Raw genomic sequence first — 56,412 nt, 5'->3', positions numbered from 1 at the left:
AATAGGTTCGTATGTTGGGCTAGACTTTGAGCAAGCGACATTATTTCTGAGTCGCCATGTTTTACTGGTGGTGGGTATGTGCCATGTTTGCGTACGGATGGGATGACTTCGTGAAAAATCCACCGTTGGAATAGTTTGCTTGCGGGAGTGCTGTCTCTCGATATTATTCTATATAGCCCTGGTTCAGTTATAAAAACTTCAGTTCTTAGTTCGTTAGTGTTTTTAAAGTCCGCTGGAAAGTGTTTGTACTCATCGCTGTCTAAAACTTCTAGCTGAGCTTTTATTAGGCTTCCTAGTCCTGTTTTATTTTGCTCTCTATGACTACTATTTGTTTTTGCAAGAGTGAGGACTACATCTTCTAAGGAGATGTAGAGATTCTCTTGAATATACAGGCTTCTTATTTTTGACGAGCCATGTTGAGCGTGATAGTCAAGTAATATTGGGGTGTGCATTATTTTTCCTAATAAAAAGCCCCGCACTAGGCGGGGCTTTTTATTCAGCTTCATTCCCAACATCCATGGCAGGTGTTGGGTGAATCTAGCGTGATTTCAAACTGATATCAATCCCAGCTCAACGCCCCACCAGTCTGATACTCGATCACGCGGGTCTCGAAGAAGTTCTTCTCTTTCTTCAAGTCCATGATCTCGCTCATCCATGGGAAGGGGTTGCTGGCGCCTGGGTATTCTTCTTTCAGGCCGATTTGGGTCAGGCGGCGGTTGGCGATGAATTTGAGGTAGTCCTCCATCATCGCGGCGTTCATGCCGAGCACGCCGCGGGGCATGGTGTCGCGGGCATATTCGATTTCCAGCTGGGCGCCCTGCAGAATCATCTGGGTCGCTTCGTCTTTCATCTGCGCGTCCCACAGGCTCGGGTTCTCGATCTTGATCTGGTTGATCACGTCGATACCGAAGTTCAGGTGCATGGATTCGTCGCGCAGGATGTACTGGAACTGCTCGGCGGTGCCGGTCATCTTGTTGCGGCGGCCCATGGAGAGGATCTGGGTGAAGCCGCAGTAGAAGAAGATGCCTTCCAGTACGCAGTAGTAGGCGATCAGGTTCTTGAGGAACTGGCGATCGGTTTCCGGGGTGCCGGTTTCGAACTTGGGATCGGAGATCGAGCGGGTGTACTTGAGGCCCCAGGAGGCTTTCTTCGCGACGCTTGGGATCTCGTGGTACATGTTGAAGATTTCGCCTTCATCCATGCCCAGCGATTCGATGCAGTACTGGTAGGCGTGGGTGTGGATCGCTTCCTCGAAGGCCTGGCGCAGGATGTACTGGCGGCACTCGGGGTTGGTGATCAGGCGGTACACGGCCAGTACCAGGTTGTTGGCAACCAGGCTGTCGGCGGTGGAGAAGAAGCCGAGGTTGCGCATGACGATGCGGCGCTCGTCTTCGCTGAGACCGTCTGTGGATTTCCACAGGGCGATGTCGGCGTTCATGTTCACTTCCTGCGGCATCCAGTGGTTGGCGCAACCATCCAGATACTTCTGCCAGGCCCAGTCGTACTTGAAGGGTACGAGCTGGTTGAGGTCGGCACGGGCGTTGATCATCTGCTTGTCGCCGACTTCCACGCGTGCGGAGGTGCCTTCGAGCTCGTCCAGGCCTTCCTGGATGTCGAGGTCGTTCAGGGCCTTTTTCGCACGGGCAATGGCATCGGAGTCATTGGCGTCGATGGCACGGGCTTCGAGGGCGGCGGCGTCGCCGACCTGGTTGAGCCTTTCCAGGCTCATGTCGGCACTGGCTTGTGCGGCGGTCTGTTTCGGAGCGGCAGCTTCAGCGCCGTCTTCCTTGTCGAATTCATCCCAGCTCAGCATGGGTTGGCTCCTGCTAGAGGGTCGGCGTGAGAGCCGGCCTGTGTGGATAGTGGCTAATCGTCGGTGGCTCGCGGTGCACGCAGAGCGCTACGGCTGATTATTGCCAGGGCTGCGCCTGGCTTCGCGTTATCGGTGCCGGGTTGCAGTGAAGGCTGCAACCCGGCTGGTACCTTTAAGAGTCCGTCCACGACCTGCTGCGCGTCGGCGCTACTGCGTTAAAAACAAGCTCGGATGCTCATTTACCACTCGTAAACTCCGCTTCCTCGCTTGTTTTTGCCTTGTATCGCTCTAGCTCGCAAGGCCGTGAACAAACTCTTACTGGCAGGCTTCGCAATCCGGCTCGTCGATGGCGCACGCCTTCGGAACCGGAGCCGGGCCAGGGGAGGCCTGGGTGGCCGGCGCGGCAGCAGGTGCTGCGCTGAGGCCCTGGTCGCCACCACTGGACACGGCGTTGAGCTTGCCGGTGTTGATGGTCGATTTCTCGGTGCTGGTCGCGGCCAGGGCACGGAGGTAGTAGGTGGTTTTCAGACCACGGTACCAGGCCATGCGGTAGGTCACGTCGAGCTTCTTGCCCGAGGCGCCGGCGATGTACAGGTTCAGCGATTGCGCCTGGTCGATCCACTTCTGGCGACGGCTGGCGGCATCGACGATCCACTTGGTGTCGACTTCGAAGGCGGTGGCGTACAGGTCTTTCAGTTCTTGCGGGATGCGCTCGATCTGCTGCACGGAGCCGTCGTAGTACTTGAGGTCGTTGATCATGACCGAGTCCCACAGGCCGCGCGCCTTGAGGTCGCGAACCAGGTAGGGGTTGATCACGGTGAATTCGCCCGACAGGTTCGATTTCACGTACAGGTTCTGGTAGGTCGGCTCGATGGACTGCGACACGCCGGTGATGTTGGCGATGGTCGCGGTCGGCGCGATGGCCATGATGTTCGAGTTACGAATGCCTTTCTGCACGCGAGCACGCACCGGTGCCCAGTCCAGGGTTTCGTTCAGGTCGACGTCGATGTACTTCTGGCCACGGGCCTCGATGAGGATCTGCTGGGAATCCAGCGGCAGAACGCCCTTGCTCCACAGCGAACCCTGGAAGGTTTCGTAGGCGCCACGCTCGTCGGCCAGGTCACAGGAAGCCTGGATGGCGTAGTAGCTGACCGCTTCCATGGACTTGTCGGCGAAGTCGACGGCGGCGTCGGAACCGTACGGGATGTGCTGCAGGTACAGCGCGTCCTGGAAGCCCATGATGCCGAGACCGACCGGACGGTGCTTGAAGTTGGAGTTGCGCGCTTGCGGCACCGAGTAGTAGTTGATGTCGATGACGTTATCGAGCATGCGCACGGCGGTCTTCACGGTGCGCGCCAGCTTGGCGGTGTCCAGCTTGCCGTCAGTGATGTGGTTCGGCAGGTTGATCGAGCCCAGGTTGCAGACGGCGATCTCGTCCTTGTTGGTGTTCAGGGTGATCTCGGTGCACAGGTTGGAGCTGTGTACCACGCCCACGTGCTGCTGCGGGCTGCGCAGGTTGCATGGGTCCTTGAAGGTCAGCCACGGGTGGCCGGTCTCGAACAGCATCGAGAGCATTTTGCGCCACAGGTCTTTGGCCTGGATGGTCTTGAACAGTTTGATCTTGCCCGGGTACTCGGTCAGGGCTTCGTAGTACTCGTAGCGCTCTTCGAAGGCCTTGCCGGTCAGGTCGTGCAGATCCGGCACTTCGCTTGGCGAGAACAGGGTCCACTGGCCGTCGTCGAAGACGCGCTTCATGAACAGATCCGGGATCCAGTTGGCGGTGTTCATGTCGTGGGTACGGCGACGGTCATCACCGGTGTTCTTGCGCAGCTCGATGAACTCTTCGATGTCCATGTGCCAGGTTTCCAGGTAGGCACACACGGCGCCTTTGCGCTTGCCGCCCTGGTTGACCGCCACGGCGGTGTCGTTGACCACTTTGAGGAACGGCACGACGCCCTGGGATTTGCCGTTGGTGCCCTTGATGTAGGCGCCCAGCGAGCGAACCGGAGTCCAGTCGTTGCCCAGGCCGCCGGCGAATTTGCTCAGCAGGGCGTTGTCGCGGATGGCATCGTAGATGCCGCCCAGGTCGTCAGGCACGGTGGTCAGGTAGCAGCTGGACAGCTGCGGACGCAGGGTGCCGGCGTTGAACAGGGTCGGCGTGGAGGCCATGTAGTCGAACGACGACAGCAGGTTGTAGAACTCGATGGCGCGGTCTTCGCGGTTCTTCGGCTCTTCGATGGCCAGGCCCATGGCCACGCGCATGAAGAACACCTGGGGCAGTTCGAAACGGATGCCGTCCTTGTGGATGAAGTAACGGTCGTACAGGGTCTGCAGGCCCAGGTAGGTGAACTGCTGGTCACGCTCGTGGTTGATCGCCTTGCCCAGTTTTTCCAGGTCGTAGGTTTTCAGTTTCGGATCGAGCAGTTCGAACTCGACGCCAGCTTCGACGTAGGCGGGCAGGGCCTTGGCGTACAGCTCGGCCATCTCGTGGTGAGTGGCGCTGGCGGCGACGTTGAGGAAGCTCAGGCCTTCGGCGCGGATGTTGTCCATCAGCAGGCGGGCGGTGACGTAGCTGTAGTTCGGCTCACGCTCGACCAGGGTGCGGGAGGTCATCACCAGCGCGGTGTTGACGTCTTTCTGGGCAACGCCGTCGTACAGGTTCTTCAGGGTTTCTTTCTGGATCAGCGCGCCGTCGACTTCCAGCAGGCCTTCACAGGCTTCGGTGACGATGGTGTTGAGGCGACCCATGTCCAGCGGTGCCAGGCTGCCGTCAGCCAGGGTCACGCGGATGCTCGGGTGCGGCTGAGCGATGCCATCGGCGGCGTCGGTGGTCTTGCGCTTGTTGGCCTGGCCTTCGCGGTAGATCACGTAGTCGCGGGCAACTTTCTGTTCGCCGGAGCGCATCAGGGCCAGTTCGACCTGATCCTGGATCTCTTCGATGTGGATGGTGCCGCCCGACGGCATGCGACGCTTGAAGGTCGCGGTGACCTGCTCGGTCAGACGGGCAACGGTGTCATGGATACGCGAGGAGGCGGCGGCATTGCCACCTTCCACTGCGAGAAACGCCTTGGTGATGGCGACGGTGATCTTGTCACCGGTGTACGGCACGACGGTGCCGTTACGCTTGATCACACGCAGTTGGCCTGGTGCGGTCGCAGCCAGTGCCTGGTTGGCGTCTTCACCCTGAGGCGCCTGGGCCTGAGGGTTCTCGCGGGTGGTGTCGGTATGCATGAAGGTCTCCATGATCAATGAAATTTTCAGAGGTGAGCGTTCTGCCGCTGATCGTTACGTGGTACCTGGCTTTCATTCCAATCGACAAAGCCTGAGGCCTGCACAAGGCTGGCAGCAGGGTGTTGCAAAAAGGCGTTGATGGACTGGCTGGCTTCATGCACAGCGGCAGTCGGTACTGTTTCGATGCCGGAACGCTTCATCCCTGGCTTAACCTGTGCTTCCTGCTGCGCGCGGTCACTAGATGTAGTGTTGCCGGTGCAAGCGTGGCGAGCGGTGTTCTGTATGGGCCGACCGACCTGGGTCGTTCGGTGACGCTGTGTATCTGCTTGCCGGAGTGCGATGGCCGGTGACCGTTCAGTGCACCGAAACGACTCTGGGCATGGACTTTTTCAGGGCATCTATGCTTGGGTCCATTTTGGCCAAAAACCCAACATGTAGGTGTTTGGCGAGCTGGGGATACAAGATAGTGCGATGGGGGAGCTAAGGCAACCCCTAAGGCCTGTGGATAAATCTGTGGGTTAATGCGGGGTAAGTGGCGCAAAAGCCCATGAATACTGGCGATGGCAGAGTTGGCGGCCCGATTGCCGCAGGCAGTTTTTTTTCCGGGGCCGGCGAGGGAAATTCACTTCGTCACATAAACACAATATGTAGGGTTTATTCGTGAACGTTGGCCTGCAATATGCAAATGCGCCGCAGCTCGCCCTCGGCACGCGCCCCACCGACGGTATGCATGGATCCGATCGCTTTCAGGGCAGGATCAGCGCCCTGTGTTTCAGGGCGCGTTTCTGCGCGTCCGGCAGTTCATCGCGATCTCCATAGGGTGCGGTGTACCAGCCGCCATAGGTTGGGTTGGGCAACAGGAACCAGCGCTGGCCGAACCAGGCCTGATAGGGCGCTACGCTCTGGCGTTGTTCGCCCAGGCGATTGGGCGCGGCGATGAAGTCGCCGTAGCTGTCGCCTACCAGCAGCAGAACCCGAGCGCGCTCGCCGACCCACTGGCGGCGACAGGTCTTGTCCGACCCGGCGCTCTGGCAACCGCCGATGGCGGTTCCCGCAGTGAGGATTTGCCCTTCGTCCGCGATGGGGAAACCCGCCTGGCGCAAGTTGCGCAGGGTGTCGGCTTCCTGGCCGGGCTCGCGATTGGTCAGGTAATAGGCGCTGATGCCAAGCTTGGCAGCCGCCTGCAGGAAGGCTACCGAGCCGGGCAGGGCGCGGGCTTCGGCCTTGGCCACCCAGCGATACCATTCGGCGTAGTCATAAGGGCCGCCATCGACTACCGACTTGGCATTCACGGGCGTGTTGTCGAGCAGCGTTTCGTCGATATCGACGATCAGCGCGGGCGGCAGGCCCGCCAGGTTGCGCGGCGGTTGTGCCAGGGCATCCCAGTGCGGATCGGCCAGCGCAGGTTGCAACTGACGGGTCGCGGCGGCGTAGACCTGGCGATAGAGCAGCTCGTGCTCGATGGAGGTTTGCGTCCACAGTACCGCGTCGAGCTGATCATGCGGTTTGGGTGTTTGCTGGCAGCCAGTCAGCAGGCTTGCCAGCAAGCAGAAGGTCAATAACGATGGCGTGCCACGCATTTGGGATGCTCCTTGTGTTTCCGACACTGGTTCAGATGAAACGGCCGCAAAACGTCGGTAGCGGACGGCCATATTTGCGCGTTGCGCGCCATATTGGTGGGCTGAAGCCCACCCTACGGCACTGGTTCAGATGAAACGGCCGCAAAACGTCGGTAGCGGACGGCCACATTTGCGCGTTGCGCGCCATATTGGTGGGCTGAAGCCCACCCTACGGCTCTCAGCGGTTCATTGTGGTAGCGGGCCACGCCCGCGAAATCACGGGCATGGCCCATTCCCACAGGTTAAACGTTGCGTCAGAAACTCACGGTTGCGGACAGGCGTGCGGTGCGTGGGTCGCCCGGGAACAGGTAGCCATCGCCCTGGTAGGCGCCGGTGTCGCGCCAGTAGCGTTTGTCGAACAGGTTGTCGACGGTCAGGCGCAATACCGTTTCATAGCCTTCTATACGCGTGGTGTAACGGCTGCCGAGGTTGAATACCGTGTAGTCGGCGACCTTCACCGTGCCGCTCGGGTTGGCGTACTTGCTGCCGCTGTACTGCAGGCCGCCGAGCAGCGACAGGCCCTGGACGCCGGGGATCCGGTAATCGGCCGACAGGCTGGCGCGCACGCGCGGTACGTTGACCGCCTGATGGCCTTCATAGGCTTCGGTGCCGCTGTCGATCGCTCGGGCGCGAATCACCGCAGCGCTGGCCGACAGTTGCAGATCGCGGGCGGCCTGTCCGCTGGCGGAGAGCTCCAGGCCGATATTGCGCTGCTTGCCCTGCTGCACGTAGGTCAGGGTGCCATCGTCGTTGGGGCGGCTGTATTGCAGCGCCTGGTCGATACGGAACAGCGCTGCGCCCAGGCTCAGGCCCTGCCAGTCACGTTTGAAGCCTGCTTCCAGCTGGCGGGAAATGGTCGGCGCGAGAATTTCGCCATCGTTGGTGGTGAACCACGGCGCTTCGCCGCCCAGGGACAGGCCCTTGCTGTAGCTCACATACAAGGTGGTGTCGGCCTGCGGCTTGTAGAGCAGCGCGGCATTGGGCAGCAATTCGCTGCGCCGGGTGCGGCGGTCACTGATGCCGCTGCTGGTGAAGGCTTCTTCGTCCAGACGCACCTGACGCCCGCCGAGCAGCACCTGCCAGTGCTCGTCGAAGCTGATGCGGTCGCTGAAGAACAGGCCGTACTGGCGGCTGTCGAGTCGGCGATTCTTGGGGTTGAGCGGGACGTCGGTCGGGGCGAAGTCGGCAACGTCTTCATTGATGTTGCCGGTACCGATTGGCACGTTTACCGAACTGCGACGATCCACCGTGCGACGCAGTGCACTGCTGCCTACGGTCAGCTCGTGGCCGATCGTGCCCGTAGTGAAGGCGCCCGATAGCGTGGCCTGCAGTTCGTCATGGCGGCGGGTGTCGTCCGGGCTGCGGTAGTCGTAGATGTCGTAGCCGCCTTCCGGGCTGAAGTGTGCAAGCCAGTCGCTGCACCCGGAGTCCGGGCTGCAGCCATACGGAAAGCTGCTGTAGTCGTCGATCACCACCTGGCTGCGCGAGGCATCGATGGCGGCTTTCCAGTTGTCGTCGAAGCGATATTCGAAACGCCCGCCCAGGTTCAGTGAGTCGATACCTACCGGCTTCGACCAGCTCTGATGGCCCAGGCGTTTATCCGGGTCGACGCCGCTCGGCACCTGAGTGCCGCCAAGCAATTGATACCCGGCGACCGAGCGCTGCTCGCGGGTCTGGTATTCGGCGTCGAGTTGCAGCGTGGCGTTGGGCGACAGGTTCCAGTCCAGCGCCAGGGAGATGAAGTCGCGCTTGCCGTCGGCATGCTCGACGAAGGAGCGAATGTCCTCGTGGGCCAGGTTGAGGCGCAGGCCCAGCTCCTGCTCGTTGCCAAACCAGTGACCGAGGTCGGCGGCGATATAGCGCTCGCCATCCTGATTGCTGGCCACGCTCAGCGAGCGCACTTGCTCGGTACGCTTGGTCACGTAGTTGACCAGCCCGCCGGGCTCGACCACGCCGCTCTGCAGGCCGGACAACCCCTTGAGCAACTCGACCTGCTGCTTGTTCTCCAGTGCCACGTTCTGTTCGCCGACCACGCTGCGACCATTGACCCGGTAGCTGTTGGCGGCATTCAGCGAGAAACCGCGCACCACGAAGTTCTCGTAGTAACCGATCGGGGCATAGGCTTCGCCCACCGACGCATCGTTCTTCAGCACATCGCTGAGCAGGCGCGCCTGCTGGTCGTCGAGCAACTGCCGGGTGACCACCGAAACCGATGCGGGGGTATCGAGCAGCGGTGTCTCCGTGAAGCCTCCGACCGTGGCGCCGCGTGCTTGATAGCTGTCACCGGCCTGATCTTCGATGGTGGTGGCGTCGAGGGCGACCACCGAGTCGGCAGCCCATGACAGCGTCGGGCTCAGCGCAATGGCGAGCAGGGTCGGGGCAAAACGCGGGCGAGGCAGGGCCATGCAAGTTCCTTGGGTGCGGAGGTCGGCGATTGGCTATCCGGTACGCGGGCGATTTTTGTCGGCACAGGGCGGCCATCGCTTGGCGGGGCGGCATTGTCGCTTATCGGCCGAGCACTTGCCACGTTCGAGAAGCGAAAGGACGGGCGAGGGGAGTTAGCCGGCCATTGCACATGGATGCCAAGGCGTTGGCCAATGCCTTCGCATCATATTTTTTATGCGTGCAAGGTATCTGCGGCGGATGGCCCATCGTTGGTGGCTTATTTCCCAATGTTCATAACGGCTGCTTTTTTATTATTTAAGCAAGCATAGGAGCCTGTGCCTTCATGGCTGTAGCCGTGGCCTCGGGCGGTCGCGGTCTCGATGGTTCAGGAGCGTCATTACATGAAACACAGGTTCGATACTGGTTTGCGCAGGGTACTTGCGTCCCTATTTACCGGGCTGCTGGCTCTGACTGCCTGCACGGCCGTGCTGGCGGAACCGCCGCTCAAGGAGATCCGCATCGCCGTTCCGGATCTCAGCGCCAGTGGCAAGCACAGTGGCGGTGGCATCGTCGATGTGCTGCGCAGTCAGCAGGTTCTGGAGAAAGAGTTCGCGGCGGATGGCATTTCCATACAGTGGAGTTTCTTCAAGGGCGCCGGGCCAGTGGTCAACGAGGCGCTGGCCAACGGCCAGGTGGATCTAGCGTATCTGGGCGACATGGCATCCATCGTTGGCAAGGCCAGTGGGCTCGATACCCGACTACTGAGTGCGACCGCCCGCGATATTCGTATGTATCTGGGCGTGGTGCCTGGTTCTGCGGTGAAGAGCCTGGCTGATCTGCGCGGCAAACGAGTGGCGATCTTCCGGGGTACGGCCTACCAGTTGTCCTTCGCTCAGGCACTGGCCAGTCAGGGCCTGCGCGAGCGTGACCTGCAGGTGATCAACCTGGACGGCAATGCGTCGTCGGCCGCCTTGGCGGCCAAGCAGATCGACGCCACCTGGGGCGGCGCCAATCTGATCTCTCTGCAGCAGCGTGGCCTGGCCGAGCTGCCTTTGAGCACCGACGATCTGGGCGGTGCCGGCAGTGTACAGGCGATGCTGGTAGGCGCCGGTGGCTTCGTCGATCGCCACCCTGAAGTCGTCCAGCGCCTGATCGAGGCCCAGCAGCAGGCGGTGCGATGGCTGCGTGATGAGGCCAACAAGCAGGCTTACGTGGAGCTGGTCGCCGATTTGTCCGGTTACCCGCGCACCCTGCTGCAGAGCGATCTCGACGCCAGCGACGTGCAGCGGATGTTCGACCCGCGCCTGGATGCCGAATTCCTGGCCAGGTTGCAGGCCGGGGTCGATCTGGCTGTCGAGCAGCGTCTGATCCGCAAGGGTTTCAAGGTCGCCGAGTGGGCCGACCCACGCTTCCTGGACACGGCGCTGAACGCGGCACCTGCGGTCGCCGCCCGTCGCTGAACGCCATCCTCTCGTCCGTCCGTTGCTCAGCCTGAAGGGCGGCTTGCAGGCGTTCCTTCTGCTGCTCTGACGCTCAGGCCGCTGCTGCCGCTGCGGCCAGGTCCTGATCGCACTGTTTGATCAGGTCGATCATTGCCCGTGCCGCCGGCGAGAGTCGGTACCCCGTACGTGTGACGATGCCGCAATGAGCTTGCAGCGTCATGCTCTGTGGCAGGTTGCGCAACGCCAGGCGCACCAGCTCGCCGCGCGCCAGGCTCTCGTGCAGCGCCTCCAGCGGGCCGACGCCAATGGCGTCGGTGTTGCGCACTATCTGCTCCAGCAGCGGGAAATGCTCACACTCGATGTGCTGTTCGAAGCTGGCCTTGCCGCTCAGGTTGGCCAAGGCCTTGCGCGTGCCCATGGGGATGCGCACGGCTGCCAGCGGGTACTCGAACAGGTCGTTGGTCGACAGGCTTTCCTTGGCTACCAGCGGGTGCGTGGCCCGGCAGAAGAACACCGTCGGGCGAGGTGTGAGGGCGTAGGCCTGGAAGTTCGGATCGGCGTGAAACGGGCGGATGTCGGCGATGAAGAATTCGATCTCGTTGCGGCTCAGGCTGCGCCCCAGGCTTTCCCAGTTATTGACCAGTAGCCGCGGGCGAATGCCCAGATAGCGAGCCATGAACTGCATCAGGCTGTCCGGCACCAGTTTTGCCGCAGGCACTGGGCCCGAGCCGAAGTGCAGCTCACCGGCATCGAGCTTGCTCATCTGGCTAACTTCATTGGCGAGGTTGCTCGCGCCCTGCACCAGGGAGAGAGCATGCTGCAGCACCACCTGCCCCTCGGGCGTGGGCCTTAAATCCTTGCTGCCGCGATCCACCAGCTGGCAGCCGAACTCGTGTTCCAGCCCTTGAATGCTGCGGCTGAAGGCCGGTTGCGTGATGCTCATGGCTTCCGCTGCGCGAACGAAACTGCGGTGCTCTGTCAGGGCGATGAAGTAGCGAAGCTGGCGCAGATCCATGATGCATTCCCGGCATTTGAAAAATAGGTTTTAGGCATTTGCGAGTGCCATGGCCGGTGGTTTTAAATGCAGACTCTTATTCCGTCAAACGCAATTTTATTATTTAAATAGAACTAGATTGAATATTAGCCTGCTGAGCGAGTGCAAGGATCTGCCCATGAATGTCGATGTCTCGGCCTCGAGCCCGGCCCCTGCGTGGCGTTGTCGCCCTGGTTGATCGGGTTCACCCGTCACCTCCCTTAGAACCTGCCTTTCCATAGGGCCACGTATTCATGTGGCACGGCTTCGTGCGGCCTGCTTTCCGCGCGCCATGATCAAGGATCACGATTGATGAGTTCGACACCACCCTTCATCCGGCGCCGCCTTGCCGGGCGCACGGCCATCGTGCCACGCATCGCCTCTGCCGATTACGCCCTGACTCTGTTTCTGACCGTGGCCGGGTTGGCCGCCAGCGGCCCGCTGCATGCGCAGAGCGCCGCGGCGCAAGCCAGCGTTGCGCAGGATGATGCCGCCCTGCAGAAGGTGACGGTCACGGCGCGCCGTCGCGAAGAGGACGCTCAGGACGTACCCACGCCGATCACCACGCTCAGCGGCGCCATGCTGGAGTCGCAGAAGGTCTATCGCGTGCAGGAACTGCAGCAGGTACTGCCCAGCGTCAACGTCGCCTACATCCACGCCCGCCAGTCCAGCGTCGCGGTACGCGGCATCGGCAACAACCCGGCCAGTGACGGGCTCGAGGGCAGCGCTGGCATCTATCTGGACAACATCTACCTGGGGCGCCCCGGCATGGCGGTGTTCGACCTGCTCGACGTCGAGCAACTGGAGTTGCTGCGCGGGCCGCAGGGTACGCTGTTCGGCAAGAACACCACGGCGGGAGTGATCAACATCACGACCCGCAAACCGACGTTCACGCCGGAGCGCAGCTTCGAAATCTCGGGTGGCGAGCGCGGCTACTTCCAGGGCAAGGGCAGCGTCTCCGGTGGCCTCACCGATACCCTGGCCGGGCGTCTGTCGTTCTACCGAACTCGAGAAGACGGCTACATCGACAACCAGCATGACAGCCGCACCTTTCTGGGGGGCGAGCGGGAAGGCCTGCGCGGACAGCTGCTGTTCGAGCCGAACGAGGATTTCAGCCTGCGCTGGATCACCGATTACAACCAGGAAAAATCCACCAATGGCGTGTGGGCGCTGTACGGGGTGTCCGACCGTTTCCGCGAGCGCGCTGCGCTGATCGGCACCAACCCGCAGTACGACATCAAGAAGCGCGAGGTGAATATCGATTCCGAGCAGGCGGTCAACGTCTGGCAGGGCGGCACCTCGCTGGAGGCCAACTGGCAGCTCGACGGCGGCTATACGCTGACCTCCATCAGCGGCTACCGCTACTGGCATTTCAGCCCGCTCAACGACACCGACCTCACCGATCAATCCGCGATTCGCCATGGCGGGGTGGAGGTGCATGACCGGCAGTTCTCCCAGGAAATCCGCTTGGCCTCGCCGACTGGCGAACGCTTCGACTACGTGCTTGGCGCCTATATGTTCCGCCAGAACCTGGGCAACAAGACGGTGCAACGTTACGGTCCGCAGGCCGACCTGTTCCTGACGGGCGTCAATCGTGGGGTGTTCAACGATGTCACCACGCAGACCAACGGCAAGATCGTCACCGACAGCTTCGCGCTGTTCGCTCAGGGCAACTGGCACCTGACCGAGCGTCTGGACCTGACCATCGGTGTACGCGGTACCTACGAAGAGAAGCAAGCGCGCCTGCACCGCTTCGACCCGCAGGGCGGCGCCAACCTGGCGCCGGCCGTGGATGCCATTCGCCAGCGCCAGATGGGCGGGCTGGATACCGGTGAGTTCGGCCTGCACAACGCGGCGCCGTCTGGCCTGATCAGCCTCAGCTACCGGGCCAGCGACAACCTGCTCGCTTATGCCTCGCTGGCCCATGGTGAAAAATCCGGCGGGGTCAATCTGGTCGCACCCCAGGCGGGCCTTGGCAGTGATTCCCTGGTGGTCGGGCCGGAACGCGCCAACGATGCCGAGCTTGGCTTCAAGAGCACGCTGCTCGGCGGCCGCCTGCAGTTCAATGCCAACCTGTTCTGGACGGGCATTCATGGCTACCAGGCCACCACGCTGACCACGCCGCCGGGCTCGCTGACGGCCACCTCGGTTATGGCCAACGCCGGCAGTGTGCGCTCGCGTGGTCTGGAATTGGAAACCAGCTATCGGCCGATTCGGGGGCTTACCCTGAACTTCAACGGTTCGTTCAACGACGTCACCTACCTGAGCTTCAAGAATGCGCCCTGCCCAGGCGAAGTCAGCACGGTCAACGCTGCAGCGGTCTGCGACCTCACCGGCGAACGGGTGGTTGGCGCTTCACGCTGGATCGGCAACCTCAATGGTGAGTATCTCTGGCAACTGGACAGCGGCCTGCGGCCATACGTGACCGCCGGTTACGCCTACCGCTCCGAGGCCGAAGGCACCCTGGACAACTCCGATCTGTCGAAGATCGACGGTTACGGCCTGCTCAATCTCTCCGCTGGGGTGCGTGTCGACCTGGGCGACGGCGAACTCGATACCTCGCTGTGGATGCGCAACGTCACGGATCAGGACTACTACCTCACCGCATTCGCCTTCACCAACGGTTCCTACACCGCGTCGGTCGGCCAGCCACGTACGGCAGGCCTGACCCTGCGTTACGACTTCTAAGCGCCCTCAAGGAGCACGTCATGACTCAAGCTGTCGCCGTATCAACCCCGCCTGCAGAGCTGGATCTGTTTCCCGTCGCTGGCCGCATCGGCGCCGAAGTGCGTGGAGTGCAGTTGTCCGCGAACCTCGACGAAGCCAACCTGGCGGCCATCGAACGCGCGCTGCTGCGCCACAAGGTGCTGTTTTTCCGCGATCAGGCGCTGGATGACGCCGAGCAGGAAGCGTTCGCCAAGCGCATCGGCGAACCTGTCGCCCATCCCACCGTGCCGGTGCGTGACGGCAGCCGCTACCTGCTGGAACTCGATAGCGCCCACGGCACCAGAGCCAACACCTGGCACACCGATGTGACCTTCGTCGATGCCTACCCCAAGGCTTCGATCCTGCGCGCGGTGGTAGTGCCGGCTGCCGGTGGCGATACCGTATGGGCCAATACCAGTGCCGCCTACGAGGATCTTCCCGAGGCGCTGCGCGCGCTGGCCGACACGCTGTGGGCAGTGCACAGCAACGATTTCGACTATGCGGCGAAACGCCCGGATGCCGACCCGGTGCGCCTGGAGCAGTACCGCAAGGTCTTCGCCTCCACGGTCTACGAGACCGAGCACCCGCTGGTACGCGTGCACCCTGAAAGCGGTGAGCGCAGCTTGCTGCTCGGCCATTTCGTCAAGCGGATCAAGGGGCTCTCGCAGAGCGATTCGCAGCGTCTGTGCGAGGTGTTTCAGGGCTACGTGACACGCCTGGAAAACACCGTTCGCTGGCGCTGGCGCGCGGGTGACGTCGCCATCTGGGACAACCGCGCGACCCAGCACTATGCCGTCAACGACTACGGTGACCAGCCTCGCGTGGTGCGCCGCGTAACGCTGGCCGGTGACGTGCCGGTGAGCATCAGCGGCCAGCGCAGCAGAACCATCAGCAAATCCTGATCCGCGCCTGCCACCGAGGTGGCAGGGCAACCCATCTTCACGAGGCGCACCACCATGACCCAGACCGCCCACCCGCTGCAGCAGACAGCGAGCCATGATGACTTTCGCATCGAGCCCCAGCAGGCTCCGCTGGGCGCGATCGTCCATGGCCTCGATGCACGGCAGTCACCGAGCCCGGCGCAGATCCTGCAACTCAAGCAGGCGCTACGTGACCACCACATTCTGATCTTCCGCGACCAGCAGCTCGATGAGGCGCAGTTCCTGCGTTTCACTTCCTGGTTCGGTTCGGTATTCCAGCCCCATCCGGACTTTCTGGTGCTGTCGTCGGGCGCGGACGGCAAGGCACCGGATATCGTCAAGGTAGCCAACACAGAAGACGGCGAACTCGGCCATAGCGAGCTGTCGGCCCACTCGGATCATCACTGGACGCCCACGCCCTCGAGCGGCTCGTTGCTGTATGCCCAGGAGGTGCCGCAGCACGGCGGAGAAACGGTATGGACCAACCTGGCCCTGGCCTACAGCACGCTGGACGAGCAGACCAAGGCCGAGATCGAGGGATTGCGGCTCATCAACTACAACCCATTCGTGCGCATCCGCAACGGTGACTATGGCCGCATGGGTTCGATTGCCTACCGCACGCCGGACATCGAACCGATCCAGGGCACCGAGCACCCTCTGGTGCGCACCCACCCCGAGAGCGGCAAGCGCCTGCTCTATCTCGGCGCGCGTACGGAAGTGGAGCTGGTTGGCGTGGCACCCGAGCGTGGCCAGGCACTGATCGCGCGACTGCGCGAGCACTTGGCCAGGCCTGAACTGTCTTACAGCCATCGCTGGAGCGTGGGCGATATCGTCTATTGGGACAACCAGGCCACCCTGCATGCACGCAACGCATTCCCTGCCGAGCAGCGCAGGCGCCTGCAACGCATCAGCCTGGCGGGAAGCCGACCGTTCTGAATGGCGGCACGTTGCCCGGGACGTCAGGCGTAATCTGGCGTCGAGCACAGTGATGCCCAGGAGCGGATTTACGAGCGCAATCAGCGCCTGGCCACCACCGCGAACAGGTGCCAGTGCTTGCTGCTGCCGACGGCGGTCTGGCCCTGGCGGTCGATTTCCTGCAGGTCGATGATCTGCCAGCCTGTGAACAGGTCTTCGACTTCGTGGCGGGTATGGATAGTCAGGCCGTCCGTTGCCCAGTCGTCGCGCTCACCGAAGAAGTGGCCAGCGAACAGGCCACCTGGCTCGAGGGCTCGCTCGATACGCTGCCACAGTTCCGGGAACGCTCCCGGTGGGCAAAAAGGCAGTGAGAAGCTGGCGTTGATCAGCTCGGCTGGCATCAGCTCGACGCTCTGGAATGTACTGCAGCGGGTCTGCAGCGCGGCCTGATGTTCCAGTGGCACCAGCGCGTTCAGGTACTCGAATGCCAGCGGTTCTGCGTCGATGGCCTGTACCTGCCAGCCGCGACGCAGCAGCTCCAGCGTGTCGCGGCCAGCGCCGCAGCCCAGGTCGATGGCTTGGCCGGGAGCATCGCGCCAGTGATCCAGGGCCAGGAGCAGCGATGGCAGCGCTGGCGTATTGCGGGTGTTTTCGTAGAAGCGTCGGGCGTTCATCAGAACGGCGCCGGGCACTCGAAGCGCAGGCGTTCGCCGCTCTGCGGGTGGGTCAGGCTGAGCATGCTGGCGTGCAGGCACAGGCGCGGGTAGGCGGCCAGGGCCTGCTCGTGGGCGTAGAGACCGTCACCGAGCAGCGGATGACCGATGGACAGCATGTGTACGCGCAACTGATGTGAGCGGCCGGTGATCGGAGTCAGTTCGACGCGGCTGTGCTCGGCATGGCGCTCGAGTACGCGCCAGAAGGTCAGGGCGTGCTTGCCCTGTTCGTGGTCGACCACGTGGCGCGGCTTGGTCGGCGGGTCGTAGCGCAGTGGCAGGTCGATGCTGCCGCTTTCGCCCTCCGGCGAGCCCCAGCAGAGGGCGGTGTAGGCTTTTTCCGTTTCGCGATCGTGGAACTGTCGGGACAGCTCGCGGTGGCTGTCGGCATCTCGGGCGAGGACGATCAGGCCGGAGGTTTCCCAGTCGAGGCGGTGCACGATGCGCGCTTCGGGGTAGCCGTTTTCCTGCAGGCGGGTGACCAGGCAGTCCTTGTTGTCTTCGGCGCGGCCGGGCACCGAGAGCAGCAGGGTGGGCTTGTTGATCACCAGCAGGGCAGCATCCTGATGGACGATTTCGATTTGGCTGAGCGGCATGGGCGTTCTTTCGGTTGGGCGGTAAAAACGAAAAGCGGCCATCGAGGCCGCCATTCGTTTATCTAAAATAGGATAAATCTATTCTGGGGTCTGCGAGCTAGAGCCCTGCAAGGCAAAAACCAGGCGAGGAAGCGGAGTGTACTTTTGTACATGAGCATTCCGAGCCTGTTTTTAACGCAGCAGGGCCGACGCGCAGCAAGCCCAGATAGATTTTCAACGATCCGGGAGGGTGATGTTCAACTCCAGAATCGAACAGCTGCCCTGATTTTCCAGTGCGACCTGAACCTGATCGGAGTCGATGGCAACGTACTTGCGGATCACTTCGACCAGTTCCTGCTGCAGGGCAGGCAGGTAGTCCGGTTGAGTGCGCTGGCCACGTTCGTGGGCAACGATGATCTGCAGGCGCTCTTTGGCGATGGAGGCAGTGGCTTCCTTCTTGCGCGAACGCAAGAAGTCAAAAATATTCATTCGCGACCTCCAAATAGACGTTGCAGGAAGCCCTGCTTCTTCACATCAAGGAAACGGTGTGCCACTTCCTTGCCGAGCAGACGATCCACGGCATCGCTGTAAGCCTGGCCGGCATCGCTCTGGTCATCGAGAATGACCGGCACGCCCTGGTTGGACGCCTTGAGCACGGCCTGGGACTCCGGGATCACGCCGAGCAGGCGGATGGCGAGGATTTCCTCGACGTCTTCCACACCGAGCATTTCACCGCGGGTCACGCGCTCCGGGTTGTAGCGGGTCAGCAGCAGGTGTTCCTTGATCGGGTCACCGCCCTGTTCGGCGCGACGGGATTTGCTGGCCAGCAGGCCCAGCATGCGGTCGGAGTCACGTACCGAGGACACTTCCGGGTTGGTCACCACGATGGCTTCGTCAGCGAAGTACATGGCCAGGTGAGCGCCTTTCTCGATACCGGCCGGCGAGTCGCAGACCACGTATTCGAAGTTTTCGCGCAGTTCGTTGATGACCTTCTCGACGCCTTCCTGAGTCAGGGCGTCCTTGTCACGGGTCTGGCTGGCGGCCAGCACGTAGAGGTTCTCGAGGCGCTTGTCCTTGATCAGGGCCTGGGTGAGGGTGGCTTCGCCATTGACGACGTTGACGAAGTCATACACCACGCGGCGTTCGCAGCCCATGATCAGGTCGAGGTTACGCAGGCCGACGTCGAAGTCGACGATGACGGTCTTGTGGCCGCGCAGGGCGAGGCCGGTACCGATGGCAGCGCTGGTGGTGGTTTTACCGACGCCACCTTTGCCGGATGTGACTACGAGGATCTTGGCCAAGGTGATTCACCCCAAAAATGAATAAAAAGCAGGAACCTGCCAGCGACTGGCGGTCTGTCGAAAAAATCGGTAGCGGGCTCTGGTGCGGCTCGGTCGGCAGGAAAAGCGGTTTGCTTCAGGCGCCGAACGATGCCAAATGGCCATGTGCTGGTGATTGTTTTGACAGTCCGCCTGAAGGCTTCCAGGTGCCCTTTGTGTCCGTTAAAAGTGGCGGCAGTATCCGTTAAAGACGGGTTATGTTCAACACATCCCCCGACAGGCCGACCTGTACTGCACGCCCCCAGTTCGGGTCACGGCGCAGGTCCTCGGCGACCTTGTACTGGCCGGCGATGGAGAGCAGTTCGGCACCCATCTGCTGACAGAAAATCCGCGCCTGACGATTGCCCTTGACCCCGGCCAGAGCCCGGCCGCGCATCGGGGCGTAAACATGGATGTTGCCATCTGCGAGAAGTTCCGCGCCGGCACTGACCGGGGCCAGCACCACCAGATCGCAGCCCTGGGCATAGATCTGCTGGCCGCCGCGCACCGGTGTGGTGACCACGCGGGTCGGCTTGACTTCCGGCTCGACAGGCTTGGGCGGCTCGACGGGCTTGGGTGCCGGGTCGATGACCCGCTCGCGGGCGCCGGAGGGTGGCAGCACGGGCAGATCCAGCGCATTGGCGGCGGCGATGTCCTCTTCGCGGCTGGCGCGCACGGCCAGGGTGCGCAGGCCGTGCTTGCGGCACAGGGTCATCAGTTCGCCGAGATCGAGGGTGCCTTCATCCCTGGGCAATTTGTCGAGAGCCAGCACCAGCGGGGTATTGCTGAAGAAGTTCGGGGCCTGGGCGACTTTTTCCGCCAGTTGCAGGTCGAGGCGGGCGAGGTCGTTGTGCGCCAGTTCCATCACGGTGATGGCCAGCATGCTGCCTTTGAGCTGGAACACGGGGTCTTGGTCGAGGAGATCAGCTTGGCTCATGGTCTGCCTGATACGGCCTTGGAAAAGTAGCGGGACTTATAACGAGAACGGCTGCCGGGCTCAAGCGTAAAAAGCCTCGGGTGTCGCCACCGGTGCGGCCTGAGCCCAGGGTCGTGCAGCGCTGTTCCCACGCTTGCAGGGTACCGCGCCAAGGGCTCGCAGGGCAGGGCGGTGCAACTGTTCTCCAACGAACAGCTGATCAGCAGCCTGCATGGCGCGGTACAGGGGCGATCGCTCGATGGTGTTTCAAGTCATTGATTGGTAACGGTTTATCGAATGGCATGGTTTGTGATTCAGAGGCTGTAGAGGCTGCGCCGAGGCGCCGCGAATCACTGCGTACCGGAGGATCCATGCCACGAGAAATTCGTTTGAATGCGTTCGAAATGAACTGTGTCGGTCACCAGTCGCCCGGGCTGTGGGCTCACCCTCGCGATCGCGCCTGGCAGTACAAGGATCTGTCCTACTGGACCGATCTGGCCAAGCTGCTGGAGCGCGGCAAATTCGATGGCATCTTCATCGCCGACGTGATCGGCATCTATGACGTATTGGGTGGCAACGGCGACGCCGCCATTCGTCAGGCCACCCAGGTGCCGGTCAACGACCCGCTGGCGCTGATCACGCCAATGGCGCTGGTCACCGAGCACCTGGGCTTCGGTCTCACCGCCTCGTTGACCTTCGAACATCCGTACCCGTTCGCCCGACGTCTGTCGACTCTCGATCATCTGACCAAGGGGCGCATCGGCTGGAACATCGTCACTTCCTATCTGGACAGCGGGGCGCGCAATCTCGGGCAGAAGGCCCTGAGCGACCACGATGCGCGTTACGACTATGCCGAGGAGTACCTGGAGGTGCTCTACAAACTGTTCGAAGGCAGCTGGGAGGAGGATGCCGTGGTGCGGGACCGGGCACGCGGCATTTTCAGCGACCCGAGCAAGATTCATGAGATCGGCCACCACGGCAAGCATTTTCAGGTGCCTGGCATTCATCTGTGCGAGCCCTCGCCACAGCGCACGCCGCTGCTCTATCAGGCTGGGGCGTCGAACCGCGGCAAGGCGTTCGCGGCGGGCCATGCCGAGTGCGTGTTCGTCGCGGCGCCGTCCAAGGTGACGCTGAAGAAGACCGTGGCCGATATTCGTCGCCGCGCTGCGGAAGCCGGACGTGATCCGCGCAAGGTGCTGATCTTCAACCTGCAGACGGTGATCGTCGACGAGACCGACGCCAAGGCCAAAGCCAAATGGCAGGAGCTCAAGAGCTACAGCAGCTACGAGGGTGCCCTGGCGCTGATCTCGGGCTGGACCGGAATCGACTTCGCCCAGTACCGACCCGATCAGGTGCTCAAGCATATTCATACCAACGCCATCCAGTCCGCGGTGGAGACGTTCTCCACCGCGGACCCGGGCAAGCAGTGGACGGTACAGGAACTGGCCGACTGGGTCGGAATCGGCGGTTTCGGGCCTCTCATCGTCGGCAGTGCGCAAACCGTGGCCGATGAACTGCAAGCCTGGGTCGAGGAAACCGACGTGGACGGTTTCAACTTCGCCTATGCGCTGGCCCACGAGACGTTCAGCGATGTGGTCGAGTGGCTGGTCCCGGAGCTGCAGAAGCGTGGCGTCTACAAGACCGAGTACGCGCCGGGCACCCTGCGGGAAAAACTCTTCGGCGAGGGGCCGCGCCTGCCGGAAAGCCACCCGGCCGCTGCCTATCGGGACCTGCAGGCGCTGTCTGCGCGTACCGCCAAGGCGGCATCGGCCTGATCGGCGAGGAGTGCACATGAGCGTACACCAACTGAACCCCGTGCCTGTCGATCAGGTGCCCGACGAGGCACTTGCCCTGGTGCAGCGCTGGGCGGCGCAGCAGCCGCTGGGCATCGCCCTGCGTCATCGACGCCGAGGCCAATGGAAGGCCTGGCGCTGGATCGATGTGTCACGTGAGGTGGAGCGCAAGGCGGCGTTGCTGACTCAGCAGGGCTTCACGGCGGGATCACGGCTGGCGCTCAGCGGCGCTTATGAGCCGACCCTGCTGTTACTGGCCCTGGCGGCGAAGAGGCTCGGCGGGCATGTCCAGCTGATTTCCCGATACAGCCGTGGCGAGACGCTGCGTCGTCAGTTGCTGGCGGGCAGGGCGGGTTTCGCCTTCGTGCAACGGCGTGATCAGGCGGCTGCCTGGCTCGAAGCCCTGGCCGACGAGCGCCGTCCACTGATGCTGTTCTGCGCTCAGCCGGTGAGCGTGAGCAAAGGCGTCTTGCAGGTGGTGGCGCTGGCGGAACTGATCGAAGGCCAACCCTCGCAGGACCGCTTGAGCTGGCGCCAGGCGGACCGCGAAGCGGCACTGTGGTGTGACGAGGGCAGCGAGTGGGGCGACGGGCTGCATCTGTTGCTGCTGCACTGGCTGCAAGGCGGGCAGGGGCTGGCCTTCCCGGAGAGCAGCGAGTCGGCAGCCCGGGATCGTCGCGAGATCGCCCCGCAGACCCTGTTGCTGTCGCCGCCACGTCTGCGAACCCTGGCCGTGGAGATCGAGGCTCGCCTGGCGCCCGTCGGCAGCTGGCGCCGGCGCCTGTGCGACTGGACGCTGCACGATCCACGCCGTGGTGTGCGGCGCTGGATCAAGACACGTGTGCGCCAGTTGCTTGGCTTTCAGCGCTTGCAACGCATCGTTCAGGGTGCCCCGGGGCTGCCCAACGATGCCCCGGCTGCGCTGTGGATCCGTGAATACCTGGAGCGTGCCGCATGAGCAGCGCTTGCTCGGCCATTCTCGATGTACGCAATGTCTCCCTGTCATTCCAGGGGGTCAAGGCGATCTCCGATCTGTCGTTCCGCGTACGGCGTGGCGAGATCTGCGCGCTGATCGGCCCCAATGGGGCCGGCAAGAGCTCACTGCTGAACATTCTCAATGGAGTCTATCGGGCGGACGCCGGAGAACTGCTGTTCAACGCCGAGCGCCTGGGGCGTATCCAGCCGCTCGGCGCTGCGCGACTGGGCATTGGCCGCACCTTTCAGAACAACGCGCTGTTCAAGAAGATGAGTGTGCGCGACAACCTGCTGACCGGCCTGTCGCGTTTCCAGCGCAGCTTTTTCCTCGAGCAGGCCCTGACGCTGCCCCGAGCGCGTCGCGAAGCTCGCGAGTTCGACCAGCGGGCGGAAAGCATTCTCGAGTTTCTCGAGCTGCAGCCCTGGCGTGATGTCGCCGTAGGCAGCCTGGCTTACGGCTTGCAGAAGCGTGTCGAGCTCGGCCGGGCATTGATCGCCCAGCCCACCCTGTTGCTGCTCGACGAGCCCATGGCCGGGATGAATGCGCAGGAGAAACAGGAAATGAGTCGCTTCATCGCCGACATCAATCGTGACCTGGGCACCACGGTGATTCTCATCGAACACGACATCAAGGTGGTCATGGGCTTGTCCACCCATGTGGTGGTGCTGGACTACGGCCGCAAGGTCGGCGACGGCACGCCGGCCGAGGTGCAGGCCAACCCGGAGGTGATCGCGGCATACCTGGGAGTGACCCACTGATGAGCTTCTTTCTGGAAACCCTGATCGGCGGGCTGCTGGCCGGCACCATGTACTCCCTGGTGGCCATCGGCTTCGTGCTGATCTACAAGGCCAGTGGCGTGTTCAACTTCGCCCAGGGCGCCATGCTGCTGTTCGCCGCGCTGACCTTCGTCAGCCTGCACGATCAGGGCCTGCCCTTCATCGTGGCACTGGCGCTCACGGTGGTCGTGATGATCATCGCCGCGCTGCTGATCGAGCGGCTGGTGCTGCGGCCGTTGGTCAATCGCTCGCAGATCACGCTGTTCATGGCGACGCTGGGCCTGTCGTTCGTGATCGAGGGGCTGGCCCAGGGGCTGATGGGCGCCCAGGTGCGGGCGCTGGATCTGGGGATCGAGGATGTGCCGCTGTTCCTCGGCGAGATCATGATCAGTCAGTTCGACCTGATCGCCGCCGGGGTATCCGTGGCGCTGGTCGCGGTACTGGCCCTGCTGTTCAACAAGACCCGCATCGGCATCGCCCTGCGTGCGGTGGCCGATGACACCCGTGCGGCGTTGTCGGTCGGCATCAACCTGAACCGCATCTGGCAGATCGTCTGGGCCGTCGCCGGCGTGGTGGGGCTGGTTGCCGGGCTGCTCTGGGGCGCTCGACAGGGCGTGCAGTTCTCGCTGTCGCTGGTGGTGCTCAAGGCACTGCCGGTGCTGATCATCGGCGGCTTCACCTCGATTGGTGGCGCCATCGTCGGCGGGCTGATCGTCGGTGCCGCGGAGAACCTCGCCGAGGCCTACATCGGCCCGTTGATCGGTGGTGGCATCACACCGTGGTTCGCCTATTTCCTCGCACTGGTCTTCCTCTACATCCGTCCTGCGGGCCTGTTCGGCGACCGCGCCATCGAACGAGTCTGATGCCATGACCCTGACCACTTCCCCCCTGGCCGCGACCTATGACAACGCACCTCTGGCGCTGACCCGACGGCGCTGGCCACTGGCTCTGACGGCACTGCTGGCGCTGGCCTTCATCGGCGTACCGCTGACTGGCAGCGACTACTGGCTCAACGCGATCCTGATTCCCTTTCTGGTGCTGTCACTGGCCGGGCTGGGGCTGAACCTGCTGACCGGCTATACCGGGCAGACCTCGGTAGGGGCGGCCGGCTTCATGGCCGTGGGGGCCTTCGCCACTTACGGGCTGCTGCTGCGGGTGCCGGGAATTCCGTTGCCCCTGGCGCTGATGGGCGGTGGCCTGATCGCCGGCGTGGTGGGGCTGGTGTTCGGTATCCCCAGTTCGCGGATCAAGGGTTTTTACCTGATGGTCACCACGCTGGCTGCGCAGTTCTTCATCGAGTGGGTGTTCGCCAAGTTCCCATGGTTCTACAACTATGCCTCCTCGGGAACCATCAGCGCACCGCGCCTGGAGCTGTTCGGCTACAGCCTCGGCTCACCGGTCGGTCGCTATCTGCTGACCCTGAGTTGCGTGGTGTTGCTGACCTGGGTGGCGGTGAATCTGGTGCGCAGCCAGGTGGGACGCAACTGGATGGCCATCCGCGACATGGACACCGCCGCTTCGGTGATCGGTATTCCGGTGAATCGCTACAAGCGTCTGGCCTTCGCCGTCAGCTCCTTCTACCTGGGCATCGCCGGTGCACTCTGGGCATTCGCCTACCTGGGGACCGCGAGTGCCGGCAGTTTCGATATCAACCGCTCGTTCCAGCTGCTGTTCATCATCATCATCGGTGGCATGGGCAGCATCGCGGGCAACTTCATCGGTGCGGCGTTCATCAGCCTGACCCCGATCCTGCTCAGCCACACCGGGCAATGGTTGTTCGGCGGCCACGTCGATGCCGGGCAGTTGCAGAACCTGCAGAAGATTCTTTTCGGCGCACTGATCATCTGGTTCCTGATCAAGGAGCCTGAAGGCCTGGTGCGCCTGCTGAGCAATCTCGGCGAGCGCCTCAGGACCTGGCCGCTGCGTTTCTGAAACCGTCTTATCGCCAACACCTTGACCCGATCACGGGAGGGGCAACCGACACCACTATCGAGAAAAGAAAAGTGAGCACCATGCGCAAACCTCTGCACCGCACGTTGCTGGGCGCTGCCTTCGCCCTGGCTGCCCAGGCCTGGCTGCCGACGCTGGCTCAGGCGGCCGCCGACGAACAGTTCATCCCCATGGCCACCTACCGGGTCGGCGCCTATGCCTCCAGCGGCATTCCCTGGTGGGCTGGCGAAATCGACTACTTCCGGTACATCAACGAGGTGGAAGGTGGCGTCAATGGCGTCAAGCTGGTCTGGCAGGAGTGCGAGACCGAGTGGAGCGTGGACCGGATCGTCGAGTGCTACGAGCGTTACAAGGGCGGCCTCGATGGTGCGCCAACGGCGTTCTTCTTCACCCACAGCACGCCTGGCTCCTATGCCCTGATGGAAAAGGCCGCGGCTGACCGCATTCCGCTCATCGACGGCGGCGGTGGGCGCACGGAGTCCACCGACGGTCGGGTGTTCCCCTATGCCTTCCCGCTGTTGCTCAACTACTACGGCCAAGCGTCGGTGGGCATCAACTACATCGCCGAGCGCGAGGGCGGGCTGGACAAGCTCAAGGGCAAGAAGATCGTCACCGTCTATCACGACTCCGCCTATGGCCGGGAAACCCAGGCGCCGATGAATCTGCTGGCCGAGAAGTATGGCTTCGAGAACATTCAGATTCCGGTCGCCGATCCTGGCAACGAGCAGTCCGCGCAATGGCGTCAGGTGAGGCAGATCAAGCCGGACTGGGTGTTCCTGCGCACCTGGGGCGTGTCTACCCCGGTAGGGATCAAGACCGCCGCGCGTTTCGGCATTCCGGTCGAGCGCATCATCGGTGACGTATGGGCCGGTTCCGAGGCCGACGTGATTCCTGCCGGGCCGGCCGCCAAGGGCTATCGGGCCCTTGCGCCATTCCCCGGCGGCGACCAGTTCGAGATCCACAAGCGCCTCAGCAAGCACATCCTCGATACCGGCAAGAGCGATCTCAAGGATCAGCGCTACTTCGGCAAGGTGTATTACAACATTGGCCTGATCAACGCGGCCATCGCCGTGGAGGCACTGCGCACCGGGCAGAAGAAGTTCGGCAACCGCCCGCTCAATGGCGAAGAGGGGCGCTGGGCCTTCGAGCACCTGGATATCGACGCGGCACGCCTGAAAGCCATCGGCTTCGAAGGGCTGCTACCTCCCCTGAAACTGTCCTGCTCCGACCATGAAGGCGGTGGTGCGGCGCGCGTGCAGCAATGGGACGGTGACAAGTGGGTGCTGGTGACCGACTGGCTACAGGCCGATCGCGACACCCTGCGCCCGCTGATCGAGGCCAAGTCGGCCGCGTATGCCCAGGAGAAGGGCATCACCCCGCGGGACTGCAGCAGCGAACAGTGATCCATCGACAAGCGAGTTCCTCGACCCGAAAACGGGACAGGGCGAACCCCCAATTTCGTCCACGGAAGTGAATCCCATGCAGCATTCCTTGCAGCGTACCCTGGCCTCGGCCCTGCTGATTCTCGGCGTTCATCTGGCGGTGCCCGCGCAGGCCGCGCCCGATGAGCAGTTCTTCCCGCTGGCTACCTACCGGGTGGGTGCCTACGCCTCGAGCGGTATTCCGGTGTGGGCCGGAATGATCGATTACCTGCGCTACATCAACGAGGTGGAAGGTGGCATAAACGGCGTCAAGCTGGTCTGGCAGGAGTGCGAGACCGAGTGGACGGCGGAGAAGGGCATCGAGTGCTACGAGCGCTTCAAGAATGGTCTCAACGGTGCTCCCGTGGCGGTCTACCAGCCCAATGGTGCGCCCGCGGCCTATGCCCTGGCCGACAAGGCCGAAGCCGACAGGATTCCGCTGATCACGCTCGGCTACGGCCGTACCGAGGCCACCGATGGCCGCGTGTTCCCCTACAACTTCCCGGTGATGCTGACCTTCTACAGCGAGGCGTCGGCGTTCATCAATTACGTCGCCGAACGCGAGGGTGGGCTGGACAAGCTCAGGGGCAAGAAGATCGCGACCGTGTACCACGACTCGGCCTATGGCCGGGAGACCCAGGGGCCGCTCAAGCTGCTGGCGGAAAAGTACGGGTTCGAGAACATCCAGATTCCGGTTGCCGACCCGGGTAACGAGCAGGCTTCGCAGTGGCGGCAGGTGCGTCAGCTCAAGCCGGACTGGGTATTCCTGCGCACCTGGGGCGTATCCACACCGGTGGCGATCAAGACTGCCGCGCGCTTCGGCTTTCCGGTCGAGCGCATCGTCGGTGACATCTGGGCCAGCTCCAACGAAGACGTCTTGCCGGCGGGCGAAGCCGGCAAGGGCTATCTGGCGCTGACCCCGTATCCGGGCGGTGCGACGTTCGACATCCATCAGCGGATCAAGGAGCACATCCTCGACAAGGGCAAGAGCGACCTCAAGGATCCGAAGAGCTTCGGCAGCGTGTACTACAACTCCGGCCTGGTGAATGCCGCCATCGCCGTGGAAGCGATCCGTACCGGCCAGGCCAGGTTCGGCAAGCGCCCGCTCAATGGCGAGGAAGGTCGCTGGGGGCTGGAGCACCTCGACCTCGATGATGCGCGGCTCAAGGAGATCGGCTTTCTCGGCCTGATGCAGCCGCTCAAGCTGTCGTGCAGCGACCATGAAGGGGGAGGTGCGGCCAAGGTACAGCAGTGGGATGGCAAGCAATGGAACCTGCTGACCGACTGGGTACAGGCAGACCGTCAGATCCTGCGCCCGCTGATCGATGCCAAGGCGGCCGAATACGCGCAGGAGAAGAAGGTCACCGCACGCGACTGCACGGCGCAGCAATGAGGCTTGCGCAGCTGGCGCCCGGCCAGCGAAACCTGATCACAGGGAGGCGCTGCGGCGCCTCGGGGGAATGGCAATGAACCAGGCACGTGGACCCGTCGCGCAGTCGAGCGAATTGCTCGTCGTCGACGATATCGAAGTGATCTATGACGGCGCCATCCTCGCCGTCGATGGGGTGTCGCTGCGTGTCGAGCAGGGCGGTATCGTCGCATTGCTCGGTGCCAATGGGGCCGGCAAGAGCACCACGCTCAAGGCCATCTCCGGGCTGGTCCAGGCCGACCGGGCGCGGGTCAGCCGCGGCAACATCCGTTTGCGCGGTGGCAGCACCGCCGGCATCGCGGCCAATCTGCTGGCCCGCCAAGGAGTGGTTCATGTGCTCGAAGGGCGCCATGTCTTCGCTCACCTGAGCATCGAGGACAACCTGCGTACCGGCGGCTTTCTGCGTAATCCCGGACGCTGGGAACTGGAGGCGGAGCTGGAGCGCATCTATGCCTGGTTTCCGCGCCTGAAGACCAAGCGCAAGACCCAGGCCGGGCTCACGTCGGGGGGCGAGCAGCAGATGCTCGCCATCGGCCGGGCATTGATGACCAGACCCAGTCTGGTGCTGCTCGATGAACCTTCCATGGGGCTGGCGCCGATCATCGTCGAGGAGATCTTCGAGATCGTCAGCCAGCTCAATGCCCGCGAAGGCGTCAGCTTTCTGGTCGCCGAGCAGAACATCAACGTCGCCCTGCGCCATGCCAGCTACGGGTACATCCTGGAAAACGGTCGTGTGGTGGGTGAGGGCAGTGCCGAGCAGTTGGCCAGCCGCGATGACCTTCAGCATTTTTATCTGGGCGGCAAGGCGGGCTGACCCTGTGCAAGCCGGTGGTTACGGGGCAGCCGACCGGGATGACACTGTTGGTTGGCCAACAGTGCTTCTACAGATTGTCAGGGTGCGGCGAATCGAGAAGTCGCGGTTTTTAGCTTAACCTTTTGAATTCGCTGAATATTATTTTCTGGTACGCGCTATGCAAAGCCTCCTGCAACCCGATTGCAAAAGGTGAGCAGCATGAGCCAGACCACGCTTTCTCCGTTCCCCCCGCAGGCCCGTTCGGCGCCAGAGCGGGCGGCCCACCTAATCCGCAGCGATGCCGAAGCCATCGAGGTCGCGCGGGAGCTGGCCGAGGCATTCGCCGTCGAAGCCGCAGCGCGTGACCGCGATCGTCGCCTGCCCTGGGCGGAGCTCGATCGGTTTTCCCAGAGTGGCCTGTGGGCGATCACGGTGCCCAGGGCCTACGGCGGTGCCGGCGTGTCCTACGCCACGCTGGTCGAGGTGATCGCGTTGATTTCAGCGGCTGACGCGTCCCTTGGCCAGTTGCCGCAGAACCACTTCGGGGTGATCAACAACCTGTCGCTCACCGCCAGCGAAGAACAGAAACAACGCTTCTTCGCCAAGGTCCTGCAGGGCTATCGCTTCGGTAACGCCTTCTCCGAAGCCAGGAGCAAGAACGTCACCGCGTTCGAAACCCAGGTGCGCTTCGAGGGCGACAGTGTGGTGATCGAAGGAGAAAAGGCCTACTGCACCGGTGCGCTGTTCGCCCATATCGTGCCAGCGGTCGGGGTGGATGAAGACAATCGGCCCTTCATCGCCTTCCTGCCCCGCGATGCCGAGGGGCTGAGCGTGATCGACAGTTGGGACGGCTTCGGTCAGCGCAGTACCGCCAGTGGCCAGGTGCTGCTCGACAAGGTCCGCGTACCCCGCAGCGAAGTGATCCCGGCCTGGAAGGCCTACGACCAACCTACGGCCGATGGCCCCGTGTCGCAGATCATCCAGGCTGCGGTGGACACCGGCATCGCCCGGGGCGCCTTCGCCGAACTGCTGAAGGTCGCCAGGCAGGCACGGCCCTGGGTCGACAGCGGCCTGCAACATGGCTGGCAGGACCCGCTGAGCCAGGCGCTGATCGGCGACCTGGCCTGGCGCCTGAGTGCCGCCGAGGCGATTTTGCAGAAGTCAGCCAGGGCGGTGGACCACGCCGTCGCCGAGCCCAGCGAGGACAGCGTGGCCGAGGCATCTCTGGTGGTCGGTCAGGCCAAGGTGCTGTCCACCGAAATCGCCCTGGCAGCCTCCAGCAGGCTGTTCGAACTGGGCGGTACGCGTTCGGTTTCCTCCAGCCAGGGGCTGGATCGCTTCTGGCGCAACGCGCGAACCCACACGCTGCATGATCCGGTGCGCTGGAAGTATCACCTCGTCGGCAACCTGCGCCTCAACGGCATCAAGCCACAACGTCACTCCTGGAATTGAGGAAACGCCCATGTCCGACTCACACACCCTGGGTGATCTGGTTTTCGCCCGTAACGCACTCAGCGCACTGGTCGAACAGCTGCGCACGGACGCTCGCACGGATGATGCTCTGGTAATCGCCAGCGTCGGCCAGGTGCAGATCCATATCGACGCCGCCGATGCGTTGCTGGCACGTGCCGGGCGCTCGGCATCCGCTCGGGTCGAGGCGCGTCTGGCGGCAGCCGAGGCGGCCCGTCTGGCCAGTGACCTGCAGGTGGAACTGAGCGGGCAGACCTTGCCACGGCCCACGGTGGCAGACGATGAGGCGCCGCTGCACCAGCAACGTCGGCAGCTCGGCGATCACTACCTCAACGGCACTTCGTTTGAATGATCCCTTCACGGCGGCTGCGGCCGCTGCTGGCGAACACAAGGACCGACATGAACACGACCCTACTGCAGCGCGCCAGACGTGCGCTGACCCTGATCCTGCCGCTGGCGGCCGTGCTGGCGCAGGCAGCCTACGCGCAAACCGCGGATGTGCCCTCGCTGGCTGGCAAACGCATCGCCATCAGCATGACCGGCACCAGTCACTATTTCGACGTCAAGGCGTTCCAGGCGCAGGTCGATGAGATCAAGCGCCTGGGGGGGACGCCGATTACCCTGGATGCAGGGCGCAACGACAAGAATCTGGTGACCCAGCTGCAGACCGTGGTCACCCAGAAGCCCGACGCGGTGATCCAGACCCTCGGTACCCTCAGCGTGATCGACCCCTGGCTCAAGCGCATCAGCAAGGCTGGCATACCGCTGTTCACCATCGATGCGCCGTCGCAGCACAGTATCAACAACACCACGTCGGACAATGTCACCAGTGGCCGGGTCCTGGCCGAGCAGCTGGCCAGCGACGCAGGTGGCAAGGGCAATATCCTGGTGTTCAATGGCTTCTATGGCGTCCCGGTATGCGCCATCCGTTATGACGAGCTGCAGAAGGTGCTGGCCGCCCACCCGAACCTGAAGATCCTGCAGCCCGAGTTGCGCGATGTGATCCCCAATACCGTGCAGGACGCCCGTGCGCAGATATCCGCCTTGCTCAACAAGTACCCGAAGGGCGAAATCGCCGCGATCTGGTCGGCCTGGGATATCCCTCAGCTTGGCGCCAGCCAGGCACTGATCGACGCCGGACGCACGGAAATCAAGACTTACGGCGTCGACGGCACGCCCGAAGTGCTGGAACTGCTCGCCCGCGACGCTTCGCCGGTCGGCGCAGTGGTCGCGCAGCAGCCGGAGCTGATCGGCAGGACGGCGGTGCAGAACGTGGCGCGTTACCTGGCCGGGCAGCGTGACCTGCCCAAGGAAACCCATGTGCCGACGCTGCTGACGACCCATGCCAACCTCGATCAGGTGCGGCAACTGCGGGGCGATCAGTGAGCCGGCTCCTTTGCCGTGTGGGAGGGCTTTGATGAGCGCGCTCGAACCCCGTCCGCAGCCTGAAGGTGACATCGCTCTGGAGCTGCGGGGCATCGTCAAGCAGTTCGGCGCAACCCGCGCCCTCGACGGTGCCAGTCTGCGCGTGGCCAGTGGCACCGTGCACGGGCTGGTCGGGGAGAATGGCGCTGGCAAGTCGACCCTGATCAAGGTCCTGGCTGGCATCCATCGACCCGATGCGGGCAGCCTGCTCGTCAATGGCCAGGTTTACAGCCATTTCAGCCCTCGTCAGGTCGAGCGCCTGGGTGTGCAGTTCATCCATCAGGAACGCCTGCTACCCGCTAGCTTCAGCATCGGCGAGGCGCTGTTCTTCGGCCAGGAGCTGCGCCGCGGGCCACTGCTCGACCGCCGCGCGCAGCAGCGTGAAGCCGAGCGTCTGCTGCGCCATTATTTCGACCTGCGTCTCCCCGGTGGCGCACTGATCGGCGAGCTGGGCAATGCCGAGCAGCAACTGGTGCAGATTACCCGGGCGCTGATCAGCAAACCGCGTGTGCTGGTGTTCGACGAACCGAGCGTCGCTCTGGTGCAGCGCGAGGTGGAACGGTTGCTGCGCATCGTCGAACGGCTGCGCCGCGAGGGGCTTACGATCATCTACATCTCTCACTATCTGCAGGAAATCGAGGCGCTGTGCGACCGGGTCACGGTGTTGCGCAATGGCCGTGACGTGGCCGAGGTCGATCCACGCAGCGCCACGCTCGACAGCATCGCCCGGCTGATGGTCAACCGCGAGGTCGGCGAGCTCTATCCCAAAGCGGCCACCACGCCGGGCAAGGCATTGCTGGAAGTACGCGGACTTGGTCGTGGCGCAGCTTACAAGGACATCGACCTGCAGGTACGCCGCGGCGAGATCGTCGGCCTTACCGGCCTGGTCGGCTCCGGGGCCAAGGAGCTGCTCAGGGGCCTGTTCGGTCTGCTGCCCCCTGAGCGCGGCGAGGTACGCATCGATGGCCGTGTGCAGCGTCTGCACGGTACTTCCCAGGCCGTGCGCAACGGTATCGCCCTGCTGCCCGAGGAGCGTCGCAGGCAAGGCATCGCGCTGGACCTGAGCGTGCAGGAGAACATCACCCTGGCCAGCCTGGGCCGCTTCAGTTGGTTCGGGCTGCTGCGTCGGCGTGTCGAGCGTCGGACCAGCGAGGCGCTGATCGGCCGCCTGCGGATTAAGGCCGCTGGCACGCAGAGCGCGCTGCGCCAGCTAAGTGGTGGCAATCAGCAGAAGGTGGCGCTGGCCAAGTGGTTCGCACGCCAGTCCAGCCTCTATCTGCTCGACGAGCCCAGCGTGGGCATCGACATCGGTGCCAAGGTGGAGATCTACCGGCTTATCGGCGAACTGGTGAGCGAGGGCGCCGGGGTATTGATCCTGTCGTCCGATCTTCCCGAGCTGCTGGGGCTGTGCGACCGCATTCACGTCATGCACCGCGGCGCGCTCGCCGCGACCTTCGCTGCCGGTGAAGCCGACAGCGACCGCCTGCTCGCCGTGGCCACCGGCGCCGAGCGCATCACCGAGCCCCTACAGGAATTGTCGCCCCATGCCATCGCTATCTGACGTCTCGACACCCGCGCTGCCGCGACGCTTCGCTGTCAGCCTGTTGCGCAGCGGCGCATCGTTGGCGTTCGCCGCCATTCTGCTGGGGCTTGCCATCAGCGCGCCGAACTTTCTGTCGCTGGGCAACCTGCTCAACGTCCTCACCCAGTCGGCGATTCTCGGCATTCTTGCCTTCGGCCTCACGGTGGTGGTCATCGGCGGTGGTTCCAATGTCGTATCCGGTGGGCTGGACCTTTCCCTGGCGGCCAACCTCGGCCTCTGCGCGGCGGTCTACGCGACCCTCAACAATGCGGGCTATGGTGCTGCGAGCGCCGTTGCGTTGACGCTGGCCTGCGGGCTGGCCATCGGACTGCTCAACGGCGCCCTGGTGGTAGGGCTGCGCTTGCCTGCCTTGCTGGCGACGCTGGCGAGCATGAACCTGATCGCCGGGCTGGAGCTGGTGCTTACCGAAAACACCGTGTTGCCGACCGAATCCGCGCTGCTCGACTGGTTGAGCTTTGCCGAGCCGCTGGGCGTTCCGGCGCTGGCCTGGGTGTTGACGGTGGTGGCGGCGATCCTGTTGGTGCTGGTGCAGTACACGCCCTTCGGTCTGCGGCTTTATGCGGTGGGGGAGTACCCGGAGGCAGCCACCGCTGCAGGGATCGCGGTCCCTCGCTATGTGCTCGGCAGCTATCTGATCAGCGGCCTGTGCGGCAGCCTGGCGGCGTTCTGTTCCTCGGCCTGGTTCAGTGGCAGCACCACCGGCTCCGCAGACATGCTGCTACCGGTGGTCGCCATTGCGTTTCTGGGCGTGATTTTCTCGCGCCGGCTGCAGCCGAGCATCTCCGGAACCCTGTTGGCCACGCTGTTGGTGGGCTGCCTGATCAACGGCTTCCAGCTATTGAATATTTCCAGTTTCTGGGTCAATGGCGTGCAGGGCGTGCTGATCCTGGCGGTGGTCGCGGCATCCAGCCTGCTGCGCGGTCGGGAGGCCTGAGATGAGCGATTCGATTGTCAGGGGCGAGCGCCTGGGGCGTGGCGCTCCGTCGTTGGTCGCATTGCTGGTGCGCCTGTTGTTGCCGATAGCCTTCCTGGCGGTGCTGACGTTCTTTGCCGTGAAGGCGCCGGGCTTCCTCAGTTCGGGCAATCTGACCAGCCTGCTGCTGAACAACTTCGTGTTGCTGGCCATCGTCGCGGTGGGCATGACCTATGCCATCGCGGCCGGGGGCATCGATCTGTCGGTGGGCACGGCGCTGGATTTTTCGGCACTGGCCTTCGTAGTTTTGCTCAATGCCGGCCACGGATTCAGCGTGGCGGTGCTGGGGGGACTGCTGGCCGGCAGCCTTACCGGCCTGTTCAATGCCGGACTGATCGCGGGGCTGGGCATTTCCCCGTTTCTGGCCACGCTGGGCACGTTGTTCATCGGCACCAGCGTGCAGCAACTGCTGTCGGAGGGCGGGCAACCGATTTACCTGGCGGCCGCCGTGCGACCTGGTGCTCTCGTCGATCCCTTGCTGGGGATTCCCTTGCCGCTGCTCCTGGTGGCGTTGCTGGCCCTGGCGTATGGCGTGCTGCTGGCGCGCGGGCGCTTTGGTCGTGAGGTTCTGGCGTTGGGTACTCAGCCTCTGGTCGCTCGCTACTCGGGGCTGTGCCTGTCGCGCGTCGCTGCGCTGGTGTTCATCGCCAGTGCATTCGCCAGTGCGGTGGCTGGCATCGTGCTGACGATGTCGGTGAACGCCTACGTACCGATGTCCGGCAATGCCTTTCTGATGAATGCCATTGGCGCGGTGTTCATCGGAACCACGCTGAATCGCCGGGGGCGGGCGAATATCGCTGGCACGCTGCTGGGGGTTCTGTTCCTCAACGTCACGGCCAATGGCTTGTTGCTGATTGGCTGGAATTTCTACTGGCAGCAGGTCGCGACCGGTGCGCTGATTCTGCTGGTGCTGGTGTTCAGCTTCATCAGCCGCCGCCTGGTTCAGGCGCGCTGAGGTGACCCGCGGCGGGTGACCGTTGCGTGGTCACGCCGAGCGGGCTATGTTGCCCGCCCATTCGGGGCGGCTTTGCCGGCTGCGAAGCTGGAAGATGCTGCCTGAGCCGTTGAAGGAACCCCATGCAGGTATCACCGTTGGAGATCGCCGAAGTCGGTCCGCACGACATTGGCGCGGTAATCGATTTCGTCATGGCCGCCCGCGCGGAAATCTTTCCCATGCTCGATGCAAGGGTGCTGCCGGCAGATCTGCAGCACTTCGAGCGGGTCTACCTGAATGGGCAGGACGGTCGTTTCTGGCTGGCGCGCAGTGCGGGCGACGTGGTCGCAGCCATTGGCTATCTGCCCTATGACCATCGTTTCGCGCAGCTCGATTATGTCGGGCGCCGGACCGTGGAAATCGTGCGTCTGTTCGTGGCTCCGCACTTGCGCCGTTGCGGTCTGGCCAAGGCGCTGTACGAGCGGCTGCGCGAGCACGCCGCTGCCGCCGGCGTGCAGGTACTTTATCTGCATACCCATCCCTTCCTGCCGGGGGCTATCCGCTTCTGGGAGCGGCAGGGCTTCGCTGTGGTGGATGTGGAAGCAGATCCGCTCTGGCAGACGACGCATATGCAATGTGTATTGCCCGCGTTGAGCTAGAGTCACCGCCCGTCGCGAGCTTGTTCGATGGGCGAGCGTCGCCTTGCCGGTGCGTGATCCGATGTCATCGGCCCGAGGCCATGGCATTGCCGGGCATCCCATCTGTTCCATAGGCCGACGATTCGCGCGGTGCACGCCGATTCACCCCCGAGGTAACCATGAACGCATCCACTTCACGCGAACACCACAGCCTGCCGCCCGCGCTGGTGCTGCTGTTCGCCTTCTGTTGCGGCGCCATCGTCGCCAATCTCTATTACGCCCAGCCGATCATCGAACTGATCGCTCCCTCGGTGGGCCTGTCGATGCACAAGGCCAGCCTGATCGTTTCCCTGACCCAGGTCGGTTACGCGGTAGGCCTGCTGTTTCTGGTGCCGCTGGCCGATCTGCTGGAGAACCGTCGGCTGATGCTGCTGACCACCCTGGCCGCGATGGTCTGCCTGCTGGCCGCTGGCTTGTCGTCATCGCCGGGCCTGTTTCTCGGCCTGTCGCTGCTGGTCGGCCTGAGTTCGGTGTCGGTGCAGATGCTGATTCCCCTGGCTGCCCATCTGGCGCCTGAGGCCACCCGTGGTCGCGTGGTGGGCAACATCATGGCCGGGCTGCTGCTGGGTATTCTGCTGGCGCGCCCGGTCGCCAGCCTGATCGCCGAATACTTCGGCTGGCGTGCGGTGTACTTTTGCGCGGCAGCGATGATGCTGGGCATCGTGGTGGTGATCGCCACCACCATTCCCCGTCATGCACCGGACAACCGTGGCCATTACGGTCACCTGCTGCTGTCGCTGTTCGGCCTGTTGCGGCGCTATTCGACGCTGCGTCAGCGAGCGTTGTATCAGGGCCTGATGTTCGCCTCGTTCAGCCTGTTCTGGACGTTGGCTCCCCTCGAACTGGTGCGCCATTACGGCTTCAGCCAGAGCCATGTGGCGCTGTTCGCGCTGGTCGGCGCCATCGGGGCGATCGCCGCGCCGCTAGCGGGTCGCCTGGCCGATGCCGGCCATACCCGTCGTGCAACCCTGGTGGCCTTGACGCTCGCGCCGCTGTCTTTCGCGCTGACTCTGGCCAGCCCGCTGGCCGGGGTGATCGGCCTGGTGCTGTGTGCCGTGCTGCTGGATTTCGCCGTGCAACTGAACATGGTGCTGGGCCAGCGCGAGGTGTATGCCCTGGAGCAGAACAGCCGGGCGCGGCTCAATGCGCTGTACATGACCAGCATCTTCATTGGTGGCGCCACGGGTTCGGCGATCGCCAGCCCCATCTACGAAAGCTTCGGCTGGCAGGGCGCCGCGCTGATCGGTGGGGCTTTCCCGGCCCTGGCGCTGCTGGTGGCGCTGTGCAATGGGCGCCCGGTTGAGCCGGAGCAGCGGGTGCTGTCCGGCAAGTAACGGGATGCTCAGAGCTGCGAGGTACGTACCGCGCAGTCCGCCCGATCACGCAGGCGCGGGTTCAGCGAGGTGCCCAGGCCGGCGCCGGCCGGCGGCAGGATGAAGCCGTTCTGCACGACGGGTAGGGTGGTCACCAGGTCCTGATAGAAACCGGCCAGGTAGGCGCGCACCACTTCCTGGAAGATCGCGTTGGGGCTGGACAGCCCCAGGTGCAGCGAGGCCATCAGCACCACGGGCCCGGTGCAGTCGTGGGGGGCGATGGGTTTCTGGTAGGCCTCGGCCAGGGCGGCGACTTTCTTGGCTTCGCTGATGCCGCCGCACCAGGACAGATCCAGCATCACGTAGTCCAGCGCATCGGCGGCCAGCAAGTCGCGGAACGAACTGCGCGTCGCCAGGGTTTCGCTGCCGCACACCGGCAGGCCACTGAGGCGGCGGTAATCGGCCAGGCCCTGCACGGAGTCCATCTTGATCGGGTCTTCGGACCAGAAGATGTTGTAGTCCTTCAGTTCACGGGCGATGGCCAGCGCCGTGGTGGTGTTCCACAACGAGTGGAATTCGCACATCAGCTCGATGCGGTCACCGACTGCCTTGCGGATTTTTTCGAAGGGTTCGAGGCCCTTCCTGATATCCGCCGAGCTGATGTACTGGCCGCCGCTGGCCATGGCGAAGGCATCGAAAGGCCAGATCTTCATGGCGCTGAAGCCGTCTTCGATCAGGCTCTGGGCCAGCTCGTCGGGGCATTCGATGAAGGCGACCTGGTCGTCGTAGCGTTCACTGACCCTGGCCTCGCCCTTGGCGATGGTGCGACGCTGTTCGCCGCCGGTGTTGAAATTGCCACCGGCGCAGGTGTTGTAGGCCCGCATGCTGTCGTGGGCGAGACCGCCGAGCAGCTGGTAGATGGGCTGGTTCACCGCCTGGCCGAAGATATCCCAGAGGGCGATATCCAGCGCCGAGGCCGCGCGGGTTTCCACGCCGGAACCATTGAAACCGAGGTAGCCGCGCAGCAGGGTCTTGCTGTGCCGTTCGATCTGCAACGGGTCCTTGCCCAGCAGCATGCCGGCGGAGATCGAGTGGATGTAGGCCTCCACGGCCTCCGAGCCGCGAAAGGTCTCGCCGAGACCGACCTGGCCGTCGTCGGTATGCACCTCGACCCAGATCAGGTTGGGCAGGCTCTTCAGGCGGGTGGTGTCGATTCTGGTAATTTTCATGGAGCTGTCCTCAAGCCTCGCCGTAGACGACGTTATGCAGCTTCTCGCCACTTTTCAGACGCCTGATATTGGCGGCGATGAAGGCGTAGCGGCGTTCGAACAGGCCATGGGTCCAGCCGGAGATGTGCGGCGTGCAGAAGGCGTTGGGCAGCTCCTCGAAGCGGTGTCGGGCCGGCGCCACGCTGTCGCTGCTGCCTGCCGGATAGGCGTACCAGACATCGAGAAACGCCTTGGCGATCTGCCTGTCGAGCAGGGCCTGATAGAGCGCGTCTTCGTCGACCACCGCAGCGCGAGCGATATTGATCAGCACGGCGTCGTCTTTCATGGCCTGGAACTGATCTGCGCCGAACGAGCCCCGGGTTTCATCATCGAGCGGGCACGACAACACCACGTAGTCGGCGCGGGGCAGGATTTCGTTGATCTGCGATGGTGTATACGCCTCATGGCACGGGCCCTTCAACTGGCCGTTGAGGGCGCGGGAGGAGAGGGCGATGACCTTCAGCCCGAAGGCCTGGGCACGTACCGCCACGGCCTGGCCGATGCGCCCGAAACCAACGATCAGGACGGTTTTGCCATACAGCTCGCCGCGTGGCTTGCGGCCCAGGTAGGCGGATGCGAAACGCTCGCTGTCGAAGCTGGCACGGGCGGCGGCCAGGCCCACTTCATGTTCGAGCATGCTCGCCAGGGCATATTCGGCCATGGGGATTTCATGCTCGAACACGTTGCAGGCCACACTGCCTGCTGGCATCAGCGAAAAATCGATGCCATCCAGGCCCGCACCTGGGACATGGAGCAGGCGAAAGCGCGGTACTTCGGCCTTGTTCGGGCGTTTGAAGCGCATGGCGACGAGCACATCGGCACCGTCGATCTGCTCGTCCCACTCCGGCGATTCGTGAGCTTCCCGCGGCAAGGCCAGGTAGTCGGCCTCGAAGCCCAGTTCGGCGGCGATTTCATCCCGGTGGGTGGCGGCTTCGCCGACCATGACGATCTGCATGCGTGCTTCTCCTGTATCGCGGTCATGCCTGTGCGAGCGTCCATCTGGACGCTCGCGAATGACGGTTCTCGTTCGTGGATGCGCCTGAACGATTTTATGGTAGCGCAACCATTTTGCGGCTCACCGTAGTGCATGGCGGACGAGGCTGACAAGTGGATTTTCTCCGTTAGCCAGGCTTCAACGGGCGGCAAGCCCTCTGCAACGAGGGTTTGCAGGGAAGCGTCGAGTTAGCGAGTGCTTTGCCGGTCTATCAGTCGATAGCCGATATCGCGCTGCACGATCTCATCACCGTTACCCAGCAAGCGATCGAGCAGGGCGCTGGCGGCGGCATCGCCCATGACCTTGCCATCGATCTTCACGGTCGACAGCGCGGGGTGGGTATGGGCAGCGAAGTTCATGTCGCCGAACCCCATCACCGCCACTTCTTCGGGCACACGGATGCCCTGTGCCAGCGCTTCGGTCAGCACGCCGTGGGCGAGGGTGTCCGAGCTGCAGACCACCACCAGCGGCCGTGCCGGGTTGGCGAGCAGTTTGCGCAGGCCGCTGCGGCCATGCTCCAGCGTCGGTACGCCCTCGATGCGTTCGCCCGGCACCTCGTGTATGCCATTGACCTGCAGCTCTTCGACGAAGGCATTGAGCCGTCGTTGGCCACGTGGATCGTTGACCCCCAGGGTGGCAAAGTCGGCGTAGCCCTTGCCCAGCAGATGGCGGGCTACATCGCGGCCGATATCTTCATGGCAGAAGCCCACCAGCATGTCGATGGGGTCGCTGGTCAGGTCCCAGGTTTCCACCACGGGAACCCCCACGGCGCGCAGTCGGCGGCGGCTGGCTTCGGTGTGCAGGGTACCGGTGAGGATGATGCCGTCCGGCCGGCGACTGAGGATCACTTCGAGCAGTTCCTGCTCCTGATCGGGCTGGTAGCCGGACATACCCAGCAGCACCTGATAGCCGGATTGGCTCAGGCGGTCGGCGATGGCCTGGAAGGTGTCGGAGAAGATCGGGTTGGTGAGGATGGGGACGATCACTGCGACCAGATGGCTGCGATTGCTGGCCAGGGCGCCGGCCACCAGATTGCGCACGTAACCGGTGTCCTCGATGGCCTTGCGCACCTTGAGCAAGGTCGCCTTCTTGACGTGATCGGGGTTGTTGAGTGCCCGTGACACGGTCATCGGCGCCACACCCGCTGCCTTGGCCACATCGATCAGGGTTACCCCTTGCGTCGACCTGCCACTGTTTCCTGCTCCCTTGACCGCCATAACACTTCCACGTCGATTGAGGGGGCATCCTAACAGTGCCAGCGCGCCCTGGTCATGCCGTGATTGCCTTTTGCCAGCCCCGGCAACCGGCAGCGCATGCCGAGCTTCCTGCGTTGGCCGATCTACCGGGTGTTGAGGAACCTGCCCGATTCACCGCGGTCTTTCAGCAGTCGGCCAAACCGGGCGAGAGGCATGGCGTTGCGCCAGTTACGCGACCCTGCCGAGCCCCACAACAATTCATCTGGCCGACGTTAGCGCGCTGCGTCGCATTGTGTTCCACCGCCGAGTGAAGATCGTTTTTATGTCCCTAGCCCGCCCGTTTTCCGCATCCTTTTCCCTGCCGCCACTTCGCGTGCTCGGGGCCTCACTGCTGTCCGGTCTGCTGCTGATCGCGGCACCGGCCCACGCGCAACAGACCAGCGATGACGTGCGCTGGGTCAGCGACAGTCTGAACACCTACGTGCGCAGTGGCCCGACCGATGGCTACCGCATTGTCGGTACCCTGAGTTCCGGCATGCGTGTGCAACTGCTGCGCACCCAGGGCGATTACAGCCAGGTTCGCGGCGAGAACGGCGATGCCGTATGGATCGCCAACCGTGACCTGCAAGAGGTGCCCGGCCAGGCCGAGCGGCTGCCGGCGCTCGAGCAGAAGGTGACCGAGTTGAGCACCGAGCTCGAAGGCATCAACGACACCTGGAAAACCCGCGTGCAAGGCATGCAGGAGACCCTGGATTCGCGCAAGACCCTGATCGACGAGCTCGAGGCCAGCCGCAGCGCGCTGGATATCGAGTTGAGTCAGGCGCGTTCGGAGCTGCGTGAAGCCCAGGCTCAGCTGGGCAGCGAGCAGAAGGAAGTGCTGATGCGCTACATGATCTACGGCGGCAGCATCGCCGGTGCCGGCCTGCTGGCTGGCCTGATCCTGCCGACCATGTTCCGGGTTCGTCGCAAGCGCAACGATCAGTGGGTGTGATTGCGGCCTGACGACAGGTTGCGGCGTGAGTCGAAGGCCTCGATGCCGCTGCGTTGTGCGGCGGCCGACGCCGAAGCAGGTCGGGCTAGCTGCCGTCGGTCAGGCCCAAGACACACGCCCGGAACAGTTTCTGGGCTGGGGATTGCCGGGAACCATAGCGGGAAATCAGCACCAGATCCCGGTGGAACGCCTTGTCTTCGAGGGGAACGATCTGCACCTTCGCCGGGTTCTCGACCCACAGGCCCGCCCGCGGAATGAGTGAGATGCCCAGGCCGCTTTCGACCATTTTCACGATCGCGTCCAGCTCATCCAGCTCCAGCACCTGACGGGGCTGGATCCTGTGCTTGCGGATGAACTGGGTGACCAGCCTGCCGCCGAAGGAACTGCGGTCGTAGCGGACGAAAGCATGCTCGGTCAGCATCTTCAGTGGGTCCTTGATCGTCGTCCCCAGGGGGGCGATCAGCACGAACTGTTCGCTTTCGACCAGCTCCAGCTCAAGCTCCTTGGGCAATTGGAACGGCGGGCGGATGATGATGGCCAGATCGATTTCGCCGCTGTCTACCTGGTTGAGCAGATCCAGCGAGACTCCGGGAACCAGCTTGGCTTCGATGCCGGGGGCCTTTTCGCGCAATTTCAACAGGATCGCCGGCATCCGGCACGACTGCACGGTGCTGATGGCGCCGATGCGCAGCTCGCCACGGTAATCCTCGATCCGCTCGGGGGTGCCCATCAGGCTGAACTGTTCCAGGATCTTTTCCGCCAATGGCACGGCACGGGCGCCTGCCTGATTGAGTGTGGCGGTGCGCCCGGTGCGATCGAAGAGCGACAGTCCGACCGCGTCTTCCAGGTTCTTGATCTGCGCGCTGACCGCCGATTGGGTAAGGCCCACCTGCTTGCCCGCTGCAGCGAAAGTACCGCAACGAACGACAGTCAAAAAGGTTTTCAATTCGCGCAGCATATCGGTCCATTGATCGAAATTATTTGAGCTCGAATCAAAAGATATCCGCTTTCCAGGCACAGCGGCAAGCGTCAACATGGTCACCAGAAAAACATGCCAGAGGATGACCAACCGTGAGCCTTTCCCCTTTTCACCTCGCTATTCCCGTTTATGACCTGCCCGCCGCACGCACCTTTTACGGCGACGTGTTCGGGCTGCCAGAAGGCCGCTCTTCGGATCATTGGGTGGACTTCGATTTCTACGGCCACCAGTTGGTGATCCACGAGCACCCCAAGACCGCGTCCCAGGAGTCCGCGCACACCAACGCCGTGGACGGTCACAACGTACCGGTCCCGCACTTCGGCATCATCCTCGGCTGGGAGGAGTGGGAAGCGCTGGCGGACCGTCTGCGTGCCCGCGAAACCCAGTTCGTGATCGAACCCTACGTACGCTTCAAGGGCCAGGTCGGCGAGCAGGCCACCATGTTCCTCTTCGACCCGTGCGGCAACGCGCTGGAGTTCAAGGCGTTCAAGGACATGAGTCTGCTGTTCGCCAAGTAAGCATCCAGAGCTGGCCACCAAGCGCAGCCCGGGTCCGTGGCCCGGGCTGCGCTTGGCGCAACCGCAGGCTCAAGAAAGCGCTCAGCCTCCGTTCATCTCGGCAGCCACCGCCGCCCGAATGGCTTCCAGCAGCATCATGCAGGCCGGGTTGTCGTTGTTGCTGCGCCAGGTCAGGTGCAGCTCGCTCTGAATGCCGTTGCCCAGGTCGATCTCGCGAAAGGTCACGTCCTTGAACACCACGTTGGTGGCGCAGCGCGGCACCAGGGCCAGGCCCATGCCGGCGTTGACCAGCGCCAGAATGGTCAGCGACGACCCCAGCCACTGCACGTATTCCGGAGCCACTCCGGCCGAGCGGAACATGCCGGTGAGCAGTTCGTTGAAGGGTGGATAGGCGGCATGGGAATACATCAGAAACGGGGCACCATCGAGGTCCTCGACCCTGACGCGGGCCGTGTTGGCCAATGGATGCTGACTCGGGATGGCCAGCACGAACGGCTCACGCACCAGGCACTCGTTTTCGTAACCTGGTTGCAGCAATGGCTGGCGCACGATACCCAGGTCGATACGGCGGGTGCGTAGGGCTTCGTGCTGCTGGTGGGTATTCATCTCGCTCAGGGAGATCTTCACCTGGGGTTGATTGAGCCGCGCCTCGGCGATCACCTTGGGCAGGAATTCGTACACCGCGCTGCCGACGAAGCTGATGCTCACCGAACCGATATCGCCTGCCGCGAAGCGCCGTGCCGAGGCGGCTGCCTGATGCGCACGTTCGAGGAGATGCTGGGCTTCGATGAAAAACGCCCGGCCAGCGGCAGTGAGCGCGACGCTGCGCGTGCTGCGGGTAAACAGCTCGACCCCGAGGCTGTGCTCGAGCAACTGGATCTGCCGGCTCAGCGGTGGCTGGGTCATGTTCAGCCGTTCGGCGGCACGGCGAAAGTTGAGTTCGGTGGCGACGGTGGTGAAGCAGCGCAGTTGAGCGAGCTCGAACATTGATTTAATCCGGGTATCAATCCAATACCAATCTAGATTAGACGGGATCAATGCCCGCGTACATGATCGGCGTATCCCACAAAAACAATGATCGGGAGTCGCCCCAATTGAATAACGTCCAGAGTTCAGCCGACCCGCAGGTTGTCGCCCGCGCGGTCTCGAAAGTGAAACGCCACGTCTTGCCGCTGTTCGTGGTCATGTTCATCGTCAACTACATCGACCGGGTGAACATCGGCTTCGTCCGCAGCCACCTGGAAACCGATCTGGGTATCGGTGCCGCGGCCTACGGCCTGGGTGCCGGCCTGTTCTTCATCGGCTACGCGCTGTTCGAAGTGCCGTCGAACATGCTCCTGCAGCGCTACGGTGCCAAGGTGTGGCTGACCCGCATCATGTTCACCTGGGGCATCGTCGCCACCGCGATGGCTTTCGTGCCCAACGAAACCTGGTTCTACATCCTGCGCTTCCTGCTCGGCGTCGCCGAGGCCGGCTTCTTCCCGGGCGTGGTGTATTACTTCACCAAATGGCTGCCCGCCGGTGAGCGCGGCAAGGCCATGGCCATCTTCCTCAGTGGCTCGGCCATCGCGTCGATCATCTCCGGCCCGCTGTCCGGCCTGCTCTTGCAGATCGATGGTCTGGGCATGAAGGGCTGGCAGTGGATGTTCTTCATCGAGGGCATGTTCTCGGTCGTGCTGTGTGGTTTCGTGTGGTTCTGGCTGGATTCGCTGCCCAAGGACGCCAAATGGCTGACCCGTGAGGAAAGCCAGGCGCTGACCGACTGCATCGATGAAGAGCAGCGCCAGCGCCAACTGGCAGCGGGGGAGACCGGCGCGGTCAAGCACTCGGTGTTCAAGCTGCTGCGCGACCCGCAGATCATGCTGTTCTGCTTCCTGTACTTCTCGATCTCGCTGACCATTTACGGCTGCACCTTCTGGCTGCCGAGCATCATCCGCTCCATGGGCGGGCTGGATGATATGCAGGTTGGCCTGTTCAACTCGGTGCCGTGGATCATCTCGGTGGCCGCCATGTACGCCTTCGCCAGCCTGGCTGCGCGCTACAAATGGCAGCAGGCATGGGCCTCGGCCGCTTTCGTGATCGCCGCGTTCGGGCTGTTCATGTCCACCACCGGCGGGCCGATCTTCTCCTTCATCGCCATCTGCTTCGCGGCCATTGGCTTCAAGGCGGCGTCTTCACTGTTCTGGCCGATTCCCCAGGCCTACCTGGATGCGCGTATCGCCGCAGCGGTGATCGCCCTGATCAACTCGGTGGGCAGCCTGGGCGGCTTCGTGGCCCCGGCTACCTTCGGTTACCTCGAAGAGCACACCGGCTCCATCGAAGGCGGCCTGATCGGTCTGGCCGTGGTTTCGCTGATCGCCGGCATCCTGGTGTTCATGACCAAGACCAGCAAAAGCGCCAAAGGCAGCGGCAACGGTGTGAGCCCCAAACCGGCGGCGTCGCCAGCCTGAGACAACGTCTGCGTCGGCCCGACCGGCGCAGTAATCCTGCAAGATTCAAGGAGTTCCAATCATGAGGATCAAACACGTACGCGTAACGCCGATTGCGTTCCGTGACGCACCGCTGCTCAACGCCAGCGGTATCCATGAACCCTATGCCCTGCGTTCGATCATCGAAGTGGAAAGCGACAACGGCTACATCGGTCTCGGTGAAAGCTATGGCGATGCGCCGGTGCTCAGCGTGTTGCAGGCCATGCAGGAGTCGCTGGTCGGGCTCGATCCGTTCGACCTCAATGGCTTGCGTGCCCGTGTGGTGAAAACCGTCGCCGCTTTGAAGCCAGGCACTGCTGGCGCCGAGCTGGCCCCTGGCTCGCACCCGAGCAAGCAGGTAGCGAACGCCTATTCGGCCTTCGAAGTGGCCTTTCTCGATTTGCAGGCCCGTTCTCTGGGCATGCCTCTGGTCGATCTGCTGGGTGGCGCGGTGCGCGACGAGGTGCCGTTCAGCGCCTACCTGTTCCTCAAGTACGCCGAGCATGTGGGTTCGCCCTACAAGCCGGACCGCTGGGGGGAGGGCATCAGCCCCGAGCAGATCGTTGCCCAGGCACGCACCATGATCGAGGAGAACGGCTTCAAGAGCATCAAGCTCAAGGCGGGTACCTTGCTCGGCCCGGAACACGAGGTCGCCTGCATCAAGGCGCTGCGTCAGGCGTTCCCCGGCACGCCACTGCGTATCGACCCCAACGGCAACTGGTCGGTGGAAACCTCACTGCGCATGGCCGAGCTGATGGGCGATGACCTGCAGTATTACGAAGACCCGTGCCCCGGACTGGAAGGCATGGCCGAGGTGCACAAGCGCACCGGCATTCCCCTGGCGACCAACATGGTGGTCACCGATTTCGACGAGTTCCGCCGCAGCGTGGCGCTGAACAGCGTGCAGATCGTGCTCGCCGATCACCACTATTGGGGCGGCCTGCGTGATACGCAGATCCTCGCGCGCATGTGCGACACCTTCGGTCTGGGCGTGTCCATGCACTCCAACTCGCACCTGGGGATCAGCCTGATGGCCATGACCCACGTGGCCGCCGCCGTTCCGAACCTGTCCTACGCCTGCGATACCCATTACCCCTGGCAGGAGCCGGATGAGGAAGTGATCAAGGGCGGCAAGCTGCCGATCGTCGATGGCTGCGTGAAGGTCACCCGCACACCCGGCCTGGGCGTCGAGCTGGATTACGATCAACTGGCCAAGCTCAATGACCAATACCTGACCTGCGGCATTCGTTCGCGCAACGACGTGACCCAGATGCAGAAGTACGACCCGAGCTGGAAAGCGCTCAAGCCGCGCTTCTGACGTGACGGCGCATGGCTTCTGCATTGAAGCCATGCGCCTCTGCTACTGGTTCACGATTTCTTCTATGTAGCCCACGGCCTGCCCGACCGGGATGGTGAAAATGCCGCCTTCGCCTGCGTCGAACGCGGCTTTCCAGTGCCCGTAACCCTCGGAAATATCAGGCATGGGTGCGCCCGAGCTGATCAGCTGCGTCACGCTGCTCTGCAATGCGGCCTCGCCAATGGGAAGGTGAGGCAGGTCGGTCTGCAGGCCACCTTCAATATTTGGATTCCTGAGTTTCAGGCCGTCCAGGGCAATGTGGTAGATCGGCCCGAGCTTCTCGTGCCGATCGATCTGCACGATATAAAGCTGCGAAGACTCTTCCCCTGCTCGCGTCTGGTAGTGCCAGACCTGGCCCTCTTGAACGTGTTCCGCTGCAGATGCCGACATGGCCAACCCCGCTATCAATGAAATGACTGTAGGTTTCAAAGGGCAGGATCCGGGAACGGCAGTTCGTCCTGGGAGACGCTGGGTTGTGCGACCCATTTCTGTCCCTGGCGGTAAAAATCCGCCTGTGTCTCACTGCTGCCGGCGCCCATTACCACTGCTACGGTGCAGGCGATCTGCCCCTCGTGTTCGGCCTCGACTGCGGGGATGCAGGTACCCAGCTTTACGCTGGCCTGCCCGCCGAGCTCATCAACAAGTTGCATCATCTCCAGAATTGCCTGGGTCGCTTGCTCCGGTGACGGGCGCGGCAGCTCCTGAGCAGGCAGGATGGTGGTGACAAACACGGAAGTGAATAGCAGGGTCGTACGGGTTGTCTTGAGCATGATCGGTCCTTGTGGGTGCTCTGCAGTCGGGGGGTATTGCACGGTGCGTTTCGGTGTCAGGGCTCGATGAGCAGCTCTCGCGCTTCACGGCAACTGATCACCTGCGCGTATTCGCCGTGCAGGTTGGCCAGCGCCATGGCATGCACGTCATCGGCGCTGCGCAGCACACCGTTATAGTCGGTCTTGGCAAAGGTAAAGCAGCCATCGGCCACCACGTAGGTGCTGAAACCCAGATTACCCGCCGTGCGTGCGCTTGCTTCCACGGAGTTGTTGGTGCTGACACCGACGATCACCGGCGACCTGATATCCCTCACCCGCAGCCAGCGCTCCAATCCCGAATTGATAAAGGCATCCGGCACGTTCTTCTCGACCACGTGCTCGCCAGGTAAAGGATGCAACGCAGGCTGAAACTCGACGCCAAATTGCCCAGGCGCGAAGGGTGAGCCGGGCGACCTGGATATGTGGCGAACGTGCACGATTGGCGCTTGCGCCTCTCGCCAGGCCAGCAGAAGTTCTGCCACGCGCGCCGGCGCTTCGGGATTGTTGCGCTGCCCGGCGGCCGCCTCGAGCATGCCGCGTTGCATATCGATGATGATCAGAGCCGGTAGCGGCATGGGTGAAACCTCGCTTTCGGGCGTTTGGGCACTTTTGCGCAGATGGCTCATCTATAGCGTATGGACCAATGATCCCGATATTGCATCTTGCACGACAGAAACATGGTCACCGTGCAGGATGCATAGTTCAATTACTTTTTAAATAAAAATAATCTTTATAAATCAATAGCTTAGTTTTTATCAGAAGCTGGCATGCACTCTGCAATATCCCTCTCATAAAGAAACACCACATAGAGGGTACGAGCCATGCAATACGCCATCCAGCAGCTGATCGAAAATCTCCCGGACCATGTAGTCGATTTCAAGAAGCGCCCCGATGGGATGTTGCTGATGACGTTGCGCAAGGACGATGAAGTGGTGTTCGTGAAGGCGATCGATCGCCAGACCGTATTCTGCGAAACCCGCGTGCAAGCGCTGCTGCATGAGATCATGCGCGACAGCAAGCTGATCAGCGGCGAGATCAACTGGAAGGGGCAGGGCGCTCAGTGGATCGACCGTACCCTGCCGACCTTCACCGGCGCGCCGATCAACCCGACTGCAGCCAAGATGATGTGGGCTCGTCGTACTCGCGACGGCGGCTATCGCGCCACTGCATAACTGCAGAGTGTGAGCACCCGAACCCCGCCTAGGCGGGGTTTTTCACGTCTGCAGCGGGGCGTTTGAAGTGCTGCGACAAGCTGCCAGCGCCCCGGATAGGGCGCCGGCCGCAGCCGGTCAGCCGGCCAGTACGCTGTCTACCAATGCCTTGGCTTCTTCCTGAATGCGTTGCAGATGGGCATCGCCCTCGAAGCTTTCGGCGTAGATCTTGTAAACGTCTTCGGTACCGGAGGGGCGAGCGGCGAACCAGCCGTTGTCGGTGACCACCTTCAGCCCACCGATGGCCGCGCCGTTGCCCGGTGCCTCGGTGAGAATCGCGGTGATCGGCTGGCCAGCCAGCTCGCTGGCGGTCACCTGAGAGGCGGACAGTTTGCCGAGGCGAGCCTTCTGTTCGCGGTCGGCGGGGGCGTCGATGCGCTGGTAGACGGGGGCGCCGAAACGCTCGGTCAGCGCCTGATAGCGCTCGCCAGGGTCCTTGCCCGTTACCGCGGTGATCTCCGCCGCCAGCAGGCCGAGGATGATGCCGTCCTTGTCGGTGGACCAGGCGCTGCCGTCCTTGCGCAGGAACGAAGCCCCCGCGGACTCTTCACCACCAAAGCCGAAGCGGCCTTCGATCAGCCCGTCGACGAACCACTTGAAGCCCACCGGCACCTCGACCACTTCGCGGCCGATGCCCTTGGCGACCCGGTCGATCATCGAGGAAGACACCAGGGTCTTGCCGATGGCCGCCTGGGCAGCCCACTGCGGACGGTGGGTGAACAGGTATTCGATGGCCACGGCCAAGTAGTGATTGGGGTTGAGCAGACCCACCGAGCGGGCGACGATGCCGTGGCGGTCGTGGTCGGTGTCGCAGGCGAAGGACACGTCGAAGCGGTCCTTGTTCTCGATCAGGCCGGCCATGGCATGGGGCGAGCTGCAATCCATGCGGATCTTGCCGTCCCAGTCGACGCGCATGAAGCGGAAGGTCGGATCGATGCGCGTCGATAGCACCTCGAGCGGCAGGCCGTAGCGTTCCGCGATGCGTGTCCAGTAGTGCACGCCTGCGCCGCCCAGCGGATCGACCGCGAACTTCAGACCTGAGCCGCGAATCGCCTGCAGATCGAGTACCTGCTCGAGATCGCCGACGTAATGCTCGATGAAGTCGTAACGCTGGGTGGTCGGTGCTTTCAGAGCGCTGGCGTAGTCGATGCGCTGTACGCCCTTGAGGCCAGCCACGAGCAGTTCGTTGGCACGCTCTTGAATCCACTTGGTGACGCCGGTGTCAGCCGGGCCCCCGTTGGTCGCGTTGTACTTGAAGCCACCGTCGGCAGGCGGGTTGTGCGACGGGGTGATGACGATACCGTCGGCCAGGCCGCTGCTGCGCCCGCGATTGTAGTCGAGGATCGCCTTGGAGATCGCCGGGGTCGGCGTGTAACCGGGTTCGCCAGCGGTTTCGCTGCAGCCGGCATCGATACGGGTTTCGATGCGGTTGGCGGCCAGGACTTCCAGTGCCGAGACGAACGCCGGCTCGGACAGCGCATGGGTGTCCATGCCGATGAACAGCGGGCCGTCGATGCCCTGGCCGCGACGGTAATCGCAGATCGCCTGGGTCACGGCGAGGATGTGCCATTCGTTGAAGCTGTTCTTCAGGGAAGAGCCGCGGTGGCCGGAGGTGCCGAACGCCACCTGCTGTGCGGGGTCGCTCGGGTCCGGACGTTCGCTGTAGTAGCGTGATACCAGGCGCGGCAGATTGGCCAGGCTGTGCTCGTCGGGAAGGCGTCCCGCATTGCTGTGGATGCTCATCAATCGTTCCTTTGATGGGATGGAGGGGCCAGGTGGCAGCGCACCGGACATCGGACTCGGGGGTTCGACACCGCAGCGGTGGCCTGGAGTTCCCCATACTCGTGGTCGCGGATGATAAAGACTGCAGAATAAAGCGCCAGTGCCTTCGCTGGCATGGCGTTCGAGGGGCTTGCGCACCCTCGAACGTTCCGTCTGTCGGCAATAGATATTGTTCATGAGCGCAATACTGTCACTTTGCTATTGTCTAGTTGCGCCCCCTCCAAAAAATGGGTGGCGTGTCCCGCTGGGCCGACAGGGAGTGGTTGGTTAATACGCTCTAGTCATTCGGTGCCGCCATGAACCTTCGTGATTTCAATATCGCCCCCCGTGCCGCTTTCTGTTTCGCCCTCATTACTTTGCTGGTCGTCGTGCTGGGGGCGTTCTCGCTGTTCAAACTGGGTGACCTGTACGAGGCCGAGCAGGACATCGAAGCCAACTGGATGGTGAGCATTCAGGCCACCGGCGAGATGCAGAAGGATCTGCTCAACATTCGCCTGGAAACCCTGCGGCTGCTTGCCGTTGGCGAGAGCGCCGGGCAGAAGTCGATCGACGAAAGTGCCGCGCAGAACTATCGCACCGCTCTGCAGCAGGCCCTGCAGCAGTATGGTGAAAAACTGGTCTCGAGCCCTGCCGAACGAAGCCTTTTCGACAATGTGCGCACCAGCACGCAAACCTATCTGACCGGTCAGCAGCAGATCATCGACCTGCTGCATCAGAAGCAGGTGCCCCAGGCCCTGGACCTGGCCAACGGCCAGGTGCGCAATGACGGCACCGCGCTGCAGCAACGGCTCGACGAGCTGACCGCCTATAACATGCAGGGTGCCAAGCAGGCCGGGATCACCGCCAGCAAGACCTACGACCATGGCCGCACCGGGGTGCTGGTAACCATCTCCATCGCCGTGCTGCTGACGGTGTTGCTGGCGACCCTGCTGACACGTTCCATCGCCGCACCGATCAATGAAGCGCTGCTGAGTGCCGAGACCATCGCCTCCGGTGACCTGACCCGCTCCGTGCAGGTCAGCGGCAAGGACGAGGCAGGGCGTCTGCTGGCCGCCCAGGCGACCATGCGCAAGAACCTCAACGATGCCATTCGCCAGATCAGTGAGTCCTCCACGCAGCTGGCTGCGGCCGCCGAGGAAATGGCCTCGGTGACCGAGGAGAGCACCCGTGGCCTGCAGAACCAGAACGCCGAGATCGACCAGGCCGCCACTGCCGTGACGCAGATGAGTGCGGCGGTAGAGGAGGTGTCGCGCAATGCCAGTGGTGCTTCCGACGCGGCGCGTGATTCGACGCTCTCGGCGAATGCCGGCAACCAGCATGTGGCGCGCACCGTGGCGGCGATCCGGCAGCTGTCGGGCAACGTGGTGGAGGCGTCCGATCAGGTCCAGGGGCTTGCCAACCAGGCGCGCGATATCAGCAAGGTGCTCGACGTGATTCGTAACGTCGCCGAGCAAACCAACCTGCTGGCGCTCAACGCAGCCATCGAGGCCGCCCGAGCCGGTGACCATGGCCGGGGTTTCGCCGTGGTGGCGGACGAGGTCCGCGGCCTGGCTCATCGCACCTCGGCCTCCACCCAGGAAATCGAACAGATGATCGCCGCGATCCAGGCAGGCACCGAAAAGGCCGTGCTGGCCATGCGCAACAGCAGCCAGGAGGCGACCAACACCCTGCAGGTCGCCGATGAGGCGCGCAACGCCCTGGGGCAGATCGTCGATGCCATCGGCATGATCAACGAGCGCAACCTGCAGATCGCCACCGCTTCGGAGCAGCAGGCCCATGTGGCTCGTGAAGTCGACCGTAACCTGGTGAGCATCCGCGACCTGTCGATCCAGAGCGCTTCGGGCGCCGATCAGACATCCGCGGCGTGCAACGAACTGGCGCGACTGGCTCAGGGGTTGAATACGCTGGTCGGACGTTTCAGGCTGAGCGCCTGATCCGGCAGGTTCGGGATGGCGGCTCGGGGCCATGGCCAATGAGCCGCCAGCCTGGCTATGATGCAGGCCATGAGCCTATCGACGCCAATCCGCCATCCCTGTCCGCCTGGCGCTTGCGACTGCGAGCGTGAACGACTGCTGGAAACCACCAGTGGTGACCAGCGCATCCTGATGCTGACCAGGGCTGAGGAAAAGCGTCTGCTCGAGCGCCTGGAGAATCTCGCCAGCCTGGAAGACCTCGAGCGCATGCAGCAGCGCATGTTCGAGCAACTGGGCATTCGCGTTGACGTTGCCCCTGGCTTCAACGAAGTACGCAGCATGCGCGGTATCGCCATCGAGGTAACGACCTTCCCGGGTCTGTGCCGCAAGACCCGACAGGCCATTCCTGCGGCCATCCGCCGGGCTCTGGAGCGGCGCCCGGAAATCGCCTACGCACTGCTCAACGCCCACGACCTGTTTCGCGATCTGTAGGGGCTGTTGACGTTTCAGCTCGAGCCGTTACTGCGAGAAACCTCGCGAGGCAGAAGGTGATCGCGACCGCCAAACGGGCGACTGACCCATCCCATGATCAACTCCCTGTGCTCATAGCGTTTTCCGGGATGCCGGCAACGACTGGTAGCGGTGTTCGAAGTCATTGGCGAGATCGGCCACGCTGATCGCGCCCAGGCGTTGCAGCAGCAACGCCTGGGCCTCGTCGAAGGCCTGGCTGAGGGCATCGTTGACCGCCTGCTCGACCAGGCATTGAGGGTGGTCGGTGGCCAGGCCGATGCTGAAGATCGACTGCGCTCCCAGCGCCTGGTGGATGTCCAGCAGGGTGATCTGCTGCAGCGGCTTGGCCAGTGCCCAGCCACCGTTGTGGCCCTTGTCCGAGGTCACGTAACCCTTTTCGCGCAGCAGACCCATGGTGCGACGTACCACCACGGGATTGGTCTCGAGCATCCTGGCGATGGTTTCCGACGTGGTGCGCTGCTGGTGGCGATCCATATGGATCAACACGTGCAGCATGCGCGAGAGTCGGGTGTCGTTCCTCATTGAATTCTCCTGGCCGGGGCGGTGGCCCGTTACGTAATGAACCATGTTACGAGTGTTGACCCGAATCCTTCATGTAACTCATGATGTTTCGTGATGGCCGCGGGCGAGCCGAGGTCGATACACGGGAGTTAATTCATGAGCCATGACGTGATCATCGTCGGAGGTAGTTACGCGGGATTGTCCGCCGGCCTGCAACTGGTAAGGGCGCGTCGCCGCGTATTGGTGATCGACGCTGGCGAGCGACGTAATCGCTTCGCCGAACATTCCCACGGTTTTCTCGGGCAGGACGGTCGGCCACCGGCGGAGATCGCCGCCGATGGTCGTGCCGAGTTCATGGATTACCCGACAGCCGACTGGCTGACTGACAGTGCCACCAGCGTGCAGCGCGAAGGCGAGGGCTTCGTGGTCGGGGTGCGAAGCGGCGCACGCTTGCCTGCTCGTCGCCTGATTCTCGCGGGCGGCGTGCGTGATGAACTGCCAACCATCCCTGGTCTTGTCGAACGCTGGGGTCGAAGCATCTTTCATTGCCCGTATTGCCACGGCTACGAGCTGGATCAAGGGCGTATCGGCGTGCTGGCCGCTTCCGAGCTGTCCATGCACCATGCCCTGATGCTGCCGGACTGGGGCCATACCACGCTGTTCACCAACGGGGCTTTCGTGCCCAGTGCCGAGCAATGGGGTCAGCTGGCCAATCGCGGTGTGGTCGTGGAGCCTGAGCCGGTGCGGGCGATCAGCGGCGAGCGGGCGAACGTGCACCTGGGGGACGGCCGCGAGGTCGCGCTGGATGGTCTGTTCACCCTGACCCGCACGCATCTGGACAGCCCGCTGGTCGACCAGCTTGGCTGTCAGCTCACGGCAGGGAACACCGGCTCCTACATACAGGTGTCGGAGATCCAGGAAACCAGCGTTCCCGGCGTGTTCGCCTGCGGCGATGCAGCGCTGCCTGCGGGCTCGGTGGCCCTGGCGGTAGGCTCTGGTGCGCGAGCGGGTACCGGCGCGCACGCTTCGCTGATGTTCGGCTGATAGCCGCCACGCTGTGCTCCCGGGTCAGGCCACGAGTCGCCCCAGCGCGAATTCCATGGCGTGGCGCTTGCACGGCAAGGCCACCATCCTCGGTCCCCAGGCTCCGATCAGCGGCAAGAGGTACTCACGTACGGATGGCGGAGGGTTGTAGAGAGCGTCGTGGGAGCGCTCGACAACCAGGCGCAGATCAATGCAATCGGCGATGTCGCAGGGTAGAGTGGTACCGCTCTGCTAGCGCCCGTGACGCTGCCAGCTGCGTCGTCCCTTTCCATGCAGGTCATCGATGAGCCTTTTGCCGACAACGCCACTATTGGCTTTCCCTGATACCCCTCGTGCCTGGCTGTCCGTGCAGGTGAGCCAATGATCCGCCCGTTGCTGCTACTGCTGACGCTGTTGGCTGCGGGCCTGGCTCACGCCGAGGCAGACGTGGCCACGGGGGAGGCGCTGTTCAAGCGCAACTGTGGCAATTGCCACAAGGTCGGGCAGGGAGCCCGAGCCGCGTTCGGCCCGCAGCTCAATGGCATCATGGGGCGAACCGCGGGCTCCACAACCGACTACCGCTATTCGCCAGCCATGAAGGACTCCGCCGTGGTCTGGAGCCCGGAGACCCTGAGTGCCTTCATCAAGGACTCCGAGGCGGTGGTGCCCGGCAACAAGATGCGCTTCTGGGGCATCGGCGATCAGGACAAGATCGACAGCCTGCTGCTTTATCTGCAAACCCAGCCGGCGCAATGAGGCTGCTGCAATCCTCGCCGGCCCGGCCACCTCGCCAGCCATCTCGCCATTCAGACTGAACAAAGCCCAGCCCACCGGCTCTGAAACAGAAGTGCAGGCCAACCAGGCTGTTTGAAAACCACTGCGCTCGGTCATGCGGCGTTAAAACCAGCTGGAATGCCAGCCCAGTCAACAGGCTCATTTGCAGCACGTGAACTGCGCTTTTCGCTGGTTTTTGCCTTGCCTGACCTTCGCCCGCGACGTTTTCACACGGCCTGCAACGGCCTGCGATCTTCTTCCCGACCCGGATGTGCGATGGCTATGCGTGATGAAGAACAGGTGAATTGGCTGGTCGAGCAGTCCATGCTCCACACCGCGAAACAGCGAGCCCGGCTATACGCTGGCCAGCCCAGGCTCTGGCAGCATCCCTATGCTCTGGCGCGGCCGCGCAGCGTCACGGCGGTGGCTTCGGTGTGGATCGCCGTCTACCCGGCCGCCATCATCACCGCGCCCGAGGGTTCCGTTCTCCAGGCCCTGGGCGACGAACGCCTGTGGGCCGCGCTCTCGGAACTGGGCGTGCAGGGCATCCATACCGGGCCGATGCGCCGCTCCGGCGGCCTCCACGGGCGTACCTACACGCCCACCGTGGACGGCAATTTCGACCGGATCAGCCTGCAGGTCGATCCGCGCTACGGTACCGAAGAGCAGCTCATTCACCTCAGCCGCGTGGCTGCCGCACACAATGCGGTGACCATCGATGACTCCATCCCCTCGCACACCGGCAAGGGCGCTGACTTCCGTCTGGCGGAAATGGCCTATGGCGACTATCCGGGCCTCTTCCACATGGTCGAGATCCAGGAGGCCGACTGGGCGATGCTGCCCGATGTCCCGGCCGGCCGTGACGCGGTGAACCTGCCGCCGACGGTGGTCGACGCCTTGCGCGACAAGCACTACATCGTCGGGCAACTGCAGCGGGTGATCTTCTTCGAACCAGG

At 63.2% G+C, this 56,412-nt stretch carries 51 protein-coding genes and 1 pseudogene (1 of these 52 only partly in view); 30 read left to right on the top strand and 22 right to left on the bottom strand.

The features are described 5' to 3' along the window. The 6 genes from ACT9T4_RS19345 to ACT9T4_RS19320 form a co-directional block, all read right to left on the bottom strand. Positions 1-506, bottom strand: the 5' portion of a protein-coding gene (locus ACT9T4_RS19345; RefSeq protein WP_499118493.1) for a BRO-N domain-containing protein. Its footprint begins 322 nt before the window's first position; only the first 506 of its 828 coding nucleotides appear in the window; it begins with the start codon at positions 504-506; its stop codon lies off the left edge, out of view. 53 nt (positions 507-559) lie between these two features. Next, entirely contained in the window at positions 560-1,813 is a 1,254-nt protein-coding gene (locus ACT9T4_RS19340; RefSeq protein WP_042552772.1) for a ribonucleotide-diphosphate reductase subunit beta, read from the bottom strand. 315 nt (positions 1,814-2,128) lie between these two features. After that, positions 2,129-5,044 (bottom strand): ribonucleoside-diphosphate reductase subunit alpha, encoded by a 2,916-nt coding sequence (locus ACT9T4_RS19335; protein ID WP_042552773.1) that lies wholly within the window; start codon positions 5,042-5,044, stop codon positions 2,129-2,131. Between the two features lie 26 nt (positions 5,045-5,070). Continuing rightward, on the bottom strand, positions 5,071-5,244 hold the full coding sequence (locus ACT9T4_RS19330; RefSeq protein ID WP_156152666.1) for a hypothetical protein: 174 nt from the start codon (positions 5,242-5,244) through the stop codon (positions 5,071-5,073). A 546-nt stretch (positions 5,245-5,790) separates the two neighbouring features. Then, positions 5,791-6,624, bottom strand: a complete 834-nt coding sequence (locus ACT9T4_RS19325; protein WP_179537787.1) for an HAD family acid phosphatase — start codon at positions 6,622-6,624, stop codon at positions 5,791-5,793. Positions 6,625-6,917: 293 nt separating this feature from the next. Further along, complete coding sequence (locus ACT9T4_RS19320; RefSeq protein WP_499118490.1) at positions 6,918-9,068, bottom strand: TonB-dependent siderophore receptor; 2,151 nt, start codon at positions 9,066-9,068, stop codon at positions 6,918-6,920. Between the two features lie 381 nt (positions 9,069-9,449). Between ACT9T4_RS19320 and ACT9T4_RS19315 the strand changes: the two genes are divergently transcribed. Then, positions 9,450-10,508, top strand: a complete 1,059-nt coding sequence (locus tag ACT9T4_RS19315; protein ID WP_499118489.1) for an ABC transporter substrate-binding protein — start codon at positions 9,450-9,452, stop codon at positions 10,506-10,508. A gap of 73 nt (positions 10,509-10,581) precedes the next feature. On the opposite strand, the gene ACT9T4_RS19310 is transcribed toward ACT9T4_RS19315, so the two are convergent. Continuing rightward, positions 10,582-11,505: a LysR family transcriptional regulator gene (locus ACT9T4_RS19310; protein ID WP_499118487.1), complete on the bottom strand. Its 924-nt coding sequence runs from the start codon at positions 11,503-11,505 to the stop codon at positions 10,582-10,584. A gap of 330 nt (positions 11,506-11,835) precedes the next feature. On the opposite strand from ACT9T4_RS19310, the gene ACT9T4_RS19305 reads away from it, so the two are divergent. From ACT9T4_RS19305 to ACT9T4_RS19295, 3 genes are read left to right on the top strand one after another with little or no spacing between them, the layout of a single operon-like run. Next, positions 11,836-14,211, top strand: a complete 2,376-nt coding sequence (locus ACT9T4_RS19305) for a TonB-dependent receptor (protein WP_499118486.1) — start codon at positions 11,836-11,838, stop codon at positions 14,209-14,211. A 20-nt stretch (positions 14,212-14,231) separates the two neighbouring features. Then, a complete protein-coding gene (locus ACT9T4_RS19300) occupies positions 14,232-15,131 on the top strand; it encodes a TauD/TfdA dioxygenase family protein (protein WP_499118484.1) in 900 nt (299 codons plus the stop codon). A 54-nt stretch (positions 15,132-15,185) separates the two neighbouring features. Continuing rightward, positions 15,186-16,085, top strand: coding sequence for a TauD/TfdA dioxygenase family protein (locus ACT9T4_RS19295; protein WP_499118482.1), 900 nt, complete (start codon positions 15,186-15,188; stop codon positions 16,083-16,085). A gap of 80 nt (positions 16,086-16,165) precedes the next feature. Here the strand turns inward: ACT9T4_RS19295 and ACT9T4_RS19290 are convergent, their stop codons facing one another. From ACT9T4_RS19290 to minC, 5 genes are all read right to left on the bottom strand, one after another. Further along, positions 16,166-16,738: a class I SAM-dependent methyltransferase gene (locus ACT9T4_RS19290; RefSeq protein WP_197076965.1), complete on the bottom strand. Its 573-nt coding sequence runs from the start codon at positions 16,736-16,738 to the stop codon at positions 16,166-16,168. Next, entirely contained in the window at positions 16,738-17,373 is a 636-nt protein-coding gene (locus tag ACT9T4_RS19285; protein ID WP_499118481.1) for an RluA family pseudouridine synthase, read from the bottom strand. The genes ACT9T4_RS19290 and ACT9T4_RS19285 overlap by 1 nt, the downstream gene beginning before the upstream one ends. A 213-nt stretch (positions 17,374-17,586) precedes the next feature. Continuing rightward, positions 17,587-17,841, bottom strand: coding sequence for a cell division topological specificity factor MinE (minE, locus tag ACT9T4_RS19280; RefSeq protein WP_042552782.1), 255 nt, complete (start codon positions 17,839-17,841; stop codon positions 17,587-17,589). Next, positions 17,838-18,653 (bottom strand): septum site-determining protein MinD, encoded by an 816-nt coding sequence (gene minD, locus ACT9T4_RS19275; protein WP_042552783.1) that lies wholly within the window; start codon positions 18,651-18,653, stop codon positions 17,838-17,840. Before minD ends, minE begins: the two co-directional genes overlap by 4 nt. Positions 18,654-18,876: 223 nt before the next feature. Continuing rightward, a complete protein-coding gene (gene minC / locus ACT9T4_RS19270; protein ID WP_042552784.1) occupies positions 18,877-19,608 on the bottom strand; it encodes a septum site-determining protein MinC in 732 nt (243 codons plus the stop codon). 350 nt (positions 19,609-19,958) lie between these two features. Here minC and ACT9T4_RS19265 point away from each other — a divergent pair, with 350 nt between their 5' ends. The 16 genes from ACT9T4_RS19265 to ACT9T4_RS19190 all read left to right on the top strand — a co-directional run bounded on the left by ACT9T4_RS19265 (position 19,959) and on the right by ACT9T4_RS19190 (position 37,162). Next, positions 19,959-21,362: an LLM class flavin-dependent oxidoreductase gene (locus tag ACT9T4_RS19265; RefSeq protein ID WP_042552785.1), complete on the top strand. Its 1,404-nt coding sequence runs from the start codon at positions 19,959-19,961 to the stop codon at positions 21,360-21,362. A gap of 16 nt (positions 21,363-21,378) precedes the next feature. Further along, positions 21,379-22,338: an AMP-binding protein gene (locus ACT9T4_RS19260; protein ID WP_042552786.1), complete on the top strand. Its 960-nt coding sequence runs from the start codon at positions 21,379-21,381 to the stop codon at positions 22,336-22,338. Further along, positions 22,335-23,114, top strand: a complete 780-nt coding sequence (locus ACT9T4_RS19255; RefSeq protein ID WP_084304025.1) for an ABC transporter ATP-binding protein — start codon at positions 22,335-22,337, stop codon at positions 23,112-23,114. Before ACT9T4_RS19260 ends, ACT9T4_RS19255 begins: the two co-directional genes overlap by 4 nt. Continuing rightward, on the top strand, positions 23,114-23,995 hold the full coding sequence (locus tag ACT9T4_RS19250; protein ID WP_042552788.1) for a branched-chain amino acid ABC transporter permease: 882 nt from the start codon (positions 23,114-23,116) through the stop codon (positions 23,993-23,995). Before ACT9T4_RS19255 ends, ACT9T4_RS19250 begins: the two co-directional genes overlap by 1 nt. A gap of 4 nt (positions 23,996-23,999) precedes the next feature. Continuing rightward, complete coding sequence (locus ACT9T4_RS19245) at positions 24,000-25,064, top strand: branched-chain amino acid ABC transporter permease (RefSeq protein WP_042552789.1); 1,065 nt, start codon at positions 24,000-24,002, stop codon at positions 25,062-25,064. A gap of 80 nt (positions 25,065-25,144) precedes the next feature. Beyond that, entirely contained in the window at positions 25,145-26,485 is a 1,341-nt protein-coding gene (locus ACT9T4_RS19240; protein WP_499118477.1) for an ABC transporter substrate-binding protein, read from the top strand. Positions 26,486-26,561: 76 nt separating this feature from the next. Then, positions 26,562-27,896, top strand: coding sequence for an ABC transporter substrate-binding protein (locus ACT9T4_RS19235; RefSeq protein ID WP_499118475.1), 1,335 nt, complete (start codon positions 26,562-26,564; stop codon positions 27,894-27,896). A 73-nt stretch (positions 27,897-27,969) separates the two neighbouring features. Continuing rightward, on the top strand, positions 27,970-28,746 hold the full coding sequence (locus ACT9T4_RS19230; RefSeq protein ID WP_499118474.1) for an ABC transporter ATP-binding protein: 777 nt from the start codon (positions 27,970-27,972) through the stop codon (positions 28,744-28,746). Positions 28,747-28,944: 198 nt separating this feature from the next. After that, complete coding sequence (locus tag ACT9T4_RS19225) at positions 28,945-30,177, top strand: SfnB family sulfur acquisition oxidoreductase (protein WP_042552793.1); 1,233 nt, start codon at positions 28,945-28,947, stop codon at positions 30,175-30,177. A 10-nt stretch (positions 30,178-30,187) separates the two neighbouring features. Continuing rightward, complete coding sequence (locus ACT9T4_RS19220; protein ID WP_499118472.1) at positions 30,188-30,547, top strand: hypothetical protein; 360 nt, start codon at positions 30,188-30,190, stop codon at positions 30,545-30,547. Positions 30,548-30,594: 47 nt separating this feature from the next. Then, positions 30,595-31,581: a sugar ABC transporter substrate-binding protein gene (locus ACT9T4_RS19215; protein WP_499118470.1), complete on the top strand. Its 987-nt coding sequence runs from the start codon at positions 30,595-30,597 to the stop codon at positions 31,579-31,581. Between the two features lie 31 nt (positions 31,582-31,612). Further along, on the top strand, positions 31,613-33,181 hold the full coding sequence (locus tag ACT9T4_RS19210) for a sugar ABC transporter ATP-binding protein (RefSeq protein WP_499118468.1): 1,569 nt from the start codon (positions 31,613-31,615) through the stop codon (positions 33,179-33,181). After that, positions 33,165-34,157 carry an ABC transporter permease gene (locus ACT9T4_RS19205; protein WP_179537799.1) on the top strand — a complete coding sequence of 331 codons (993 nt, stop codon included), beginning with the start codon at positions 33,165-33,167 and terminating at the stop codon, positions 34,155-34,157. Before ACT9T4_RS19210 ends, ACT9T4_RS19205 begins: the two co-directional genes overlap by 17 nt. A 1-nt stretch (position 34,158) precedes the next feature. Continuing rightward, a complete protein-coding gene (locus tag ACT9T4_RS19200) occupies positions 34,159-35,151 on the top strand; it encodes an ABC transporter permease (protein ID WP_499118467.1) in 993 nt (330 codons plus the stop codon). 122 nt (positions 35,152-35,273) lie between these two features. After that, complete coding sequence (locus ACT9T4_RS19195) at positions 35,274-35,789, top strand: GNAT family N-acetyltransferase (protein WP_499118466.1); 516 nt, start codon at positions 35,274-35,276, stop codon at positions 35,787-35,789. A 158-nt stretch (positions 35,790-35,947) separates the two neighbouring features. Then, positions 35,948-37,162, top strand: coding sequence for an MFS transporter (locus ACT9T4_RS19190; RefSeq protein ID WP_499118465.1), 1,215 nt, complete (start codon positions 35,948-35,950; stop codon positions 37,160-37,162). Between the two features lie 8 nt (positions 37,163-37,170). Here ACT9T4_RS19190 and ACT9T4_RS19185 read toward each other — a convergent pair whose 3' ends face one another. From ACT9T4_RS19185 to ACT9T4_RS19175, 3 genes are all read right to left on the bottom strand, one after another. Then, entirely contained in the window at positions 37,171-38,370 is a 1,200-nt protein-coding gene (locus ACT9T4_RS19185; RefSeq protein ID WP_499118463.1) for a mandelate racemase/muconate lactonizing enzyme family protein, read from the bottom strand. A gap of 10 nt (positions 38,371-38,380) precedes the next feature. Next, a complete protein-coding gene (locus ACT9T4_RS19180; protein WP_499118461.1) occupies positions 38,381-39,364 on the bottom strand; it encodes a 2-hydroxyacid dehydrogenase in 984 nt (327 codons plus the stop codon). Between the two features lie 227 nt (positions 39,365-39,591). Then, complete coding sequence (locus ACT9T4_RS19175; protein WP_499118459.1) at positions 39,592-40,620, bottom strand: LacI family DNA-binding transcriptional regulator; 1,029 nt, start codon at positions 40,618-40,620, stop codon at positions 39,592-39,594. 301 nt (positions 40,621-40,921) lie between these two features. Between ACT9T4_RS19175 and ACT9T4_RS19170 the strand changes: the two genes are divergently transcribed. After that, positions 40,922-41,590, top strand: coding sequence for a TIGR04211 family SH3 domain-containing protein (locus tag ACT9T4_RS19170; RefSeq protein ID WP_179537804.1), 669 nt, complete (start codon positions 40,922-40,924; stop codon positions 41,588-41,590). An 85-nt stretch (positions 41,591-41,675) separates the two neighbouring features. Here the strand turns inward: ACT9T4_RS19170 and ACT9T4_RS19165 are convergent, their stop codons facing one another. After that, complete coding sequence (locus ACT9T4_RS19165) at positions 41,676-42,548, bottom strand: LysR family transcriptional regulator (protein ID WP_499118522.1); 873 nt, start codon at positions 42,546-42,548, stop codon at positions 41,676-41,678. A gap of 113 nt (positions 42,549-42,661) precedes the next feature. Here ACT9T4_RS19165 and ACT9T4_RS19160 point away from each other — a divergent pair, with 113 nt between their 5' ends. Beyond that, a complete protein-coding gene (locus ACT9T4_RS19160; protein ID WP_042552806.1) occupies positions 42,662-43,087 on the top strand; it encodes a VOC family protein in 426 nt (141 codons plus the stop codon). A gap of 81 nt (positions 43,088-43,168) precedes the next feature. Here the strand turns inward: ACT9T4_RS19160 and ACT9T4_RS19155 are convergent, their stop codons facing one another. Further along, positions 43,169-44,074 (bottom strand): LysR family transcriptional regulator, encoded by a 906-nt coding sequence (locus ACT9T4_RS19155; RefSeq protein ID WP_499118458.1) that lies wholly within the window; start codon positions 44,072-44,074, stop codon positions 43,169-43,171. Between the two features lie 107 nt (positions 44,075-44,181). Between ACT9T4_RS19155 and ACT9T4_RS19150 the strand changes: the two genes are divergently transcribed. Continuing rightward, positions 44,182-45,537: an MFS transporter gene (locus ACT9T4_RS19150; RefSeq protein WP_042552808.1), complete on the top strand. Its 1,356-nt coding sequence runs from the start codon at positions 44,182-44,184 to the stop codon at positions 45,535-45,537. 61 nt (positions 45,538-45,598) lie between these two features. After that, on the top strand, positions 45,599-46,873 hold the full coding sequence (locus tag ACT9T4_RS19145; RefSeq protein ID WP_042552809.1) for a glucarate dehydratase family protein: 1,275 nt from the start codon (positions 45,599-45,601) through the stop codon (positions 46,871-46,873). A gap of 42 nt (positions 46,874-46,915) precedes the next feature. Here the strand turns inward: ACT9T4_RS19145 and ACT9T4_RS19140 are convergent, their stop codons facing one another. Genes ACT9T4_RS19140 through ACT9T4_RS19130 form a run of 3 tightly spaced genes read right to left on the bottom strand, consistent with a single transcriptional unit; the run spans position 46,916 to position 48,296 of the window. Continuing rightward, entirely contained in the window at positions 46,916-47,302 is a 387-nt protein-coding gene (locus tag ACT9T4_RS19140) for a hypothetical protein (protein WP_499118457.1), read from the bottom strand. A gap of 35 nt (positions 47,303-47,337) precedes the next feature. After that, on the bottom strand, positions 47,338-47,682 hold the full coding sequence (locus tag ACT9T4_RS19135; protein ID WP_179537807.1) for a hypothetical protein: 345 nt from the start codon (positions 47,680-47,682) through the stop codon (positions 47,338-47,340). A 56-nt stretch (positions 47,683-47,738) separates the two neighbouring features. Further along, complete coding sequence (locus ACT9T4_RS19130; protein ID WP_042552892.1) at positions 47,739-48,296, bottom strand: cysteine hydrolase family protein; 558 nt, start codon at positions 48,294-48,296, stop codon at positions 47,739-47,741. Between the two features lie 246 nt (positions 48,297-48,542). Here ACT9T4_RS19130 and ACT9T4_RS19125 point away from each other — a divergent pair, with 246 nt between their 5' ends. Further along, a complete protein-coding gene (locus ACT9T4_RS19125; protein WP_052493755.1) occupies positions 48,543-48,893 on the top strand; it encodes a hypothetical protein in 351 nt (116 codons plus the stop codon). Positions 48,894-49,010: 117 nt separating this feature from the next. Here ACT9T4_RS19125 and pgm read toward each other — a convergent pair whose 3' ends face one another. Then, positions 49,011-50,675, bottom strand: coding sequence for a phosphoglucomutase (alpha-D-glucose-1,6-bisphosphate-dependent) (gene pgm, locus ACT9T4_RS19120; protein ID WP_499118455.1), 1,665 nt, complete (start codon positions 50,673-50,675; stop codon positions 49,011-49,013). 335 nt (positions 50,676-51,010) lie between these two features. On the opposite strand from pgm, the gene ACT9T4_RS19115 reads away from it, so the two are divergent. Together ACT9T4_RS19115 and ACT9T4_RS19110 are read left to right on the top strand one after the other, a co-directional pair. Next, positions 51,011-52,648, top strand: a complete 1,638-nt coding sequence (locus ACT9T4_RS19115; protein ID WP_042552812.1) for a methyl-accepting chemotaxis protein — start codon at positions 51,011-51,013, stop codon at positions 52,646-52,648. Positions 52,649-52,717: 69 nt separating this feature from the next. Beyond that, positions 52,718-53,119, top strand: coding sequence for a hypothetical protein (locus ACT9T4_RS19110; RefSeq protein ID WP_042552894.1), 402 nt, complete (start codon positions 52,718-52,720; stop codon positions 53,117-53,119). A 111-nt stretch (positions 53,120-53,230) separates the two neighbouring features. Here ACT9T4_RS19110 and ACT9T4_RS19105 read toward each other — a convergent pair whose 3' ends face one another. Continuing rightward, on the bottom strand, positions 53,231-53,680 hold the full coding sequence (locus ACT9T4_RS19105) for an Rrf2 family transcriptional regulator (protein ID WP_042552813.1): 450 nt from the start codon (positions 53,678-53,680) through the stop codon (positions 53,231-53,233). Between the two features lie 135 nt (positions 53,681-53,815). Between ACT9T4_RS19105 and ACT9T4_RS19100 the strand changes: the two genes are divergently transcribed. From ACT9T4_RS19100 to ACT9T4_RS19090, 3 genes and pseudogenes are all read left to right on the top strand, one after another. Then, a complete protein-coding gene (locus ACT9T4_RS19100; RefSeq protein WP_499118453.1) occupies positions 53,816-54,703 on the top strand; it encodes an NAD(P)/FAD-dependent oxidoreductase in 888 nt (295 codons plus the stop codon). Between the two features lie 360 nt (positions 54,704-55,063). Then, positions 55,064-55,438: a c-type cytochrome gene (locus ACT9T4_RS19095; RefSeq protein ID WP_499118451.1), complete on the top strand. Its 375-nt coding sequence runs from the start codon at positions 55,064-55,066 to the stop codon at positions 55,436-55,438. A 300-nt stretch (positions 55,439-55,738) separates the two neighbouring features. After that, positions 55,739-56,412: pseudogene (locus ACT9T4_RS19090) on the top strand (maltose alpha-D-glucosyltransferase); the annotation flags it as partial.

The sequence above is a fragment of the Pseudomonas sp. SZ40 genome (assembly GCF_052958135.1).
Note: the sequence above shows the minus strand (reverse complement) of the source record. Positions and strands in the feature narration are given on the sequence as shown.

Coding starts and splice junctions, on each gene's coding strand:
- ACT9T4_RS19340 (WP_042552772.1), bottom strand. CDS start 1,813: ATGCTGAGCTGGGATGAATTCGACAAGGAAGACGGCGCTGAAGCTGCC.
- ACT9T4_RS19335 (WP_042552773.1), bottom strand. CDS start 5,044: ATGCATACCGACACCACCCGCGAGAACCCTCAGGCCCAGGCGCCTCAG.
- ACT9T4_RS19330 (WP_156152666.1), bottom strand. CDS start 5,244: ATGAAGCGTTCCGGCATCGAAACAGTACCGACTGCCGCTGTGCATGAA.
- ACT9T4_RS19325 (WP_179537787.1), bottom strand. CDS start 6,624: ATGCGTGGCACGCCATCGTTATTGACCTTCTGCTTGCTGGCAAGCCTG.
- ACT9T4_RS19320 (WP_499118490.1), bottom strand. CDS start 9,068: ATGGCCCTGCCTCGCCCGCGTTTTGCCCCGACCCTGCTCGCCATTGCG.
- ACT9T4_RS19315 (WP_499118489.1), top strand. CDS start 9,450: ATGAAACACAGGTTCGATACTGGTTTGCGCAGGGTACTTGCGTCCCTA.
- ACT9T4_RS19310 (WP_499118487.1), bottom strand. CDS start 11,505: ATGGATCTGCGCCAGCTTCGCTACTTCATCGCCCTGACAGAGCACCGC.
- ACT9T4_RS19305 (WP_499118486.1), top strand. CDS start 11,836: ATGAGTTCGACACCACCCTTCATCCGGCGCCGCCTTGCCGGGCGCACG.
- ACT9T4_RS19300 (WP_499118484.1), top strand. CDS start 14,232: ATGACTCAAGCTGTCGCCGTATCAACCCCGCCTGCAGAGCTGGATCTG.
- ACT9T4_RS19295 (WP_499118482.1), top strand. CDS start 15,186: ATGACCCAGACCGCCCACCCGCTGCAGCAGACAGCGAGCCATGATGAC.
- ACT9T4_RS19290 (WP_197076965.1), bottom strand. CDS start 16,738: ATGAACGCCCGACGCTTCTACGAAAACACCCGCAATACGCCAGCGCTG.
- ACT9T4_RS19285 (WP_499118481.1), bottom strand. CDS start 17,373: ATGCCGCTCAGCCAAATCGAAATCGTCCATCAGGATGCTGCCCTGCTG.
- minE (WP_042552782.1), bottom strand. CDS start 17,841: ATGAATATTTTTGACTTCTTGCGTTCGCGCAAGAAGGAAGCCACTGCC.
- minC (WP_042552784.1), bottom strand. CDS start 19,608: ATGAGCCAAGCTGATCTCCTCGACCAAGACCCCGTGTTCCAGCTCAAA.
- ACT9T4_RS19265 (WP_042552785.1), top strand. CDS start 19,959: ATGCCACGAGAAATTCGTTTGAATGCGTTCGAAATGAACTGTGTCGGT.
- ACT9T4_RS19260 (WP_042552786.1), top strand. CDS start 21,379: ATGAGCGTACACCAACTGAACCCCGTGCCTGTCGATCAGGTGCCCGAC.
- ACT9T4_RS19255 (WP_084304025.1), top strand. CDS start 22,335: ATGAGCAGCGCTTGCTCGGCCATTCTCGATGTACGCAATGTCTCCCTG.
- ACT9T4_RS19250 (WP_042552788.1), top strand. CDS start 23,114: ATGAGCTTCTTTCTGGAAACCCTGATCGGCGGGCTGCTGGCCGGCACC.
- ACT9T4_RS19245 (WP_042552789.1), top strand. CDS start 24,000: ATGACCCTGACCACTTCCCCCCTGGCCGCGACCTATGACAACGCACCT.
- ACT9T4_RS19240 (WP_499118477.1), top strand. CDS start 25,145: ATGCGCAAACCTCTGCACCGCACGTTGCTGGGCGCTGCCTTCGCCCTG.
- ACT9T4_RS19235 (WP_499118475.1), top strand. CDS start 26,562: ATGCAGCATTCCTTGCAGCGTACCCTGGCCTCGGCCCTGCTGATTCTC.
- ACT9T4_RS19230 (WP_499118474.1), top strand. CDS start 27,970: ATGAACCAGGCACGTGGACCCGTCGCGCAGTCGAGCGAATTGCTCGTC.
- ACT9T4_RS19225 (WP_042552793.1), top strand. CDS start 28,945: ATGAGCCAGACCACGCTTTCTCCGTTCCCCCCGCAGGCCCGTTCGGCG.
- ACT9T4_RS19220 (WP_499118472.1), top strand. CDS start 30,188: ATGTCCGACTCACACACCCTGGGTGATCTGGTTTTCGCCCGTAACGCA.
- ACT9T4_RS19215 (WP_499118470.1), top strand. CDS start 30,595: ATGAACACGACCCTACTGCAGCGCGCCAGACGTGCGCTGACCCTGATC.
- ACT9T4_RS19210 (WP_499118468.1), top strand. CDS start 31,613: ATGAGCGCGCTCGAACCCCGTCCGCAGCCTGAAGGTGACATCGCTCTG.
- ACT9T4_RS19205 (WP_179537799.1), top strand. CDS start 33,165: ATGCCATCGCTATCTGACGTCTCGACACCCGCGCTGCCGCGACGCTTC.
- ACT9T4_RS19200 (WP_499118467.1), top strand. CDS start 34,159: ATGAGCGATTCGATTGTCAGGGGCGAGCGCCTGGGGCGTGGCGCTCCG.
- ACT9T4_RS19195 (WP_499118466.1), top strand. CDS start 35,274: ATGCAGGTATCACCGTTGGAGATCGCCGAAGTCGGTCCGCACGACATT.
- ACT9T4_RS19190 (WP_499118465.1), top strand. CDS start 35,948: ATGAACGCATCCACTTCACGCGAACACCACAGCCTGCCGCCCGCGCTG.
- ACT9T4_RS19185 (WP_499118463.1), bottom strand. CDS start 38,370: ATGAAAATTACCAGAATCGACACCACCCGCCTGAAGAGCCTGCCCAAC.
- ACT9T4_RS19180 (WP_499118461.1), bottom strand. CDS start 39,364: ATGCAGATCGTCATGGTCGGCGAAGCCGCCACCCACCGGGATGAAATC.
- ACT9T4_RS19175 (WP_499118459.1), bottom strand. CDS start 40,620: ATGGCGGTCAAGGGAGCAGGAAACAGTGGCAGGTCGACGCAAGGGGTA.
- ACT9T4_RS19170 (WP_179537804.1), top strand. CDS start 40,922: ATGTCCCTAGCCCGCCCGTTTTCCGCATCCTTTTCCCTGCCGCCACTT.
- ACT9T4_RS19165 (WP_499118522.1), bottom strand. CDS start 42,548: ATGCTGCGCGAATTGAAAACCTTTTTGACTGTCGTTCGTTGCGGTACT.
- ACT9T4_RS19155 (WP_499118458.1), bottom strand. CDS start 44,074: ATGTTCGAGCTCGCTCAACTGCGCTGCTTCACCACCGTCGCCACCGAA.
- ACT9T4_RS19145 (WP_042552809.1), top strand. CDS start 45,599: ATGAGGATCAAACACGTACGCGTAACGCCGATTGCGTTCCGTGACGCA.
- ACT9T4_RS19140 (WP_499118457.1), bottom strand. CDS start 47,302: ATGTCGGCATCTGCAGCGGAACACGTTCAAGAGGGCCAGGTCTGGCAC.
- ACT9T4_RS19135 (WP_179537807.1), bottom strand. CDS start 47,682: ATGCTCAAGACAACCCGTACGACCCTGCTATTCACTTCCGTGTTTGTC.
- ACT9T4_RS19130 (WP_042552892.1), bottom strand. CDS start 48,296: ATGCCGCTACCGGCTCTGATCATCATCGATATGCAACGCGGCATGCTC.
- ACT9T4_RS19125 (WP_052493755.1), top strand. CDS start 48,543: ATGCAATACGCCATCCAGCAGCTGATCGAAAATCTCCCGGACCATGTA.
- pgm (WP_499118455.1), bottom strand. CDS start 50,675: ATGAGCATCCACAGCAATGCGGGACGCCTTCCCGACGAGCACAGCCTG.
- ACT9T4_RS19115 (WP_042552812.1), top strand. CDS start 51,011: ATGAACCTTCGTGATTTCAATATCGCCCCCCGTGCCGCTTTCTGTTTC.
- ACT9T4_RS19110 (WP_042552894.1), top strand. CDS start 52,718: ATGAGCCTATCGACGCCAATCCGCCATCCCTGTCCGCCTGGCGCTTGC.
- ACT9T4_RS19105 (WP_042552813.1), bottom strand. CDS start 53,680: ATGAGGAACGACACCCGACTCTCGCGCATGCTGCACGTGTTGATCCAT.
- ACT9T4_RS19100 (WP_499118453.1), top strand. CDS start 53,816: ATGAGCCATGACGTGATCATCGTCGGAGGTAGTTACGCGGGATTGTCC.
- ACT9T4_RS19095 (WP_499118451.1), top strand. CDS start 55,064: ATGATCCGCCCGTTGCTGCTACTGCTGACGCTGTTGGCTGCGGGCCTG.